Genomic DNA, 41,349 nt, shown 5'->3' with positions numbered 1-41,349 from the left:
GCGTTTTTGGTTTCTTCGGCGCTATAGCGCTGTTCAGGCGGGCATGGCTTCCAGCGGGATAATGGCACCGCGGTATTGAATCACGGTACTGGCAGTCAGGTGACCGCGTTTGGCGGCCTCTTCGGCACTGCCACCATTGAGACGTACTGACAGGTAACCGGCGCTAAATGAGTCACCCGCCGCGGTGGTATCGACGACGTTCTCTTTCGGCAGTTTAATGGCCGGAATTTCCAGCAGTGATTCGCCCTGAATAGACACCAGGCAGGAATCTGCGCCACGTTTGACAACCACTTCGGTCACGCCAGCGCCGTGGGTGCGGTTGAGCACCTCATCTATCGGCATCTCACCCCACAGCATATCTTCGTCATCCAGCGTCAGGAAAGCGATATCGGTGCAGGCCAGCATCGCGCTGTACGACTGACGGGTTTCTTCCTTGCTTTGCCACAGACGCGGGCGATAGTTGTTGTCGAAAATCACTTTGCCGCCGTTGGCGCGGCACGCACGCAACACGGCCAGCAGACGTTCGCGACTGTGCTGGTTGAGGATAGCCAGGCTGATACCGCTCAGGTAGATGTAGTCGAATTTCGCCAGTTGCTGGCTGATGGCTTCGGCATCCGGGCTTTCCAGCCAGTAACGGGCGGCAGCGTCGTTACGCCAGTAGTAAAACGTACGCTCGCCGGTAGCGTCGGTTTCGATGAAATACAGCCCCGGTAATTTGTTGTCCAGACGTTGGATCAGATCGGTTTTGACCCCTTCCTGTTGCCAGGACGCCATCATTTCACTACTGAAGGAGTCGGTGCCCAGTGCGGTGACGTAGTGCACACCGAGCGCGTCTGGTTTTACCTGACGGGAGATATAGACGGCGGTGTTGAGGGTATCGCCACCAAAGCCACGGTTAAGATCCGCGCCTTTTTGTGACAGTTCAATCATGCACTCGCCAATAATCGCAATGTTCTTCATCGTCATGACAGCTGACCTGTAAAAAAGAGAAGGTGAACCCAATGGAAACTAGCGCCAGTCTCAACATTACACAGCGTAGAGTCAATAGCGATGAAACGATGTTTTATTTTTTCATGATATGGATCGGGAAAACCGCTTGTAATCCCGATCCTTGCCGCAGAGTGAACGGTTAATACAGTGTGTTTCCTGTTATGACTGCGGCTGGCGGCGCTCGGTAACGCTCTGTCCGCCAATACCCCAATTGTCGGTTTCCACTTCATCGATAATGACGACAGTGGTGGCCGGATTTTTCCCCAGCGTATCGACCAGCAACTGCGTTACACCGGCAATCAGCTGTTTCTTTTGTTCGGCGCTGGCGCCGTCTTTGGTGATGCGAATATTAACGAATGGCATGGGGTACTCCTGGTTATCAGCGTGGTACACGTCAGGCATCGGGTAACGGTGCCTGTCGGCTGGCATCGTTTTTCGGGGTTGCCGTGGCTATCCAGGCGGCGCAGAACAACGTCAGGCGTGCAAAGAAGTAGAAAAATGTCATCAGGCCGATAACGGAACCAAACGCGGCACCGGAAGGTGAGGTCGCCAGTTTGGGTAACGCCACCGTCATGGCGAATTTCAACACTTCAAAGCCGATGGCTGCCATTAATGTGCCGCGTAGCAGCGGTGTGCGTCGGGGATTATGGCGCGGCAACACCCACAGTATCCACAAAAACAACAGATAGTTGGCGAAAATAGAGATGGATAACGCAATTAACGTCATGGCCGGTCGCAGCCATTCAATGCCGCCCAGACCCAACGCCCGCACAATGGTGGCCTGCGCGCTACCCGCGACCGAGGTGAGAAAGAGCGTGATCCCCAGTGCCAGCAGCAACCCAATCAGCGACAGGAAGTCCCACAGATAGCGCAGATACAGTTTCTCTTCTTCATGGGGCTGGCGCTCCCACACATCGCGTGACTGAGCGCGAATCGCCTCGCGCAGGTTGCCTATCCAGTTAACGCCCGAATACAGCGCTATCAGCAAGCCGGTCAGTCCGACAGTCGTGCGCTGGCGTACGGCGGTATTCACGGTGTTCTTCAGGGTACGGGCCAGGTTCGGGTCGCTGATGCTGTTGACGATACGGTTGATAAGCCCCGTCAGCAGGTCGGGGTTGGAGGCCAACACAAACCCAACCGTGGCGAACGACACCATCAAAATCGGAATCAACGACAGGAATGAAAAGTAGGTGATAGCGGCACCGAACTGGTTACCCATGCGGTCGTTAAAGCGTTCTCCTGCACGGATAAGATGCGCGATAGTCGGTACCGACCGGATGCGATGTAGCCAGCGGGCCAGACGGCCGGGTTGTTGATGCGGCGCACCCTGTTCGGTCGATGACGTGTGCGGGGCGGCGGGCTTCACAGGCATGCAGTTTCTCCTGGACGTAATACGCTTGCTGAGTATAACGCAGGCGCACTGTCGTTATGTCAACGTCGTGCTCATGTAAACGTTATCGCGTAAAGAAGTTATATCACCCGGATTGATGCTGAAAGACGAAAATGTCTTGTTTATACTCGGAATCTTAACGTTGTCTGTCTGCCGCGTTCGCCTGTCGACGCGACCCGAAAGCGAGCCTATCCGTCATGCCAGTTGCCACTCCGCCTGTAGCGCCGAAACCCTCTCCCGGTGGCTTACGTTTGAATTTACGCATCATGTCTGTGGTGATGTTTAATTTTGCCAGTTACCTGAATATTGGTTTGCCGCTGGCGGTATTGCCGGGGTATGTGCATGAACACCTCGGGTTTAGCGCATTCTGGGCCGGTTTGGTTATCAGCCTGCAATATTTTTCTACCCTGCTCAGTCGTCCTCGTGCTGGTCGCCATGCCGATGAAAAAGGGCCAAAGCAGGTGGTGGTGTTTGGATTGACGGGAGTACTGCTAAGTGGCGTGTTCTATGCGCTGGCCTCCTGGAGCGACAACTCACCGATGCTGGCGCTGGTCTTACTGTGCGCGGGTCGTCTGATTCTCGGAATAGGGCAGAGCTTTGCCGGGACCGGCGCCACGCTATGGGGCGTTGGTGTGGTCGGGTCGTTACACATTGGCCGGGTGATTTCGTGGAACGGTGTGGCGACTTACGGCGCGATGGCGATTGGCGCGCCGCTAGGGGTATGGATTTATCATCTGGGTGGATTGCGTTTGCTGGCACTGGTGATTGTAGTGGTGGCCGGTACGGCGATTTTACTGGCGCTGCCGCGTCCGGCGGTTACGGTCACGCCGGGTAAGAAACTGCCGTTTCGTGAGGTACTGGGTAAGGTCTGGTTGTATGGTGTGATTTTGTCGCTGGCATCCGCAGGATTTGGCGTGATTTCAACGTTTATCACGTTGTTTTACGCCAGCCATCAGTGGGAGGGTGCCGCGCTGACCCTGAGTGTGTTCAGTTGTGCTTTTGTTGGTACACGGCTGTTGTTCCCGAATGTGATTAGCCGTTTTGGTGGCCTGCGCGTAGCACTGGTCTGTTTTGTGGTGGAAGGTGCCGGTCTGCTGCTGGTGTGGCTGGCGTCTTACCCACTGATGGCGGAAGTGGGCGCGTTTTTCGCTGGTGCCGGGTTTTCACTGGTATTCCCGGCGCTGGGCGTGGTGGCCGTCAAAGCGGTATCCGCACAGAATCAGGGCAGCGCGCTGGCGACATATACCATCTTTCTTGATCTCTCACTGGGGGTGGCAGGACCGGCGGCGGGCGTCATGATGGCCTACACCCCTATCGATACTATCTATCTGGCTGCGGCGGTACTGGCGTTAGTGGGGTTGTTGCTGACGGTGCGGTTGTCGTTGCGTGTGGGGCAGGAAGGTCGCGTGGGGTGAGCATATTCCCGCCGTCAGCCATTGCTGGCGCGGCGGGATAATCGAGAAGACGTCGAATCAGTTCAGTTTCAGCGTACTGATTATCTTGCCTGCGTCAGTCTGCGCCTGAGACACGTTATCTGCTGGCAGGGTGATTTGCAGCGTCAACAAGCGACTGTCTACTTTAGCCAGTACGATGGATGAGAAGGCTTTCTGTCCATTGCTGGTCATGACACTGTCTAATTGTTGAATCTGATGACCGTTGATCTCAGTCGTTTTGTTGCCCAGTACCTGAAGGCTGGCGTCGCGGTTACGTTGCTGTTGTTCCAACCGTTGGCCCAATGCTGGCAGGTCCAGCGGTGTGTCATCACCGATAATCACGATGATGGCTTTCTGGCCGCTCTGATCCGCATAAACGTGCATGTTGTTGTTCTGATTGCCCAGTTTACCACTTTGGTCGCTCACGCCGTCTGGCAGGGTAAAGCTCAGTTTACCGGAGAGCAGGGACACATTCTGCACGGTGGTTTTTTCTGCCGCCGGGTTAGCGGCTGGCGCGGTGGCTTTTTTATCACTGTTGCCGTCACAAGCAGCCAGTGTAGCGGCCAGCAGACCAATACCGATATATTTCGCTAAGTTTGGCATGGGTATCCTTTCTTTCATCACGAACAAAAACAGAAGTGGCGCTATGGCACCTGATTCGGGGCATAAAAACAAGCGTTTTGTTATTACGCTGGCTGTTATTACGCCCGAATCAGGTTGAGGCAGGCAATTTTCCGGCTATTCCGAAACCCCTTTCTGGGCGGGAAAATCCGTTTTACATAAAAACGTGTATCAGGCGGCCTGATTCTGGAACGGCGAGCTACCTGGCTGGCTCAGGCGGCGCAGCAACATGTTGAGTAGTACGCCGTACATCGGCAGGAAGAAGACCAGGTTGATGGCGATCTTGAAGAAATAATCTACCGTCGCGATTTCCATCCAGTGGGTCGCCATGAACGGGTCGGTACTGCGATAAAAGGCGATAAAGAAGAACGCGATCGTATCGCTCAGGTTACCAAACACCGCGGAGGCTGCTGGGGCCACCCACCAGGCTTTGAGCTGACGCAGGCGGTTGAAAACGTGTACGTCGAGAATCTGACCCAGCACATAAGCCATCAGGCTGGCGGCGGCGATACGTGCGACCATCGGATTCACCTGACTCAGCGCGCTGAAGCCCTGCCATTCACCTTTATAAAACAGGGAAGAGACCAGATATGAGGTGATCAGTGCCGGTACCATCACGGTCAGAATGATGCGGCGGGCCAGCGGCGCACCGAAAATGCGTACCGTCAAATCAGAAGCCAGAAAGATAAACGGGAAGGTAAAAGCGCCCCAGGTGGTGTGAAAGCCAAAAATCGTAATGGGCAACTGCACCAGATAGTTACTGGAAATAATGACCAGAATATGGAAGAGCGACAGCCAGCATAGCGCTGTCAGCCGCTGTTGCGCGGAGAACTGAAACATAATGTGACCTTTTTTTGGTTATTGGGGTGAGGGAACCCAGACTATTGCCTCGTCATACCCGCCATGTTTCAGGTTACCGCCGCCCTGGTCGTCCTTGTTTCACCTGAATAACTGGCTCAGATAAGCTCAGGATGAGACGTTCGGTTTCTGCCGTGCGGTAACTTGCGTTATTTAGGGTATATGCGTCTTTTTAACGCTAACGTGTCGGCATCATACCGCGTTGTTGCGGCTTTGCAATGCTTAGTCAGCGCATCATTTTTGTGCTTATAATTCATGTTCGGCGGGTGGCTTGCACCCCCTCGCGGGAAGCGTAAACTACGCTGCAATAACGATGCCGCATAACTACGCCGCACTGTATTCGATAAGCATAATGAGACACTGAATGACCGATATTTTCGCCAATCCAGACCACACGCTGGACGCACAAGGACTGCGCTGCCCGGAGCCGGTGATGATGGTGCGCAAAACGGTGCGCAAGATGGAGACCGGGCAAACGTTGTTGATCATCGCCGATGACCCGGCGACTACCCGCGATATTCCCGGTTTTTGCCGTTACATGGAGCATGAGTTGCTGGCGCAAACGACCGAGCAACTGCCGTATCGTTATTTGTTGCGTAAAGGCGCGTAACTCAACACGCCACTAAACGCGTCACTAACGATGTGCCCCCGGTTGGCCGGGAGGCCGCTGTTATCAGACGTAAAGCGAACGCACTATCAGGAAATGGCCGCCAAAGTAACAGATAGCCATCAATGCCTGATAGGCGCGGAAGCTAACGCGAAAATGATTCACCAGCCAGATGGCGTGGCCGACGAATAACAGCAGCGTGCCTGCCAGTAACGAGAAGTTGGCGGCGTTGCCCAGCGAAAAATAGTGCTCCCCTGCCACCCATGCCATAAAGGCGGTGACTAATACCAGCGCGGTGACCATCAAACGCTCGGCTTTCAGCCGTGACCACAGCAGTGCCAGGAGCAGCGCCGACAGCAGTATCAGCGCCAGCGGCAATGGCCAGAATAAGCCCAGCGAAGGCTGAACGGTGAAAAAACTGATGGTGTAGAGCACATGCGCTGCCAGATAGGCGGCCAGCGCAAACCGCACTTTCTCGCCCGACAGCTGTAACAGCGCGTCACCTATCAGGGTGGCGGCCAGCCCCAACACGACCAGATAGCCGGGGATACCGAGTTGCGGTGTCTGCCAGACCATCAGCATCATCAACAGCAGGGTGAGCGGTTTGAACAACCAGCGCTGCCAGACCGGGCCTCGATAGCTGGCATCGACATACAGCCAGCCAGAAAAAAATACGGCAATAAAAGACCAGAGCATAGGGTGTCCTTTAATCGGGTAATCGGGTGAATAAGACGCCGCCCCGTCGTGTCGCGAAAGTCGGCGTGTTCGCTTTTTGTTGGCCAGCCCGGCAGTGTGGAGGCACGCCGACAGGCGTTGCCTGTCTAAGTCATGTCCGGTCAACGTGTTGTCACCTAAGTATAGGTAGAACCTGATAGCGGGGCAGGGGCGATCCGCGATCTCGACCGGTCTGCCGGTGGAGAGGCGTCAGGCTTCATGCTATGTTAGCGGCCAGTTTTTGTGACGGAATGATGATACCCGACAACCAGCCGGGGGAGACGAACTTTTAATGAGCAATGAACCCGTACTTTACCGTATCCAGTTCATCAATAATGGTAAGAACTATCAGCTATATGTGCGCGAGCTGGTGCAGAGCAGTCTGTTCGGATTTATTGAAATTGCCGACTTCGTTTTCGATAACCAGTCTGCGGTACTGGTTGATCCCACCACGGAAAAACTGAAAACGGAGTTTGCCGGTGTGGGCCGCAGCTATATTCCGCTTCAGGCGGTTATCCGTATTGATGCGGTGACCGGGCGTGATCGCGATAGTGCGCGTATTTCAGACCTGGGCGATAACGTTACCCATTTCCCTTATTTGCCCGGTAAAAAAACCTAAGCTATCCGGTGGCGCGTGGCGCGCCACCGTGTCCCTGCTGATAGGCGGTTTGCCGTTAGCGTTTTTTACGCGGCGGCACGGGTTGTTTGCGCTGCCAGTCCAGTAATTCGAATACCCCAAACAGAAAGATGCGCAACTGCAACATCCCGCTGAGCGGCGGGGCGTCTTTGGGTTGACTGGCTTTGAGCAGCAGAAATTGCACGCCGTGCATCAACAGCATGAATCCCATTGCCAGCACCATGAAAATGTTCAGTGGGCGTGGAAAGGGATGAATCAGGTTCAGAATCAAGAATCCCCATATACCCAGCATCAGCAGTCGGCCAAAGTTAATCCAAATGCTCATCGTTGCCTCCAGGCGTTGCGTCAGATGCGTGACGGATATAAAGACGATAGGAAACCTGTCCTGCGGTTTTTTCCCGGTGTAGCGACCAGGTGGGCGGAATGGCCAGCATGCGGTTTTCCGCCTCGGTTTCGATATAGATCCAGGCTTCTTCCGCTAGCCAGTCACCGGCTTCCAACAGCCGCAGTGTGTCGTCTAACAGGCCACGGCGAAATGGCGGGTCAAGAAACACCACATCGAAAGGACGCGCCGACGACGGTTTAGCCAGCCATTGCAGCGTGTCGGTGTTCACCACCTCGGCGTTATCTGCACGCAGCAGTGCCAGGTTTTGCGTCAACTGACGTGCAACATTGCGCTCGGCTTCCAGCAGCGTGGCGTGGGCGGCGGCACGGGACAGCGCCTCCAGCCCCAGCGCGCCGCTACCGGCAAAACAGTCCAGACAACGAGAGTGTGCAATCACCGGTGCGAGCCAGTTAAACAGGGTCTCACGTACGCGGTCGGTGGTAGGGCGTAAACCGGGGCTGTCCGGCACGGGGAGTTTTCTGCCACGCCATTGCCCGCCGATGATGCGGATTTGGCCGGGTGCGGATGTCGCTTGATGTTTTGCCATAACCTGTATTTTGCTGAAAAGGGTACCGGCGGGCTGCCCGTCGGATTTTGTGAGGCGTTATTTTAACGGTGGTGGCCGGTGTAGCAAATGTAAAGATGCAGTTAATGGGAGGAAACGCGGAAAAATCCCCCAAATTCGCAGATTTGTCGGTTGTTTGACACACCTGGTTACGGAGATTGTCACTCTCCCCGGTGGTCCGGCGCGTGTTGCTGGCGTCGGGAAAGTGTTAAACTCGTTGTTTTATTGACTTCATTGGTTATTGATCAGCCGCACTGGGTGGCAGGAGCGCAATTACACGATGGCGAAAGAGAAAAAGCGCGGATTTTTTTCCTGGCTGGGATTAGGGCGTCAGGACGAAGAGCAAACCGAACAATCGCAACCGGTGCCGGAAGCGACACAGACCGCAGAGCAGACTGCGGATGACGTAACGCCTGCGGCAGTGGCATCGGTACAGAATATCAGTGAAAACGTACCCGAGCAGCCGGTACAAGACGCGGTGATAGCCGAAACGGCGCAAACGCCGTTGTCAGATGCGCAACCGTTGGACACGGCAGTAGAAGCATCAACCGCAGCACCCGAACAACCGGCGATGACGCTGGTAGCCGATACGCCAGATGCTGGTGTAGAGGATGAGGTCGCCGTTGACGCCGACGCAGTAGACGACACCGAAACGCCAGATGACGCGCAAGTCGAGGAGCAGGCTGAACCCGAGCACGATACGGTAGCGGCGATGGCGGCACCGGTTGTGTCGCAAGAGCAGGAACGCCCAACCAAAGAAGGTTTTTTTGCCCGCCTCAAGCGCAGCTTGATTAAGACCCGTCAGAATCTGGGTTCAGGATTTGTCGGTCTGTTTCGCGGTAAGAAAATTGATGACGATCTGTTTGATGAGTTGGAAGAACAACTGCTTATCGCCGATGTCGGGGTGGAAACCACCCGCAAAATTATCGCCCGTCTGACCGAACATGCCAGCCGCAAGCAACTGAAAGATGCCGAAGCGCTGATCGCGTTGCTGAAAGCGGAAATGAGCGAGATTCTGGCGAAAGTGGACATGCCGCTGGCTATCGACAGCAAGACGCCATTCGTCATTTTGATGGTCGGCGTCAACGGGGTGGGGAAAACCACCACTATCGGCAAGCTGGCGCGTCAGTATCAGGCGCAAGGCAAATCGGTGATGCTGGCGGCGGGCGATACGTTCCGCGCGGCGGCAGTAGAGCAGTTGCAGGTGTGGGGCCAGCGTAACAATGTGCCGGTAGTGGCGCAGCACACCGGTGCGGATTCCGCCTCGGTGATTTTCGATGCGTTGCAGGCTGCGAAAGCGCGTGGTGTCGATGTGCTGATTGCTGATACTGCCGGTCGTTTGCAAAACAAATCGCACCTGATGGAAGAACTGAAGAAAATTGTGCGCGTGATGAAGAAGCTGGATGAAGACGCACCGCACGAAGTGATGCTGACGCTGGATGCCAGTACCGGTCAGAACGCGGTCAGTCAGGCCAAACTGTTTAATGAGGCGGTTGGGCTCAGTGGCATCACGTTGACTAAACTGGATGGCACCGCCAAGGGCGGCGTGATCTTCGCTATCGCCGATCAGTTCGGCATTCCTATCCGCTACATCGGGGTGGGAGAGAGTATCGATGATTTAAGGCCGTTCAAGGCGGATGATTTTATTGAAGCCTTGTTTGCCCGTGAGGATTAAAACGGATGATTCGGTTTGAGCAGGTCAGTAAGGCGTACCTCGGTGGTCGCCAGGCGTTGCAGGGGGTGGATTTTCATATCCGCCCGGCTGAAATGGTATTTCTGACCGGTCACTCTGGTGCGGGGAAAAGTACCCTGCTGAAGCTGATTTGCGGGATTGAGCGCCCCAGCGCGGGCCATATCCTGTTTGGCGGTCACGATATCAGCCGTCTGAAAAAACGTGAGGTGCCGTTCTTGCGTCGGCAGATCGGGATGATCTTTCAGGATCACCATTTGCTGATGGATCGCACGGTGTATGAAAACGTCGCTATGCCGCTGATTATCTCCGGTGCCAGCGCCGAGGATATCCGTCGCCGCGTGTCGGCGGCGCTGGATAAGGTCGGACTGCTCGACAAGGCGCGCAGCTACCCGATTCAGCTCTCTGGCGGTGAACAACAGCGTGTCGGCATTGCCCGGGCGGTGGTGAATAAGCCTGCCGTACTGCTGGCGGACGAACCGACCGGCAACCTGGATGACGCGCTCTCCGAAGGCATTCTGCGCTTATTTGAAGAGTTTAACCGCGTGGGCGTCACCGTGCTGATGGCAACGCATGATACCGGGCTTATCGCCCGTCGCCATTATCGGGTGCTGACGTTGGCGCAAGGTCGCATGCTGGGAGGTCACGATGGCGAATAATACCCGCACGCAGCGAACCGCCAACAACACCAAATCCAAGTCCCGTGCTTTGCAAGGAGGCTGGCAGGAACAGTGGCGGTACGCGTGGGCTAATACCCTGCGCGATATGTTGCGTCAGCCGCTGGCTACGTTATTAACCATCATGGTGATCGCCATTTCACTGACACTGCCCAGCATCTGTTATCTGGTGTGGAAAAACGTCAGTCAGGCGGCGTCACAATGGTATCCCACACCGCAATTGACGGTGTATCTGGACAAGTCGCTGGATGACAACGCCGCCGAAGCGGTGATGGGCAAAATCAAGGCGGAAGATGGCGTAGATAAGGTCAACTACCTGTCACGCAAGGAAGCGATGGGCGAGTTCCGTAACTGGTCCGGTTTTGGCGGCGCGCTGGATATGCTGGAGGAAAATCCACTGCCGGCGGTGGCCATTGTCTCGCCGAAGCTGGGCTTCCAGTCTAACCAGACACTCACGACCTTGCGCGATCGCATCGCCGCTATTCAAGGGGTGGATGAAGTGCGCATGGACGACAGCTGGTTCTCTCGTCTGGTGGCGTTGACCGGGCTGGTGGGCCAGGTGGCAGCGACGATAGGTATTCTGATGGTTGTCGCCGTCTTTTTGGTGATCGGCAACAGTGTGCGGCTCAGTATTTTCAGCCGTCGTGAAACCATCAATGTGATGAAACTTATCGGTGCTACCGACGGTTTTATTCTGCGGCCGTTCCTGCATGGTGGTGCGTTATTGGGGTTTTGCGGCGCGGTATTGTCGTTAATCCTGTCGCAGGCGCTGGTCTGGAAGTTATCCGGGGCGGCGGCGCAGGTGGCAGCCGTATTCGGCACCACCTTCACGGTACGCGGGTTGGGCTGGGATGAAGCGCTACTGCTGATTCTGGTCGCGGCGATGATTGGCTGGCTGGCGGCCTGGCTGGCAACGGTACAACATTTACGCCGTTTTACACCGCAATAACCTGTCTCGACGTCTGGCCTGATGGTTTTCTGGTATACTCTTCCCCCGAAGTGCGTGACGCCCGGCGGGGGAAGTGTGTAACTGAGATTGTTAGTTAGAGCCTTCCTTTCTTCGCTGTTCGCCAGCCTGCCTTTCACCGTGCTGCCATCTTGATATGAAAAATAAGATGGTTAAAAATGGTGGAACTTGTGCGGCTCGTCACACTCTAAAGCGGTGGTAAGACACTAAATAGTGTTTAGGCGCAGCAAATCGATTTTTTAGGCACAGAAAGTGCAGCAATTACCGGTATGCTATCCGATGATGTGCAACGTTATGAATGATTAATGAGAGGGGTGGAATGACCAAAGATATGCAAACTTTCGCCTTAGTTCCCCAGGGCAGTCTGGAAGGGTACATCCGTGCCGCCAATGCCTATCCGATGCTGACGGCAGACGAAGAGCGGGCGCTGGCTGAACGACTGCATTATCACGGGGATCTGGACGCCGCCAAGCAGCTGATTCTTTCGCACCTGCGTTTTGTTATTCATGTTGCCCGTAATTATTCAGGGTATGGCCTGCCGCAGGCGGATCTGATTCAGGAAGGCAACATCGGTCTGATGAAGGCGGTTCGTCGCTTTAACCCGGATGTAGGCGTTCGTCTGGTGTCGTTTGCCGTGCACTGGATCAAGGCCGAAATTCACGAGTATGTCTTGCGTAACTGGCGTATCGTCAAGGTGGCGACCACCAAAGCGCAGCGTAAACTGTTCTTTAACCTGCGTAAGACCAAGCAGCGTTTAGGCTGGTTCAATCAGGATGAAGTGGAACTGGTGGCGCGTGAGCTGGGTGTGACCAGCAAAGACGTCCGTGAAATGGAATCGCGTATGGCGGCGCAGGATATGACCTTTGATCCGTCGCCGGAAGATGATGCGCAGCCGGGCCAGCCGATGGCACCCATGCTGTACCTGCAGGATAAGTCTTCCGACTTTGCCGATGGCATCGAAGAGGACAACTGGGAAACCCATGCGGCGGACAAGTTGACCTATGCGCTGGAAGGGCTCGATGAGCGCAGCCAGCATATTATCCGTGCCCGCTGGCTGGACGATGATAATAAGTCCACGTTGCAGGAACTGGCGGATCATTACGGTGTGTCTGCTGAGCGTGTGCGTCAGTTAGAAAAGAACGCCATGAAGAAACTGCGGGCGGCTATCGAAGCGTAACGCTACGCCATTCGCAGACGATACAACGTCTAAACGACCGGGATAGTTCAAACTACCCGGTCGTTTTGTTTTATACCCCAGGCTTTCATCACCGGATGCGCCTGTGGCACGCCACTACTTTTCTTCCTTGTTCACTTCCCTTCCTGATTGACAATGTATTCCCAGCCGCCGGATACCGGATAGAAACCGCAGGATTGCATAAACTTATCCATCACGGCTTCGCTGACCAGGGCATGGTCGGCGGCGTCCAGCCACCACTCTTTCACATCAGGGCAGGCTTTTAGTACCTCTTCGAGCAGATACTTGCCGACGCCATGCCGCCGGGTGGAGGTTCTGACTTGCAGGTCGGTTAACTCTGCGCTGTCGCTATTTGTATCGATTTCGACAATCACCCCGGCCAGCAGGTGGTCGTTAAAACGGGCGGCAAACAGGCGGTGATCATGGTTCAGGTCGCGCTCCAGTGCGTCGAAATTCTGGTGTGGCCAAATGAAAGCCAGGTCATGCCTGTCCTGTTCGCTGATTTTTGTGAGGCGTTCAACCGAGAGTCTCATACGCGGGTACTCCTGTTGATTCTTAAGAATATTGTAGTGTTCCTGTAGAAAAAGGGTTGTGTAACTTTTTCTGTACGGTTAACAGGGAAAAAGGTTTTCCCGGCATTAATTTTTCGAGTAATTAATTATTCTTTGGTATTCAAACCAGCATAACTGACTATTTATAAAGCAAAACTCAAATTTTAAAGATGGTATTTTATTCTGTTTGTGCCGTGTTTTACTGAGAATTACAGTTGATTTACAGCATAAAACTCCTGTTTAATATTATGAATAATAAAGCCTTATTACAAACTATTGCTTATAGTAGAGTCTAACTCGTTATTCCGTATGAAAAAGTGCGAACAATAACGGTTAACGACAATAATTATAGCAATATCCAAAAATGACAGATGGGGTAAAACGGATGAAATTAAGCAAAGGTAACGCATTACTGGTGGGGTGCCTGGCAGCGGCAATGAGCCATGCGGTAAACGCGGCGGATATCAAAGTCGCGATCGTCGGTGCCATGTCTGGCCCGGTAGCGCAGTACGGTGACATGGAGTTTACCGGTGCGCGTCAGGCTATTGCCGACATTAACGCCAAGGGCGGCGTGAACGGTAACAAACTGGTGGGTGTGGAATTCGATGACGCGTGCGACCCGAAACAGGCCGTTGCTGTCGCCAACAAGGTGATTAACGAAGGTATTCACTATGTGATTGGTCACCTGTGTTCGTCGTCCACTCAGCCTGCATCTGACATTTACGAAGATGAAGGCGTGCTGATGATTACACCGGCCGCGACTGCGCCTGACCTGACTACCCGTGGCTACAAGTTGATTATGCGTACCACCGGTCTGGATTCCGATCAGGGGCCGACTGCCGCGAAATATATTCTGGAGCACGTTAAACCGCAGCGTATCGCTGTAGTACACGACAAACAGCAGTATGGCGAAGGCCTGGCTCGTTCCGTGCAGGATAGCCTGAAAAAAGCCAATGCGAATGTGGTGCTGTTCGAAGGGATCACCGCTGGGGATAAAGATTTCTCCACGCTGGTGGCGCGTCTGAAGAAAGAGAACGTCGATTTTGTCTACTTTGGCGGTTACTACCCGGAAATGGGGCAGATCTTACGCCAGGCTCGTGCGGCAGGCCTGACGACCAAGTTTATGGGCCCGGAAGGCGTGGGCAACTCGTCGCTGTCCAACATTGCTGGTGATGCTTCTCAAGGCATGCTGGTCACCTTACCTAAACGTTATGATCAGGTACCGACCAACCAGCCGATCGTTGACGCGCTGAAAGCCAAGAAACTGGATCCGACTGGTCCGTTCGTGTGGACGACCTATGCCGCGTTGCAGTCGTTGAGCACGGCAATGCAGCGTACCGGCAGCACCGAGCCTGCCAAACTGGCCGCTGACCTGAAAGCCAAGTCGGTAGACACGGTGATGGGCCCGCTGAGCTGGGACGAAAAAGGCGACCTGAAAGGGTTTGAATTTGGCGTATTCGAGTGGCATGCGGACGGTACTTCTTCTCCGGCGAAGTAATTAACCGAACCCGTATTACTCCCAATACCGATGCCCCCTCAGCCGTCAGGCTGCGGGGGCAATGTCTAAGGTTAAGGTATGTCCGAGCAGTTCCTCTATTTCTTTCAGCAGATGTTCAACGGCGTGACGTTGGGCAGCACCTATGCGCTGATTGCCATTGGCTACACCATGGTTTACGGCATTATCGGCATGATTAACTTCGCCCACGGCGAGGTGTACATGATCGGTAGTTATGTTTCTTTTATCGTGATTGCGGCGTTGATGATGATGGGCATCGACGCTGGCTGGCTATTGATTGGCGTCGCGTTTATCGCAGCGGTGGTGATCTCCAGCGCCTACGGTTGGAGTATCGAGCGTGTGGCTTACAAGCCAGTGCGTAATTCCAAACGTCTAATTGCACTGATTTCCGCCATCGGGATGTCGATTTTCCTGCAGAACTACGTCAGTTTGATGCAGGGGTCGCGTGACGTGGCGTTGCCGAGCCTGATCCAGGGCCAGTGGGTGTTGGGTGAAAGCAACGGCTTTGCCGCGACGCTCTCTGCGATGCAACTGACTATCTGGGTCGTCACCTTTCTGGCGATGCTGGCACTGACGCTGTTTATCCGCTACTCCCGTATGGGACGCGCCTGCCGTGCCTGTGCGGAAGACCTGAAAATGGCGAGCCTGCTCGGTATCAGTACCGACCGTGTTATCTCGCTGACGTTCGTTATCGGTGCCGCGATGGCGGCGGTGGCCGGGGTGCTGTTGGGCCAGTTCTATGGCGTGATTAACCCCTATATCGGCTTTATGGCGGGTATGAAAGCGTTTACCGCTGCTGTGCTGGGCGGTATCGGCAGCATTCCGGGGGCGATGATCGGTGGCCTGATTCTCGGCATTGCAGAGTCGCTGACGTCTGCCTACCTCAGTACCGAATATAAAGATGTGGTCTCCTTTGCGCTGTTGATCGTGGTGCTGCTGGTGATGCCGACCGGGATTCTGGGCCGTCCGGAGGTGGAAAAGGTATGAAACTGCACACGCTGGTTAATGCTGTGGTCTCAGCGCTGGTACTGCTGGTGCTGGCGACATTCCTGATGGGGATGCAACTGAGTCTCGATGGAACCCGTCTGGTGGTACACGGCGCGGAAAAAGTACGCTGGATGTGGATTATCGCTGCCTGCGCGCTGGTGTTCCTGTTTCAATTACTGCGTCCTGCACTGGCGCAAGGGGCGAAGAAAGTTTCCGGCCCCAGTTTTGTGCTGCCGAGCTTTGACGGCAGTACGCCACGGCAAAAACTGCTGGCGCTGGCGTTGGTTATCGCCGCCATCGCCTGGCCGTTCGTGGTGTCGCGCGGGACGGTGGATATCGCCACGCTGACCATGATTTACATCATTTTGGGTCTCGGCCTGAACGTGGTGGTGGGGTTGTCTGGTCTGCTGGTGCTGGGTTACGGCGGTTTCTACGCCATCGGCGCTTACACCTACGCGTTGCTGAGCCATTATTATGGCCTTGGTTTCTGGCAGTGCCTGCCGCTGGCAGGGCTGACGGCCGCGTTGTCCGGTTTCCTGCTCGGGTTCCCGGTACTGCGCTTGCGCGGTGACTATCTGGCGATCGTCACCCTCGGGTTTGGCGAGATTGTGCGTATCCTGCTGCTCAACAATACCGGTTTTACCGGTGGTCCGAACGGCATCAGCCAGATTCCGAAGCCGACGTTCTTCGGTCTGGAGTTTAACCGTACTGCGCAAGGCGGTTGGGATACTTTCCATCACTTCTTTGGCCTGCGCTACGACCCTAGCGACCGCATTATCTTCCTGTACATGGTGGCGCTGTTGCTGGTGGTGTTGACGTTGTTCGTCATCAACCGCCTGCTGCGTATGCCGCTGGGCCGTGCCTGGGAAGCGCTGCGTGAAGATGAAATTGCCTGCCGTTCGCTGGGTCTGAGTCCCACCAAAATCAAACTGACGGCGTTTACCATCAGTGCGGCATTTGCGGGTTTTGCCGGGACGCTGTTTGCTGCCCGTCAGGGCTTTGTCAGCCCGGAATCCTTCACCTTTGTGGAGTCGGCGTTTGTGCTGGCTATCGTGGTGCTGGGTGGGATGGGCTCGCAGTTCGCGGTGATTCTGGCGGCCATCCTGCTGGTGGTATCGCGTGAGCTGATGCGTGACCTGAATGAGTACAGCATGTTGGTACTGGGTGCGCTGATGGTACTGATGATGATTTGGCGGCCACAAGGGCTGTTACCGATGAAGCGTACGCAGATCAAGTTGCAGGTTGAGAAGAAGGAAGAGCAGGCATGAGCACGCAGCCATTATTGTCGGTCCGGGGCCTGATGATGCGCTTCGGCGGCCTGCTGGCGGTCAACAACGTCGAGCTGGATTTGCATCAGGGCGAGATAGTGTCGTTGATAGGCCCTAACGGTGCCGGTAAAACCACGGTATTTAACTGCCTGACCGGTTTCTATCGCCCGACTGGCGGCACTATTGTGCTGCGGGACCAGCATCTGGAAGGCTTGCCGGGACAGCAAATAGCCCGTATGGGGGTGGTGCGTACCTTCCAGCATGTGCGTCTTTTTCGCGAAATGACCGTGATTGAGAACCTGCTGGTCGCTCAACATCAGCACCTCAAAAGTGGGGTGTTCGCCGGTCTGTTAAAGACACCGGCGTTTCGCCGTGCCGAAGCGGATGCCCAGCAGCGTGCCGCCGTCTGGCTGGAGCGCGTGGGGTTGCTCGAACTGGCGAACCGTCAGGCGGGAAATCTGGCGTATGGTCAGCAGCGTCGGCTGGAGATCGCCCGTTGCATGGTGACCCGCCCGGAACTGCTGATGCTGGATGAACCGGCCGCCGGTCTGAACCCGAAAGAAACGGAAGAGCTTAACGAGCTGATTATCGACCTGCGCGGCAATCATCAGGTTTCCGTGCTGTTGATTGAGCATGACATGAAGCTGGTGATGGGGATTTCTGACCGAATTTACGTGGTGAATCAGGGGACGCCGCTGGCAAACGGCACCCCGGCTGAAATTCGTAACAACCCGGATGTTATCCGTGCATATCTGGGTGAAGGATAAAACGTTATGTTGTCATTGAATCAGGTTTCTGCGCACTACGGCAAAATTCAGGCGTTGCATCAGGTCAGCCTGCATATCAATCAGGGTGAGATCGTGACGCTGATTGGCGCCAACGGTGCGGGTAAAACCACCCTGTTGGGCACACTGTGCGGCGAGCCGCGTGCCTCGCAAGGGTCTATCGTGTTCGACGGCAAAGACATTACCGACTGGCAGACGGCGCGCATTATGCGTGAAGCCATCGCTATCGTGCCGGAAGGCCGTCGGGTGTTTTCCCGCATGACGGTAGAAGAGAATCTGGCGATGGGCGGGTTCTTCGCCAGCCGTGAACAGTATCAGGAGCGTATTGCACGCGTGTACGACCTGTTTCCACGGTTGTTTGAGCGTCGCGCCCAGCGTGCCGGGACCATGTCCGGCGGCGAACAGCAAATGTTGGCTATCGGCCGTGCGCTGATGAGCCAGCCGCGTTTGTTGTTGCTGGACGAACCCTCGTTGGGGCTGGCACCGATCATCATTTTGCAGATTTTCGACACCATCCAGCAGTTGCGCGAAGAAGGCATGACCATCTTCCTGGTGGAGCAGAATGCCAATCAGGCGCTGCGTTTGGCGGACCGCGGCTATGTGCTGGAAAACGGCCGTGTGGTGTTGGAAGACACCGGTGATGCTTTGTTAGCTAACGAAGCCGTGCGTTCTGCCTACCTTGGTGGTTAAATTACTGCTCACGTGAGACACCTCATCGGGCCGGGTTTTACCGGCCCGCTTTTCTACCATCTTTTTAAAAAAATAAGTGAGATTTAACATGTCAACGGATGGGTTACTGGCGCAGCGCATGGCGCGCCTGAAAAGCTCCGCGATTCGTGAATTGCTCAAGCACAGCAAAATGGACGGCGTGATTTCGTTGGCGGGCGGCATTCCTTCTGATGCGTTATTTGATTTCCAGGGACTGAATGAAGCGACTCAACAGGCGATTACCGAGCAGCCAAAATCGGCGTTTCAGTATGGCCTGACCGAAGGCAGCCCGTTGTTGCGTGAGCGTATCGCTGAGCTGTGTGCGCTGCGTGGCGTACAAACGCAGGCGCAGGACATTGTGGTGACGGCCGGTTCCCAGCAGGCGCTGGATCTGGTGATGCGTGCCACCGCCAACCCGCAGGATATCTTTGTGGTGGAGCGCCCGACCTATCTGGCGGCACTGCAAACGCTGCAACTGGCAGAAGCACAGGTGATGTCGGTGTCGTCTGACGAAAACGGCATGGTGGTGGATGAGCTGGCCGCACTGCTCGAAACCACGCGTATCAAAGGTGTCTATCTGGTGCCGAACTTCGGCAACCCGAGCGGCGTTACCCTGAGCGCAGACCGTCGCCGTCAACTGGTGGCGCTGGCGGCCCGTCACGATTTCCTGATCGTAGAAGACGACCCGTATGGCGAGTTGCGTTTCACCGAGGAACGCCATGCCACGATTTACCAATTGGCGAAAGAAGCCGGTCATGCCGACCGCGTGGTGTATACCTCGTCGTTTTCCAAAATTCTGGCACCGGGGCTGCGTTTAGGCTGGGCGATTCTGCCGGAATGGCTGCTGCATAACGTGGCGATTATCAAACAGGCCGCCGACCTGCATGCCAGCTCATTATCCCAAACTATCGTGGAGTTTTATCTGGGAAGTGGGCGCTTACCTGCACAGATCGATACCATCCGTCAGGCTTATCGTCGCAAAGGCGAACTGTTGTCTGAATTGATGGCGCATGAGCTGGGCGATGTGATTAGCTTCAACCAGCCCAAAGGCGGTATGTTCCTGTGGGCGCGTTTCCGTCAGCCGTTTGATACCACCGCCTGGCTGCAGAAAACGCTGGAGCAAGGCGTGGTGTTCGTGCCCGGCGAGTTCTTCTTTGCCGATAAACCGGACCACTCCACGCTGCGTTTGTCGTTCGCTACCGCGACTGAAGAGCAGATGCATGAAGCGGTGGCACGTCTGCGCCGTGCGTTGTAAACGGATACCTCAATCGATGATGACCGCTGCCGTCCGGCAGCGGTTGTTCAGACAGTATACGGTTCCGGGCGCAATACCTGGGGGTTCTGTGCAGGTTGCGGCGTCGAGATGCGATTAACCAATCGGCCAATGCCACTGATTTCCACCTCCACCACATCACCTTCGTGCATGAATAGCGGCGGTGTGCGTTTTTTGCCTACGCCACCCGGTGAACCCGTGATAATCACATCGCCGGGTGACAACGGCGTAAACCGGGAAATGTACTCAATCAGTTCTGCAACGGAACGCACCATATTGCCGGTGTGGTCATGCTGCACCCGATTGCCATTCAGGTAGGTGCTGATGCCCAGCTGTTGCGGGTCGCCAATCTCATCGCTAGTCACCAGCCAGGGGCCAAAACCGCCGGTGTGACGCCAGTTCTTACCGGAAGTGAACCAGGTGTACTGCATATCGCGTACTGAGCCATCCATAAAGCAACTGTAACCCGCCACCACCGATAATGCCGTCTCCCGGCTGACGTTGTCGGCATGTTTGCCGATAATCACTGCAAGCTCGCCTTCGTAATCAAATTCGTTGGTGGATTGCGGTTTGAGTAGGGGTTGCCGATGGCCGCTCAGGGTGTCGGCAAAACGGATAAACAGGGTGGGCGCATCCGTGGTTTGTTCAAACTCGATGCGTTTTTCCATGTAATTCATGCCGACGCACAGGATTTTTGATGGCCTTTCGATGACCGGGAGATAGGTGACTTCATCGAGATAAAAATCAGCCCCAGCAGTATGGGGTAAGTTCGCCAGCGCATTTGCGCGTAATACCGCAGCCAGATCGCTAAAGCGACCGGACAGGCGGCGGCCGAGGTCGATAAGCCCGTTGTCGTTGACGATACCGAAGGTTTTCGCACCGCTTTGCGGGTTGATAAAACTCGCCAGTTTCATACGTGTGTTCCATTGCTAAACACCGGGGCGATGTGCTCAGGTTTATCGCGCATCGCCAGCCGGTGGGGGTTGTTATTTGATAAAGCGGATCTGTTCGTTGATGTCGGCGATGATCGGCACTTTGCGATCGTTATAGGTCGCCTTATTTTGCTCAAACAGGTTGTTGCCGTGCGTGTCGATCGAGATGATCAACGGACCGAAGACCTTCACCCGGTTAACCCACAGTGTTTCCGGCATCCCCAGATCGCGCCATTGGGCATCTTCGATTTCCTCGACACAGGTGGCGGCCAGCACCGCACAGCCACCAGGGAACACCGCGTGTACCGCCTTGAATTGCTGGCAACCGGCTTCGGTGTTCGGCCCCATGCCGCCTTTGCCGACAATCAGCTTCACGCCGGTTTGTTCGATGAACTCTTTTTCGAATTTCTCCATGCGCATACTGGTGGTCGGGCCGATGGAGATCATGTCGAAGCTGCCGTCCTCTTTTTCCACCACAATCGGGCCTGCATGGAGGATGGCACCACCTTTGAGGTCAACCGGCAATTCACGCCCCAGCTCAATCAGTCGGCGATGTGCGACATCGCGGCAGGTGACTAAGGTGCCCGTCAGGTACACCACGTCGCCAATGTTCAGGTCCGCCAAATCTTCATCTTTGATGGGTGTGGTCAGGATTTTTTTCATAATACGGCACCTTCGTGAGACAGGATTTCATAGGATAAGTCGGCATTGAAACGGATAGCGCCGCGACGGTGTGCCCAGCAACCGGTAGAAACGGCCACCCCGATAGTGGAGGGGTGACGGGCAGAGGACTCAATGTTGACCCCCATTACCGATGAGGCACCACCCAGCCCCTGCGGCCCCAACCCGACCTGATTCAGGCCGTCTTCAAGTAGTTTTTCCATTTTGGCGGCATCGGCGTTCGGGTGCGAAGAGTCAACCGGGCGCAGAATGGCTTTCTTCGATAGCCGGGCGGCGGTTTCCACTGAAGTGGACACACCCACGCCGACCAGCAGCGGTGGGCAGGCGTTCACGCCGTAAGAGGTAATCACGTCAAACACAAACTGGTTAACGCCTTCGTAGCCCTGGCCCGGCATCAGCACTTTGGCGGCACCCGGTAATGAGCAGCCGCCACCGGCCATATACACGTCGATGGTGCAGTGGTCGTCATCAGGAATAATTTCCCAATCCAGCCAGGGAATACGGGAACCGGTGTTGGTGCCGGTATTTTTCTCAATAAACGTTTCTACCGCGTTGTGGCGCAGCGGCGCTTTTTTGGTGGCTTCCAGCGTCGCTTGCTGCAATACGTGCTCCAGATCGCCAATAAACGGGAAGCGTGCACCTACCGTAATAAAGTACTGAATAACGCCGGTGTCCTGACAACAGGGGCGGTCAAGTTCATCCGCCCGTTTCTGGTTTTCAAACATCGAGTCATAGACCACTTTAGCCAGCGGGCTGTCTTCTTTTGCACGCAACTCGTCGAGTTTTTTAATGACATCGGTCGGGAGTCGTTTGCCGACATAGCCGGTAAAGCGAGTCATGACATCAATCAGTTCCGATATGGATTCAGTATTCACAGTAACCTCCGGGTGTAAGGGCCCCATCGAGCAGGCCTCTAAAAATGTGGTAAAGGTGCGACGGCATCAGGCCATCGACGTTTTCATGACCTTACGCTTACGGCTGACTTCGATGAGCAGCGTCAGCAGGGCAGACAGCAGTAGCAAACCGGCAATGGCATAGAGTGCGAGTGAGAAATCACCGGTTTTCTCTTTTAGCCAGCCGATGACCGCCGGGCCGAAAAAGCCGCCCAAATTACCGATAGAGTTAATCGCGGCCAGCCCTGCGGCTGCTGCCGGGCCAGACAAAAACAGCGATGGGATGCTCCACAACGGTGGTTTGCAGGAGTAAATGCCGATGCTCGCCAATACCAGTGCCAACATGGCAAGACCCAGTGAATGCACGGAACCGGCCAGCACGAAACCGAGGCTTGCCAGCACACAGGCGCTGACCACATGCCAGGTGCGTTCACGGGTAGCGTCTGAATGTCGAGCCCAGAAAATCATGGTGACGACCGCAATCGCAGCCGGAATGGCATTAATAAAGCCGATTTGCAGGGTGCTTAAGCCGAAGGATTTAATAAATTGTGGGGACCAGATATTTAATGAATACAGTCCAGCGGAGGTACCGAAATAAACCAGTGCCAGCGTTAAGACGCGAATATCCGTCAACCCTTTCAGTGCGCTGGTTTTAGTGTCACTGCTTCTGGCGGCTTTTTCTTCTTGCAGCGTAGCGGTCAGCCATTGTGTCTGTTCCTGATTTAACCAGGTGTTTTTTTCCGGTTTATCATTCAGATAAAAGAAAGTGAAAATACCCAGTAAAATCGCCGCGGCGGAATCCATTAAAAACATGAACTGCCAGCCGGTTAACCCCATTACACCGTGAAAACTGAGAATGGTGCCTGCCAGCGGTGAACCCAGCATGGAGGAAATGGGCGCGGCGGCCATGAAAAAGGCAATCACCTGCGCCCGACGTTTGGAGGGGAACCAGGTACTGAGATAAAGAATGATGCCGGAGAAGAACCCGGCTTCTGCCACACCGAGGAAAAAGCGCAGAATATAAAAACCGGTCACGGTTTTTACCGATATCATACAGGCGGCGACAATCCCCCAACTGATCATGATACGTGCCAGCCAGATACGCGGGCCGACTTTTTGCAGAATGATATTCGAGGGAACATCAGTAAAAAAATAACCAATAAAAAACATGCCTGCGCCAATTCCAAATACGGTAGAGGAAAAGCCCAGGTCCTGGTTCATGGTCAGTGCGGCAAAGCCAATATTAATACGATCAAAGAAAGCGATAAAATAAGCGAACATCACAAAAGGCACTATTCGCCAGGTTATTTTTTTGAGAGTTTCTCGCTCAATGTCTTTTTTCATTTTGCGTTCCAGATTAATAAAACAGGGTAAGAAGAAATAACCTCGGGCAAGACGGTGGCTGTTATATAAACAAGCGGTGTCACTATGCAGTCAGGGGCGAGCTTGATCATCCACCTGCATTTATATAAATAATTCGTATAATTCAGCAGTAGATAAGTTCTGGAAGGATAAAAATGATCGTGATCAATATTAATTGATTTTTATTGTGATGTGTTTCGCCATTTTTACTGATTTTAAAAAATAGCATCACCGAATAGCTGAAAACTGACTACTTATTTCTGTGATAAAGATCAGCTATAGCACAATAGTCTCCCGCTTCCGTGTTGTTCATAAAAAAACAGCGTTATGATTTATTCAAATTTTTCACATAATCGCCAGAGGAGGAGCATGGAACTTAACCAACTGCGCTGTTTTATTGCGGTGGCTGAAACGCTACATTTCGGTCATGCCGCCCAGCGGCTGGATATGTTGCCTTCCGCGCTCGGGCGTCATATTCGTTTGCTGGAGGAGTGCCTTGGCACCAGACTGTTTATTCGCTCGACGCGCAGTGTGGCGTTGACGCAGGACGGGCAGACGCTGCTGGAGGAAAGCAGAAAGCTGGTGGCGGATGCGGATGCGCTGGCGCTCCGCTTTCGTTCTCAGGGGCGTGCAAACTCCAGTATTTTACGCATTGGGGCGATTGATAGTGCCGCCATTGGCTTGATTCCGCATCTGTTGCACTTCTTTCGTCAGGCGTATCCACAGGTGGATGTGCAGATTCATGAGGATAAATCCTCCCGTCTGTTACCCAGGCTGAAAACCGGGAGTTTGGATCTGATTTTTATTCGTCCACCGGAACGTTGGGCTCCCTGGCTAACTATGCGTTTTTTACTGAATGAGAATGTCGTACTCGCTATCGAGGAACACCATGAGTTGGCAGAGCATCAGGATGTCGGGATTCATGATCTGGCGACCTTGCCGTTAATCGTGCCTGACCGGCGTGCGCGACCTCATAGCCATGATGTGACCATGAATCTGTTTAGTGAAGCGCGGCTCAAGCCGAATGTGGTGCAAAAAGCCAATGAAAAGCAGACCATTATCAATATGGTTGCGGCGGGTGTCGGGGGGGCTATCATGCCGCGTTGGGTCTCTCGTATGTCGGTGCCGAATGTGAGGTTTATTCCCATTCGGCATCAGGGGACGTCATCATGTCAGGGGCTGCCGCTGGCGGTGGCCTGGGTGAGTACCGGAAGTGATCCAGTACGTGATGGCATGATTGAGATTTTAGACCGTGAGCTGCCGCAGATTGAGCCGCATTTCTGATAAAACTCCCGGTTGGCGGTGCTCCCGTCATCTCTCATCGTTGGCCGGATAGGGTAAGACCGGTCACACCACAAGGGGGACGTGCCACACGTCCCCTCTGTATAGGATTACTTCTATGTATTACTGTGTGCATCACGGTATCAATGCATAATCAGACGGTGGTCGATGGGGGTATCGGCAATAGTGACCGGGTCGTTCATATCCAGCCGTTTGCGTGAAATCGTCTCTTCCACCACAAACACTTTGATCACGTCCACCAGATGGGCCGCCTGATGGTTTAGGCTATCGGTCGCGGTGGCGGATTCCTCTACCAGTGCCGCATTTTGGTGGGTGACCTGATCCAACTGCGCCACCGCGGTGTTGATTTGCGAGATCCCCAGTTGCTGTTCACTGGTCGAAAGACCGATCTCACCGATCAGTTCGGCAACCTGTTTGGTCTGTTGCAGGATATCGCTCATGGTGCTGCCTGCATGGTTAACCAGGTCGGCCCCGGTTTCGATTTTTTGTACACTCTCCGTAATCAGGGTTTTGATGTCGTGCGCCGCGCTGGCGGCGTGCTGTGCCAGCGAGCGCACTTCACTGGCGACCACAGCGAACCCTTTCCCTTCTTCCCCGGCGCGGGCGGCTTCTACCCCGGCATTAAGCGCCAGGATATTGGTCTGAAAAGCAATGCTGTCAATTAGCTGGATAATATCGACAATCTTCTGGGAACTGCTGTTGATGTCGTTCATCACGCTGATGACATTGTTGACCACGTCATTGCCTTTACCGGCGGTACTGTTGGCATTGTTGGCAAGTTCAGTCACGTGATGGACGATTTCTACGTTATGGCTGACCGCGTTGCTGATTTGCTCCATGGACGCGGCGGTTTGTTGCAGGCTGGCGGCCTGTTCTTCGGTACGCTGGCTGAGATCGTTGGTTCCGCTGGCGATTTCGCTGGTTCCCATCGCTATCGCATAGCTACTCTGGCGCACCTGATCGACGATGTGGCTCAGGCTGCGGCGCATCATCTCAAGGGCAGCCAATAGACTGTGAGTGTCGTTTGCCTGTAGCGGTATCGCCAGTGACAGGTTGCCTTGTGCGATTTGCCGGGCAATACGCGCGGCTTCTGCCGGTTCACCCCCGAGGGTGCCTTTCACATGACGGGTAATCAACCAGGAGATCAGCGCGCCGATCAGCATGGCAACGATCGCCAGAGTAAACATGGTATTACCGGCACTGTCTGACAGATTTTCAGCATCATCAGCCAGATCGGTGGTGGCGGTTTTCTGATAGGTGACGATCTCATCAATCGCCGCAATCAGCTTGTCCTGCGCCGGTTGCATTTCGTTGAGGATGACATTGCGGGCTTCCTCATTACGATTAGATTGCGCCAGTGCGATGGCTTTGCTCAGTGCGGCGACCGCGTCGGGACGGACATCAGCCAGATGAGCTATCAAGCGCTGACCCGTTGAATCACTGGACATTGCTTTTAATTTAGTGATGATCGCTGCATTTTTTTCCACACTCTCATCGATTTTCTTTCTCTCCTGACTCATCTTGGTGACATCGGTTAGCATAACCATATTGCGCACGGAATTAGTTACGACGATCATATTATCCTTATAGGATTGTATGAGCAGTAATTTAACGATGCGGTTTTGGGAAAGTAACTGAATATCTGAGCTTAATTCTCGTAATTGTATTTTACCGAATGTAGCGACGAGAAATCCGATAATAATAACGACAGCAAAACCGGCGCCAATCATCGTGTTAAGTTTCATGTGTTTCAATCTGTCCATATATTCCGTGCCTGTGTGTCAATGTCTTCGTTCACATGAGTGATGCAAAGAGCGAGTGCCAGAAAATAAGGAATATCATCACCTTGTCATGATAGCTGACCGACTGATATACCTGCCATAACGTAGTGCAACTGCATTTTTCCATGTACTTCCAGTGCGAGACCTATTGCTGGAAAATACAAATAGTGGGCCTTCTCAGTCCATTAGGTGGGCTCAGTTATTTTATGTTTTTGTATAAAGTTATCGGTGCGGCGTATTTTCAATAAAATATCGCAATACCGCTTTATCCAGCGAAGTTCTATTATCTGGCGTTGGGCTATGACACTGTCGGCAGGTGCATAGAAAGAAAATTGAGCAGCATATTTCGTTGGTTGATGCCAGTCCGGCAGATGATGTCTTCCGTGGTAATATTTATTAGGCCGACAATATCAATATGGAAGCAAAATGGGGGTTTGTCTATAAGGCGTAATATTTATTTTTTTAATTAAATTTCGTTGAGGTGATTATTTTATATTGAGTTATTTCATCGTGAATGAGTTGGCGTAATGCATTGTTATTTATGCCATATTTTTTGCTGTTTTTCATGCTGGCTGCTGGTCTTGCAGCACCGATACTCTGTGTGGCGGGTAACGCGCGTCACTCTTTCCTTACCGCGATGCGGTATGAAGGTGCTTATGCGCTAAAGACTGTGGGCGTGGTGCCGTTATGTTTCAATATATGTCAGAAAAGTGTGGCCCAATGGTGCGAATGGCACCTTATGCTTCATTTTTGCTGATGGGTGATGACCGGCGCTGCATAGGACTTCGAATGACTTCTCCACTTTCTTTCAACCGTTCTGCCACAGGTACAGCCGTGCAGAATGTCAGGACCGATAGTGACGCCAGTACGGCGCAAACCAGCACGGAAACGGAGACATCCCGCGAGCAGCCATCGCTGGCGTCGGTGATGGTGCAATTCAGCGACGAGGTTCGTAAACGCATTGATGCCACCATGCGCGCCAGGATGAGCAAACTCAACAGTGCCGACCAGGACCTGGCGCGCGGGCGCATTGAACAAATCAAACGGCGCATCCAGATGCTGAAGATGATGTTGATGTCGCTGGCTGGCCAGTCGGTGCCCCCAGGTGTACTGCGCGAAATGCGCCAGTTGGCCGCCGAGCTGGGACAGGCGGCGAAAACATTGAGCGGAGGCAGCGGCGGGGCGGCTACTGACACGGCGGGTGGGGAAAATCAGTCCGGTGTGGCAGCAGAAAGCGGTGGCGCTGCTGCGTTGTCCGCCGCCACGGCTACTTCCTCTACTTCCTCCACCTCTACCGCTGGTGACAGTGCCTCTGCTGAATCGGCGGCTCTGGGGGAGCACGCCGCGGGTACGTCATCGGCGACAAAAAGTGGTGAGGGCGATGCTTCTGCACAGGAAGCGAAGCAGTGGCAGGACGTAGCCGCCGCGTTTATCGAGCGCAGCGCAGGTTCGCCGCAGCATCGGGCGGATGCGAAGTCGGTACAGGATGCCGTTCGCGAGCTGAAATCGTTACTCGCGATGGCGAAAAATGCCAGCCGACATGACGATAAAGAAGCCCAGAAACAGATTAGAGCTATCAATCAATCTATTGCCGATATCGAAAAAACGGTGCAGTCGATGAGCATGACGGGAGGGGGAGCGGACCTCAGCGCCGATCTGTCCGTCGGCCCTGCGGGTAATGTCTCGATAGATGTGCAGGTCTGAATGTCACACCACATCATGATTCGGGGAGTCGGGCCAGTCTCCTTCTCCCCAGATAGGTGGTTAACCGCTGCTGATGCCGTGGTTATCGTGACTGGTCGAGCCATCATGACATTGCAGGATATGCCAGACAGTGTGAGGATTGCCTGAGAGGGAGGGAACCGGTTTTTCTATACCCCGAAATTTGTTTATTCAACGAAGCCCATCAGGACCATTAACACATTAAGTTTATTTATAAAAAATTAATGTTCTTACATTTTAATTATGATATAAATTTATTCCTTCGGATAACCGAACTGGAATGCTTTTTCATAAGGACATGATATGAGTACTATTGAATCATCCGTCGGTCTTCGTGGCATGAATAAAAGAAATGATGTCACTCTTGTACAAGAAATATTGAAGAAGAATGGATTCCCGCATTTACGAGTAGATGGTATATGTGGGAGGAATACTAAAAGAGCAATTATTGAATACCAGAAGAAATTTCATTTACTTCCTGATGGAATGATAAATCCGGGAGGTAAAACAATAGAAAGTCTAACGTCAACCTCGAATACAGAATCTTTACCTACCCCTCATGGCTCTACTGCGACAAACCCTAATGGTGAAAGAAAAAGAGCATCCCTTATGTCGCCAAGTTTCCAATGCATTAATTTGATGAAGCAATATGAAGTACTAAAAACAAAACCTTATGACGATCAAACAGGAAGAGATACTGAATATTGGAAAGTAGGAGCGACAATAGGTTACGGACATTTAATTCGTGAAAGTGAGTTTGAGAAGTATAAACAAGGAATAGACTTTTCAGATGCAGATATATTATTTAACCAAGATATTAGAAGATTCATCGCCGCAGTTAGAGATTTCGTTAAAGTAGATGTCACCCAAAATGAATTTGATGCATTAGTTATGTTTTCTTTTAATATCGGAACTAAAGACAGCCAGCATCAAAGAGGACTGTATTATTCAACTGTTCTGAAAATAATTAATGGTGAATCATCAGAGAACATAGATAATGCATGGATGAGATATACTATATCTCAAGGGCATCAGATGCGAGGATTAATTAACAGGAGAAGAAGCGAATTAAATGTATATCATAAAGGTATTTATATAAAACTATGAAAAAGAAAATCATATCTATAATGTTAGCGATTGTTACATTCAGTACGCTAGCTCAAGAGCAAAACTCTCCACATCCTTTTTTCAGGGGAGAGATATATGATATTTACTTATCTTACGGAAAATGTTCTCAGAATGATATTGAATGTGACGACATAACATACCATTCAATTAATAAAAAAAACAAAAGCGAATTAAATATAAAAGGTAAGACATTAAATGTTGGGCCATCAAAAGACTTCAGAGGATATATATTTATAAATGGTTCATACACCTATACACTCACCCCCTCGCCAGAAGAGGAAAATTATGATGAGAGCATATGGTTCCTTGATGTCTATAAAAAAACAGACAAGGGTGACAAACCTATTTTCAAAGAAAAAGGGCGAAGGCTTGACTAGTAAATAGGAAAGGAAATTATAAGAGCCTAATTTGATAGGCTCTTATCAAGACGCAACATAATATAATTATACCTGCAATACTCCAATTTATGGCACTCTGGCTTTCCTCGTTCGCCCTAATCACTTACCTGAGTAACCTCTTTGAGGTTCGCGTATTGCATTCTTTCTATAAATAGAGTTATTTACAATATATAACGACAAGATTAACTATCACTCCAGATGCTATATCCTGATGTACCTGCAGTTTTATGGTTCCATGCTATAGTTTTATACCTGAGCATAACGACCTCATAGGGTAAAGAACCATTATCATTTAATGAGTGAGGGTAACTCGCTGATACCTCTACAATTCTAGCATCGGTAAGCTTTAACTCATAAAAAACCTCTAATTGCCCTGCCTGATTTGTTCTATAAAAGAAAAAATTAGCAGTGAGCGACTCATTTGATGTTACAGAAACACCAAGTAAAGGTGACGACTTATCTATTGGCTTAATCAACTGTATAGGATGATGAGCAACATTCTCCTCTCGGGTTATCGTATGATTTAACCCCAACACCTGTATTTGGTTTTCATGCCCTTGCTGATAACGATTGCCAATAGAATCTAATGTTGAACACCCTGAAGAAATTAGCCCTTGCTGATCACCTTCTAGCGTAAGATAAATTACATGAGACATTGATTACCATCCTTGTGTAAATAATATGAAAAAAATATTAATAATGCAGATGGATAATACATTAAAAAAATTCAACAAAGAAATTAAATGAGCATCTCAAAAGTAGCGCTAATGTGGATAATCATGATCTTATTTTTTAAACCCAAGAATATTTCACGCACATAACAGATTGAAATTTAATAATTTAAATAGATATTGCTCACGGTTTAACAGGAGTAAACCCAGTGGGTATAAAGGGGGAAGTGGTGTTTATTTTCCACTTCCCCAACGCCTCATCAGTCAGACAGGTGATCTGGCGAGGTTAGTGTGGCGTCAGCGCCAGTCGCAAATCGCTACGGGGGCGATACGCGACCTGCTCATGTGGCTGATGATGTTCAGTCACGACGAACGCATTCACCAACTGCACCAGATGACTGGCCTGAGCATTCAGGCTTTCCGCCGCGCTGGCAGACTGTTCTACCAGTGCGGCGTTTTGCTGGGTAACCTGGTCGAGCTGGCTGACAGCCTGATGAATCTGGCCGATACCGGATTCCTGCTCACCGGTGGTGACCCCAATCTCATTAATTAATTCAGCAACATGACGCGCCTGAGAGACAATCTCCCCCATCGTGACACCGGCATGGCTGACACGGCGAGAGCCGCTTTCTACTTTCTCCATACTTTCGGTGATCAATGCCTTAATTTCCTGGGCGGCAGAGGCAGAACGCTGCGCCAGCGAACGCACCTCACCGGCCACCACCGCAAAACCCCGGCCTTGTTCACCGGCACGGGCCGCTTCTACTGCGGCGTTTAGCGCCAGAATATTGGTCTGGAAGGCGATGCTGTCGATGACGCTGATAATGTCGCCGATTTTTTGTGAGCTGGTGGTGATCTCTTGCATAGTGCGAATCACCTCGCTTACCACGTCACTACCTTTGGCGGCCGTCTGGCTGGCGGTGGTTGCCAGCAGGGCGGCTTCACGCACGGTTTCGCCGTTTTGATGAATCGTCTGACTCATCTGCTCCATCGACGCGGCGGTTTGTTGCAGGCTGGCGGCCTGTTCTTCGGTACGCTGGCTGAGGTCTGCGTTGCCGATGGCAATTTGTTGCGAGCCGGTGGCGATAGATTCGCTGCTCTGGCGCACCTGACTGACGATGTGACTGAGGTTGTCGCGCATGGTATGCATGGCGGCCAGCAGGCTGTGCTGGTGGCTGGCGTGTAACTGCACCTCTACCGCCAGGTTGCCTTGTGCCACTTGCTGGGCGATATGTGAGGCATAGGCTGGCTCACCGCCCAGTTGCCCTTTCACCTGACGGGTAATTAACCAGGCGACCAGTACACCTAACAATGCACTGATGGCGGTGACTATCAACAACAGGCTACCGGCGTCGCGGGCATCCGCCATGAAATGCTGGGACATCTCGACCGTGTCATTCTTGTGTTCCGTGATCATGGTATCCATCACGTTGAACAGTGTGGACTGCGTACTCAGTAGCTCACCCAGAATTAACGCGCGGGCCTGTTCTTGCTGGCCGTTCATGCTCAGTTCCATGACTTTTCGTACCGTATTGGAATAAGGTGGGCGTGCCTGATTGAGCTGTGCCAGCAATTCCCGTGACTTTTTCAGCTTCAGTTTTTCATCCAGCAATCGGAGCAGGCTGTTGTTACGTTCGATAAGTGCATCGAGGCGACGCTTTTCCTGCGCGAGCAGCGTGGCGTCGGTTTGTATTGCGCTTTCCCTGATAATTCGGGCGGCAGAATTGAAGTTATCTTTAATTTCCTGCATAGCAATCAGGTTATTCAGGCGAATATTGGACAGGTAATCCAGATTATTGCCCACATGAATCAACTGGCTACGCCCGAAAATGGCCACGGTAAAACCGATCAAAATGACCAGTATAAAACCGGATCCGAGCATAGTGCCGAGCTTCATATTTTTTAGTATCTGCATCGTGTGCCTTATTCTATTTTAGTGTTGCCGTCATGCATGAATCTGCATCCCTGGAATGAAACAAAAGCGCGTATATCCGTCATACTTCCGGTGGCAGGCGTGTTGTCCTGCCGTTCGAGTGATGTGGGATATCGGTGGTAAAGACGGTGGATGTAACCTCACCGGCGACACAACCTGTAGCGAATTGATTTCAACTTGTTATCGTTGAGTTGCGAAATGATTTTTTAGTTAATTAACTTTTTAACAAAATCCATGCACTGTTTTAACCAGCATGACACGTGGCGTGTCGGCGAAATAAAGGCTGGTGGCTGATTAAGCGATAAATATTACTTTCACTCACGGGGTTAAGCGTGTGAAACCCGGCGGGGCCATGCTGAGGATTGGCGGGGGAGAATATAAGAGGGGAAGTGGCGTCTATTGTCCACTTCCCCCGGTCTTATCAGTAAGCCTGGTGAGGCTGCAAGGTTAGTGTGACGTCAGCGCCAGCCGCAAATCGCTACGGGGGCGATACGCGACCTGCTCATGTGGCTGATGATGTTCCGTCACGACGAACACATTCATCAATTGCACCAGATGGCGGGCCTGGTCGCTCAGGCTTTCAGCGGCGCTGGCCGATTCCTCTACCAGTGCGGCGTTCTGCTGAGTGACCTGATCGAGCTGGTTGACTGCCTGATTAATCTGACTGATGCCAGATTCCTGTTCGGTGGTCGTCACACCGATCTCTTTGATTAATTGGGCGACGCGGTGCGCTTGCGTCACGATATCATCCATGGTGGTGCCTGCGCTGCCGACCAGTTGGGCGCCGCTTGCTACTTGCTCCATGCTTTCGGTAATCAATTCCTTGATTTCCCGGGCGGCAGAGGCAGAGCGTTGCGCCAGCGAACGCACCTCACCGGCCACCACCGCAAAGCCCCGGCCTTGCTCACCAGCACGGGCCGCTTCCACCGCGGCGTTCAGCGCCAGGATGTTGGTCTGGAAGGCGATGCTGTCGATGACACTGATGATATCGCCGATTTTGCGCGAGCTGGCGCTGATGCCATCCATCGTGCGGATAACATTGCCTACCACGTCACTGCCTTTGGCGGCGGTATCGCTGGCGTGCGCCGCGAGTTGGGCTGCTTCGCGCACTGTTTCACCATTCTGGCGGATAGTCTGGCTAATTTGTTCCATTGAGGCCGCAGTTTGTTGCAGGCTGGCGGCCTGCTCCTCGGTACGGCTGCTTAGGTCGGTATTGCCCATGGCGATTTGCTGAGAACCGGTGGCGATGGATTCACTGCTCTGGCGTACCTGACTGACGATATGGCTGAGGCTATCACGCATCGCGCGCATGGCAGCCAGCAGGCTGTGCTGGTCGTCGGCTTTGAGCATCACATTTACCGACAGGTCACCCTGTGCCACCTGTTGGGCAATATGTGAGGCGTAAGCGGGTTCGCCACCCAGTTGGCCCTTAATGCGGCGGGTAATACTCCAGGCAATCATGCTACCCACGAGGGTAATCAATACCGCCAGCGAGAGCATGATGACGCCAGCGTTGACAGCCTGAGACTGTGAATTGTCAGCCGTCACGGCGGTGGCATTTTTTTGGTACGCCAGCATGGTGTCGATGACCTTAAAGAGTGAATCCTGAGCGCGGCGTACATCGGTGATAATAAATTCTCTGGCTTCGTCGTCTTTATTTGCCAGCCCTTTTTCTATCGCTTTTTTGATCGCTTCCTCATAAATCGGGCGGTATTGGTCAAGCTGGGCGATCAGGGCTTTTTGTTCAGCGGTGTTCGCGGCGCTATGGAGTGTTGCGATAATCTCGTTATTTCTGGGGGCCATATTATCAAGGCGCTGTTTTTCTACCGCCATTTGCTGTGGTTCAGAGAGCAACACAATATTCCTGATGACCCGGGCGGCAATATTCATGTTGTCTTTGTATTCCTGTATCAACAGCAAATTAGTAATGCGCTTTTGGGATAACGTTTGAATATCTGTACCGAGCTGGCGTAATTGCAGTTGACCATAAATCGCCACCAGAAAGCCGATGGCGATAACCATCGTGAACCCAATGCCTAACATAGAGCCTAATTTCATGTCTTTAAAAAAACGCATAACGTCACCTTTTTTATATAAGATTTATTTTATCCCTGATATATATCCGAATTATTTCGGGTATAAATATTGGCTTCCGTAGCGTATTTCAGGCAATAACAAGACCGCTGGCGAAATAAATTCGTCAGGGAAACGCTGGCCTGCGGGTGAGAATTAAACCGTTAATGTGCTAATTTATTAGCAACTCTAATTAAACTTAAGGTATGTACGACATTGTGCATTCAGGTATTTAATGACCTGAAAATGATTGCTCTTCCTGAACGAATTGCAGTATGTCGGGTTTTTTTGCGTTTGTCGATAAATGTAATAATTTTTTTATTATTGTTTAATAAATCGTTACTGATGTAATTAGATTCATTTTCTTAATGAAATTTACATAATGTATTTTCGAATAAAGCCATCTATTTTGTAATGGCATTGCCGTGGGAAGGGTATTCATCGTGGTAACCCCAGCAAGATAAACGCCCGTTAATACGCAGGGCTTTCACAGCGCGGCACGTTGGGGAGACAAAAAAAACCGCCACGGTGAGGTGGCGGTTGGGGGAGGATGTTGCGGTTCGTCGTGTGGTCGGGCTTAGAACTGTTCCCAGTCGTGGTTATTGTTTCTGCTTGCCAGTGCGGGTTTCAGGGCCGGTTTAAGCGAGGTCGGTTTTTTTAACGCCGGCTTAGCCTGTTGCTGACGGCGCGGCGACGGCGATGACGACGGTGTGGCCGTGCTGTGCGCAATGTTAAACACACTCATCAGTTCCACCAGCTTCCCGGCCTGTTCGCTCAGGCTTTCAGCGGCGCTGGTCGATTCTTCCACCAGGGCGGCGTTTTGTTGGGTGACGCTATCCAACTGGGTGATGGCCTGATTGATTTGCGATATGCCGGATTCCTGTTCCTGCGTGGTGACGCCGATTTCGCTAATCAGATCGGCCACATGCTGCGCCTGAGTCACGATATCCGTCATGGTTTCACCGGCATGCGACACCAGTTGAGAGCCGCTTTCCACTTTTTCCATGCTGGTGGTGATGAGTTCTTTAATTTCGCGGGCAGCAGATGCTGAACGCTGCGCCAGTGAGCGAACTTCCCCAGCGACCACCGCAAAACCGCGTCCTTGTTCACCAGCGCGGGCCGCTTCTACCGCGGCATTGAGCGCCAGGATGTTGGTCTGGAAGGCGATGCCGTCAATCACGGTAATGATGTCGCCAATCTTACGAGAGCTGGTGCTGATGTCGCCCATGGTGGCGATAACATCGCGTACCACATCGTTGCCTTTGGTGGCTGTCTGGCTGGCGGCAGTGGCAAGCTGGGCCGCTTCGCGCACGGTGTCGCCATTCTGGCGGATAGTCTGGCTAATCTGTTCCATGGACGCGGCGGTTTCTTGCACGCTGGCGGCCTGCTCTTCGGTGCGGCGGCTCAGGTCGTTGCTGCCGATAGCGATTTCACTGGAACCGGTGGAAATTGAGCCGCTGCTGTCGTGTACCTGAAGCACGATATCGCTCAGTTTGGCACGCATGTCGCCCATGGCCGCCAGCAGGCTGGTGGTATCCCCGGCTTGCAGTTCGACGTTGATGGCCAGGTTGCCGTTGGCAATTTGACGTGCGATGTCAGAGGCATACGCCGGTTCGCCACCCAGCAGCTTTTTGATACGGCGGGTAATCGACCAGGCGATCGCGATACCCAGTACTGTCGAGATGGCGGTGAGCGCCAGCATCAGGATACCCGCGGTGCGTGCCGCGTCGCTGGCATCGTCAGCTGATTTACGGGTGTCGCTTTTCTGGTAGCTCACCATATCGTTGATGGCTTTGAAGTAATTTTCCTGCGCCGGTTTGACTTCATTGATGATGGCGGCTTTGGCTTCATCCAGCTTGCCATTCAGGCTGAGTGCAAGGGCTTTTTGCGTGGCCGCGAGGCTGATTGGTCGAGCCTGATTGATGCCGTCAAACAGCGATTTTTCTTTGGGACTGTTCGCCAGTTCGCTGATGCGTTTAATCACCTCGTTATTTCGTGCAATGGTTTTGCTAATTTGCTGCTTGTACTGTTCCACCTGATCCGGTGCGGTGAATAATGTCAGCTCGCGTACCACAATCGCGATGCTGTTCAGGTTATCTTTCAACTCCTGCACCAGCAGTAACCCTTCCAACTGGTCGCTGGCCAGCGTATTGATGGTGTTGCCTTGCTGGCGTAATTGAATCTGCCCATAGCCAGAAACGAAAAAGCTGATGACCAGCACGATGGCAAAACCTGCGCCCAGCATGGTGGCAAGTTTCATATTCTTCAGAATGCTCATGGTGTATCCCCCGAATGTTGTTTTTGATCACGACAAACCGGTGCGTGTTATCCGTTATTCTTCAGGTTGCAGCGTTATTTTCTGCCTCGCCGCAATATGAATGATTACGGACATAAGAAAGAACGAATGCTAAATTCGCCAGGTTATTTGTGATGTCGAGGGTTAATCTAATCGATGAGTCTTTGTTATATCTTAAGATGTGAAATAAATTTTATTAATTGTGATTTAATTTTTTTAATCATTAATAATCAGTGTGTTGCATTTATTTTTTTATTTTCTTTGGTGGCGTAAAATAATAATAGTCATGTGCGTTATTTTATATGGGTGATGAAATATAAACCTGGTGAAATCATTTTCAAAAAAATGCGTATTATTGTGGTTATACGACCGCGGCTGATAATAGACCCCGTTATTAATTGTGGTGTCAGGTATTTTTAGTCAGGATAGCCCGCCACGTTGCCGTGGCGGTGTCAGGAGAAAAGGTCGTTTAGAACTGTTCCCAGTTGCCGTTGCTGCCGGTGTCGTTTGCCAACGCCAGTCTGGACGGCGCTAACTTATGCGATGACATTCCCGGTTTCTGGAATGAAGGAGGCTGCTGCTGGCTAAAGGTATTCTGAATCGTGAAGATACTCATCAGTTCCACCAGTTTTGCCGCCTGATCACTCAGGCTGTCGGCCGCACTGGCTGACTCTTCCACTAGAGAGGCGTTCTGCTGGGTGACCTGATCGAGCTGGTTGACCGCATCGTTAATTTGCGAGATACCGGATTCCTGCTCATGCGTGGTCACACCGATTTCGCCGATCAAATCCGCGACGTGACGCGCCTGCTTCACCAGCTCGTCGATGGTGGAACCGGCTTCGCTGACCAGTACCGAGCCCACTTCCACTTTTTCAACGCTGGCGGTAATCAGTTCCTTGATCTCTTTGGCGGCAGAAGCGGAGCGCTGCGCCAGGTTTCTGACTTCACCGGCCACGACGGCAAAGCCGCGTCCCTGCTCACCGGCACGAGCCGCTTCCACTGCTGCGTTGAGGGCCAGAATATTGGTCTGGAAAGCAATGCCGTCAATGACGCTAATAATGTCGCCAATTTTGTGCGAGCTGTGGGAGATCTCTTCCATGGTGCGAACGATGTTACTGACGGCTTCCCCCCCTTTGGCGGCGGTTGAGCTGGCGGATTGCGCCAGTGTGGACGCCGTACGCACGGTATCGCCATTCTGGCGGATGGTCTGGCTCATCTGTTCCATCGAGGCGGCGGTTTGTTGCAGGCTGGCGGCCTGCTCTTCGGTACGCTGGCTCAGGTCGGTACTGCCAGCGGCGATTTCGCTGGCGCCGGTGGCGATAGATTCACTGCTCTGGCGAACCTGGGTAACAATCTGCCCCAGTTTCTCGCGCATCTCATTCATGGCGGCCAGTACGCTATGGGTATCGCCTGTGCGCAGTTCAACCTGAAAAGCCAGATTGCCGTCGGAGATTTTCTGTGCCACCGCCGCGGCATACGCCGGTTCGCCGCCCAACTGGCCTTTTACCGTGCGGGTGATAAGCCAGGCGGTCAGCGCACCGAGTACCGCGGCGACCAGCGCCAGCGTCAGCATCACCGAGCCATCGGAACGGGCATCACGCATCGAGCTTTCGACCACATTCATGGTGACTTTCTTTTGAAAGTCGAGCATGTTGTCCAGCGCCTTGAATACGCCGTTTTGGGCGGTTTGCATGTCGTTAAGAATCAGGTCACGCGCCTGGGTGCGCTGCTCCTGCTGGGTGGACATTCCCAGCGCGACCGCTTTATTGAAGGCTTGCAGATAAGCGGGACGCGCCAGCGTCAATTGGTTGAGCTGGTCGCGCGTTTCCGGTGTATCCAGCCGCTCGGAGAGTTGTTTGAGCACCTCGGTGTTACGCGCTATCTGCCGGTCGATCTGCTGTTTTTCAGCCGCGATACGTTCGGGGTCGTTACTGAGCGCGATATTACGCACCAGACGGGAATTGGTATCGAAGCCGGTTTTGGCTTCCTGAATCAACATCATGTTGGTGAGGGTTGTAGAGGAGAGGTGATCGATGTCATCACCGAGTCCCACCAGTTGGGTTCGGCCGAAGGTCGCGACCAGCAAGCCGATTACGATGACCAGGGCGAATCCAGCACTTAGCATGGTGCCCAGCTTCATTTTTTTTAGCGCGTTCATAGATGTCCTTAACGTCGTGTATTCCATGTATTATTTTTTACCTCGTCCAGGAGGTTAAATAGTTCTGAGTGTGTATCATTCGGGTTGATTCTATTTCATATGAATATTTCTGTGAGCTCGCCGACAATTCTCCCGTTTATTACCTGTATTCTATGAATAGATAAGATGATGTTTTATAAGAGCCAGTAACACGAATCGTTGAAATCAATGATCAACTTAAAAGAATAGCCTTAAATAAAATTAATCATGGATGTGCTGGTTAATAAGAGTAAGGAATATAATTTGATTTGTCGAATGTAAAGTGCGCAAGGTCAAATAAAACGCCACCTGATAAGTTCAGATGGCGTTTTTGCAATTCTGCTCGTATTTTTACAGTTTTACGTTAAAGAAAGGGGGGAACGCGCAAGTAAGAAATGATGTCGGTCAAATAATAAACCACACTATCTGAATAATCATGAAACCCACCAAACCCATAACGGTGGTCAGTACCGTCCAGGTTTTCAGACCGTCGGCGACCGACAGCCCCAGATAGCGGGTGACCACCCAAAAACCGGCGTCATTGACGTGGGACAAGCCCAGCCCACCAAAACAGGCGGACAGCGTGACCAGCACCAACTGCATGTGACTCATGCCACTGACCGCCTGACTCAGTAAGCCACTGGTGGTGATGATAGCGACGGTGGCGGAGCCTTGCGAGGCACGCAGCGCCAACGAGATGATAAAGGCGGCGGGAATGATGGGCAGATGAATGGCGGTCAGGGACTCGGCCAGCGCTTTGCCGACGCCGGATTCCACCAGTACCTTACCAAAGGCACCGCCCGCGCCAGCGACCATGATCACCGCGGCGGAGGTAGGAATGGCGGCGCTCATCACCTCACTGATTTTGTCTTTCGACCAGCCGCGACGCAGTGCCAGAAAATAGGTCGCCAGCGCCAGGGCAATCAGCAGGGCAACCGCCGGTGTGCCCGCCAGTACCATCGCTTTACGCAGCAGGTTGTCGGCAGGCAGGGTGGTAGCCGCAATCGTACCCAGCAGAATAATGCCGATAGGGATAACGATCAGGCTGGCTATCAGGCCAGCGCCGGGAACGGCTTGATGACCGGGCGCTGTGCTGGATTCCGGTAATGTGCTGGATTCTGGTTTGGACAACTGCATCTGTTCCAGCACCTCGATAGACAAGGCATAGTGGCGGCGGTTCATGCTACGAGCGGTAAAGTAGCCGACAATACTGGCCGGAATGGCGATGGCGATACCGACCATCATCAGCCAGCCAATGTCGGCACCCAGCATGGCTCCTGCTGCCGCCGCGCCCGGGTGGGTCGGTAGCGCGACATGTACTGCCAGCATCACTCCAGCCATCGGCAGGCCGAATTTTAGCGGCGAAGCATGGGCGACTTTACTGAACCCGTAAATAATGGGGACCACGATGATAAACCCGACCTCAAAAAACACCGGGATACCCAGAATAAACGCGGCCATGGTCAGCGCAGCCACGGTGTGCTTGGGGCCAAGGCTGCGGGTAAAGCGCTGTGCCAGCGATTCTGCGCCGTTGGAGGCTTCGATCATGCCGCCCAGCATCGCGCCAAGACCAATGATAATAGTGATGGAACCCAGTAAACCGCCCATGCCGCCGGTGATGGCTTTCATGATGTTATCTACCGGAATACCGGTAGCGAGCGCCACCATGAAACTGACAACCAGCAGCGCGACAAAAGGATGAACTTTGGCCTTGATGACCATCAGCAGCAGAATCAGGACGCCAGCGATGGCGATGGTAAGCAACAGCGCGGTAGACATAGGTTATCCTCGCAATGGGGGAAAGCGGTTATTAATATCGTTATGCGTTATAAATAAGGGTGTCCCATGAATGTCTGGCGGCAATATATCTGCGTCATTTTTCGTAAAAAATGCGGAATAGAAATCCCTATGCCGCCATTCATTCTTCAGGAAGCGTATTTAAAAATTTATCCCTGGTGGCGAGGCCACGGTGATAATGAATTCGGTTATTTCATTCGACTATGACAATAGATAAGGTTTTATCCAGGCCAACCCGGCTTCGGTATTGCCACGTGGGTTATATTCACACCCAATCCAGCCGGAATAACCTATTTTGTCTAATTCATCGAAAATAAATGGATAGTTTATTTCCCCTTCATCAGGTTCATGGCGACCCGGTACCGCCGCAATTTGAATATGACCATA

38 protein-coding genes (1 of these 38 only partly in view) are annotated in these 41,349 nt (G+C 52.7%); 17 read left to right on the top strand and 21 right to left on the bottom strand.

Going from position 1 to position 41,349, the window contains the following annotated elements; translation table 11 throughout:
* Positions 1–33 precede the first annotated feature (33 nt).
* The 3 genes from kdgK to yhjD all read right to left on the bottom strand — a co-directional run bounded on the left by kdgK (position 34) and on the right by yhjD (position 2,362).
* Positions 34–966 carry a 2-dehydro-3-deoxygluconokinase gene (gene kdgK / locus DZE2538_RS19160; RefSeq protein WP_019845355.1) on the bottom strand — a complete coding sequence of 311 codons (933 nt, stop codon included), beginning with the start codon at positions 964–966 and terminating at the stop codon, positions 34–36.
* Positions 967–1,149: 183 nt separating this feature from the next.
* On the bottom strand, positions 1,150–1,353 hold the full coding sequence (locus DZE2538_RS19155; protein ID WP_019845356.1) for a 2-hydroxymuconate tautomerase family protein: 204 nt from the start codon (positions 1,351–1,353) through the stop codon (positions 1,150–1,152).
* Positions 1,354–1,384: 31 nt separating this feature from the next.
* On the bottom strand, positions 1,385–2,362 hold the full coding sequence (gene yhjD, locus DZE2538_RS19150; protein WP_019845357.1) for an inner membrane protein YhjD: 978 nt from the start codon (positions 2,360–2,362) through the stop codon (positions 1,385–1,387).
* A 215-nt stretch (positions 2,363–2,577) separates the two neighbouring features.
* Here yhjD and DZE2538_RS19145 point away from each other — a divergent pair, with 215 nt between their 5' ends.
* Positions 2,578–3,795: an MFS transporter gene (locus tag DZE2538_RS19145; RefSeq protein ID WP_023641040.1), complete on the top strand. Its 1,218-nt coding sequence runs from the start codon at positions 2,578–2,580 to the stop codon at positions 3,793–3,795.
* 57 nt (positions 3,796–3,852) lie between these two features.
* Here the strand turns inward: DZE2538_RS19145 and DZE2538_RS19140 are convergent, their stop codons facing one another.
* Positions 3,853–4,416, bottom strand: coding sequence for a DcrB family lipoprotein (locus DZE2538_RS19140; RefSeq protein ID WP_019845358.1), 564 nt, complete (start codon positions 4,414–4,416; stop codon positions 3,853–3,855).
* A 189-nt stretch (positions 4,417–4,605) separates the two neighbouring features.
* Positions 4,606–5,274: a 7-cyano-7-deazaguanine/7-aminomethyl-7-deazaguanine transporter gene (locus tag DZE2538_RS19135; protein WP_038917009.1), complete on the bottom strand. Its 669-nt coding sequence runs from the start codon at positions 5,272–5,274 to the stop codon at positions 4,606–4,608.
* 382 nt (positions 5,275–5,656) lie between these two features.
* Here DZE2538_RS19135 and tusA point away from each other — a divergent pair, with 382 nt between their 5' ends.
* Complete coding sequence (gene tusA, locus DZE2538_RS19130; RefSeq protein WP_019845360.1) at positions 5,657–5,902, top strand: sulfurtransferase TusA; 246 nt, start codon at positions 5,657–5,659, stop codon at positions 5,900–5,902.
* A gap of 63 nt (positions 5,903–5,965) precedes the next feature.
* Here tusA and DZE2538_RS19125 read toward each other — a convergent pair whose 3' ends face one another.
* Complete coding sequence (locus DZE2538_RS19125) at positions 5,966–6,595, bottom strand: lysoplasmalogenase (RefSeq protein WP_019845361.1); 630 nt, start codon at positions 6,593–6,595, stop codon at positions 5,966–5,968.
* 310 nt (positions 6,596–6,905) lie between these two features.
* Between DZE2538_RS19125 and DZE2538_RS19120 the strand changes: the two genes are divergently transcribed.
* Complete coding sequence (locus DZE2538_RS19120) at positions 6,906–7,232, top strand: DUF1820 family protein (RefSeq protein WP_038917008.1); 327 nt, start codon at positions 6,906–6,908, stop codon at positions 7,230–7,232.
* Between the two features lie 55 nt (positions 7,233–7,287).
* On the opposite strand, the gene DZE2538_RS19115 is transcribed toward DZE2538_RS19120, so the two are convergent.
* Together DZE2538_RS19115 and rsmD are read right to left on the bottom strand one after the other, a co-directional pair.
* The gene (locus DZE2538_RS19115) at positions 7,288–7,569 is read right to left on the bottom strand and encodes a DUF1145 family protein (RefSeq protein WP_023641036.1); all 282 of its coding nucleotides are present in this window, start codon (positions 7,567–7,569) and stop codon (positions 7,288–7,290) included.
* Positions 7,559–8,182, bottom strand: coding sequence for a 16S rRNA (guanine(966)-N(2))-methyltransferase (rsmD, locus tag DZE2538_RS19110; protein WP_019845363.1), 624 nt, complete (start codon positions 8,180–8,182; stop codon positions 7,559–7,561). Before rsmD ends, DZE2538_RS19115 begins: the two co-directional genes overlap by 11 nt.
* A 298-nt stretch (positions 8,183–8,480) precedes the next feature.
* Here rsmD and ftsY point away from each other — a divergent pair, with 298 nt between their 5' ends.
* The 4 genes from ftsY to rpoH all read left to right on the top strand — a co-directional run bounded on the left by ftsY (position 8,481) and on the right by rpoH (position 12,711).
* Positions 8,481–9,875 (top strand): signal recognition particle-docking protein FtsY, encoded by a 1,395-nt coding sequence (ftsY, locus tag DZE2538_RS19105; RefSeq protein WP_038917007.1) that lies wholly within the window; start codon positions 8,481–8,483, stop codon positions 9,873–9,875.
* Between the two features lie 5 nt (positions 9,876–9,880).
* A complete protein-coding gene (ftsE, locus tag DZE2538_RS19100; RefSeq protein ID WP_012886636.1) occupies positions 9,881–10,549 on the top strand; it encodes a cell division ATP-binding protein FtsE in 669 nt (222 codons plus the stop codon).
* Positions 10,539–11,516 carry a permease-like cell division protein FtsX gene (gene ftsX / locus DZE2538_RS19095; protein ID WP_019845365.1) on the top strand — a complete coding sequence of 326 codons (978 nt, stop codon included), beginning with the start codon at positions 10,539–10,541 and terminating at the stop codon, positions 11,514–11,516. The genes ftsE and ftsX overlap by 11 nt, the downstream gene beginning before the upstream one ends.
* Before the next feature lie 337 nt (positions 11,517–11,853).
* Positions 11,854–12,711 carry an RNA polymerase sigma factor RpoH gene (gene rpoH, locus DZE2538_RS19090; RefSeq protein WP_012886634.1) on the top strand — a complete coding sequence of 286 codons (858 nt, stop codon included), beginning with the start codon at positions 11,854–11,856 and terminating at the stop codon, positions 12,709–12,711.
* Between the two features lie 131 nt (positions 12,712–12,842).
* On the opposite strand, the gene panM is transcribed toward rpoH, so the two are convergent.
* Entirely contained in the window at positions 12,843–13,262 is a 420-nt protein-coding gene (gene panM / locus DZE2538_RS19085; RefSeq protein ID WP_016942787.1) for an aspartate 1-decarboxylase autocleavage activator PanM, read from the bottom strand.
* A gap of 403 nt (positions 13,263–13,665) precedes the next feature.
* On the opposite strand from panM, the gene DZE2538_RS19080 reads away from it, so the two are divergent.
* The 6 genes from DZE2538_RS19080 (at position 13,666) to DZE2538_RS19055 (ending at position 19,799) form a co-directional block, all read left to right on the top strand.
* Positions 13,666–14,778: a branched-chain amino acid ABC transporter substrate-binding protein gene (locus DZE2538_RS19080; protein WP_023641033.1), complete on the top strand. Its 1,113-nt coding sequence runs from the start codon at positions 13,666–13,668 to the stop codon at positions 14,776–14,778.
* 78 nt (positions 14,779–14,856) lie between these two features.
* The gene (livH, locus tag DZE2538_RS19075; RefSeq protein WP_012886631.1) at positions 14,857–15,783 is read left to right on the top strand and encodes a high-affinity branched-chain amino acid ABC transporter permease LivH; all 927 of its coding nucleotides are present in this window, start codon (positions 14,857–14,859) and stop codon (positions 15,781–15,783) included.
* On the top strand, positions 15,780–17,051 hold the full coding sequence (locus DZE2538_RS19070; protein ID WP_023641032.1) for a high-affinity branched-chain amino acid ABC transporter permease LivM: 1,272 nt from the start codon (positions 15,780–15,782) through the stop codon (positions 17,049–17,051). The genes livH and DZE2538_RS19070 overlap by 4 nt, the downstream gene beginning before the upstream one ends.
* Positions 17,048–17,818: a high-affinity branched-chain amino acid ABC transporter ATP-binding protein LivG gene (gene livG / locus DZE2538_RS20985; protein ID WP_012886629.1), complete on the top strand. Its 771-nt coding sequence runs from the start codon at positions 17,048–17,050 to the stop codon at positions 17,816–17,818. The genes DZE2538_RS19070 and livG overlap by 4 nt, the downstream gene beginning before the upstream one ends.
* Before the next feature lie 6 nt (positions 17,819–17,824).
* Positions 17,825–18,526 carry a high-affinity branched-chain amino acid ABC transporter ATP-binding protein LivF gene (gene livF / locus DZE2538_RS20980; RefSeq protein ID WP_016942790.1) on the top strand — a complete coding sequence of 234 codons (702 nt, stop codon included), beginning with the start codon at positions 17,825–17,827 and terminating at the stop codon, positions 18,524–18,526.
* An 88-nt stretch (positions 18,527–18,614) separates the two neighbouring features.
* A complete protein-coding gene (locus DZE2538_RS19055) occupies positions 18,615–19,799 on the top strand; it encodes an aminotransferase-like domain-containing protein (protein ID WP_012886627.1) in 1,185 nt (394 codons plus the stop codon).
* Positions 19,800–19,846: 47 nt separating this feature from the next.
* On the opposite strand, the gene DZE2538_RS19050 is transcribed toward DZE2538_RS19055, so the two are convergent.
* From DZE2538_RS19050 to DZE2538_RS19035, 4 genes are all read right to left on the bottom strand, one after another.
* Positions 19,847–20,731, bottom strand: coding sequence for a fumarylacetoacetate hydrolase family protein (locus tag DZE2538_RS19050; protein ID WP_019845372.1), 885 nt, complete (start codon positions 20,729–20,731; stop codon positions 19,847–19,849).
* Positions 20,732–20,803: 72 nt separating this feature from the next.
* On the bottom strand, positions 20,804–21,415 hold the full coding sequence (ttdB, locus tag DZE2538_RS19045) for a L(+)-tartrate dehydratase subunit beta (RefSeq protein ID WP_199770348.1): 612 nt from the start codon (positions 21,413–21,415) through the stop codon (positions 20,804–20,806).
* On the bottom strand, positions 21,409–22,332 hold the full coding sequence (gene ttdA, locus DZE2538_RS19040; protein ID WP_071595866.1) for a L(+)-tartrate dehydratase subunit alpha: 924 nt from the start codon (positions 22,330–22,332) through the stop codon (positions 21,409–21,411). The genes ttdB and ttdA overlap by 7 nt, the downstream gene beginning before the upstream one ends.
* A gap of 39 nt (positions 22,333–22,371) precedes the next feature.
* A complete protein-coding gene (locus DZE2538_RS19035) occupies positions 22,372–23,667 on the bottom strand; it encodes an MFS transporter (RefSeq protein ID WP_019845375.1) in 1,296 nt (431 codons plus the stop codon).
* 387 nt (positions 23,668–24,054) lie between these two features.
* On the opposite strand from DZE2538_RS19035, the gene DZE2538_RS19030 reads away from it, so the two are divergent.
* Positions 24,055–24,969, top strand: coding sequence for a LysR family transcriptional regulator (locus DZE2538_RS19030; protein WP_038917006.1), 915 nt, complete (start codon positions 24,055–24,057; stop codon positions 24,967–24,969).
* 140 nt (positions 24,970–25,109) lie between these two features.
* Here the strand turns inward: DZE2538_RS19030 and DZE2538_RS19025 are convergent, their stop codons facing one another.
* Entirely contained in the window at positions 25,110–26,750 is a 1,641-nt protein-coding gene (locus tag DZE2538_RS19025) for a methyl-accepting chemotaxis protein (RefSeq protein ID WP_038917005.1), read from the bottom strand.
* 852 nt (positions 26,751–27,602) lie between these two features.
* Between DZE2538_RS19025 and DZE2538_RS19020 the strand changes: the two genes are divergently transcribed.
* The 3 genes from DZE2538_RS19020 (at position 27,603) to DZE2538_RS19010 (ending at position 29,995) form a co-directional block, all read left to right on the top strand.
* Positions 27,603–28,472, top strand: a complete 870-nt coding sequence (locus DZE2538_RS19020; RefSeq protein WP_236616981.1) for a cell envelope biogenesis protein TolA — start codon at positions 27,603–27,605, stop codon at positions 28,470–28,472.
* 321 nt (positions 28,473–28,793) lie between these two features.
* Positions 28,794–29,597: a glycoside hydrolase family protein gene (locus DZE2538_RS19015; RefSeq protein WP_038917003.1), complete on the top strand. Its 804-nt coding sequence runs from the start codon at positions 28,794–28,796 to the stop codon at positions 29,595–29,597.
* A complete protein-coding gene (locus DZE2538_RS19010) occupies positions 29,594–29,995 on the top strand; it encodes a hypothetical protein (protein ID WP_038917002.1) in 402 nt (133 codons plus the stop codon). The genes DZE2538_RS19015 and DZE2538_RS19010 overlap by 4 nt, the downstream gene beginning before the upstream one ends.
* Before the next feature lie 203 nt (positions 29,996–30,198).
* Here DZE2538_RS19010 and DZE2538_RS20575 read toward each other — a convergent pair whose 3' ends face one another.
* The 7 genes from DZE2538_RS20575 to otnI all read right to left on the bottom strand — a co-directional run.
* Positions 30,199–30,672: an Hcp family type VI secretion system effector gene (locus tag DZE2538_RS20575; RefSeq protein WP_019845381.1), complete on the bottom strand. Its 474-nt coding sequence runs from the start codon at positions 30,670–30,672 to the stop codon at positions 30,199–30,201.
* 301 nt (positions 30,673–30,973) lie between these two features.
* Positions 30,974–32,602 carry a methyl-accepting chemotaxis protein gene (locus DZE2538_RS19005; protein WP_038917001.1) on the bottom strand — a complete coding sequence of 543 codons (1,629 nt, stop codon included), beginning with the start codon at positions 32,600–32,602 and terminating at the stop codon, positions 30,974–30,976.
* 465 nt (positions 32,603–33,067) lie between these two features.
* On the bottom strand, positions 33,068–34,696 hold the full coding sequence (locus DZE2538_RS19000) for a methyl-accepting chemotaxis protein (RefSeq protein ID WP_038917000.1): 1,629 nt from the start codon (positions 34,694–34,696) through the stop codon (positions 33,068–33,070).
* 574 nt (positions 34,697–35,270) lie between these two features.
* Positions 35,271–36,971, bottom strand: a complete 1,701-nt coding sequence (locus tag DZE2538_RS18995; RefSeq protein WP_019845383.1) for a methyl-accepting chemotaxis protein — start codon at positions 36,969–36,971, stop codon at positions 35,271–35,273.
* Positions 36,972–37,458: 487 nt separating this feature from the next.
* Positions 37,459–39,147 (bottom strand): methyl-accepting chemotaxis protein, encoded by a 1,689-nt coding sequence (locus DZE2538_RS18990; RefSeq protein WP_020628740.1) that lies wholly within the window; start codon positions 39,145–39,147, stop codon positions 37,459–37,461.
* 423 nt (positions 39,148–39,570) lie between these two features.
* Positions 39,571–40,944 carry a GntP family transporter gene (locus DZE2538_RS18985; RefSeq protein ID WP_019845385.1) on the bottom strand — a complete coding sequence of 458 codons (1,374 nt, stop codon included), beginning with the start codon at positions 40,942–40,944 and terminating at the stop codon, positions 39,571–39,573.
* 219 nt (positions 40,945–41,163) lie between these two features.
* Positions 41,164–41,349: the final stretch of a 2-oxo-tetronate isomerase gene (gene otnI / locus DZE2538_RS18980; protein ID WP_038916999.1), read on the bottom strand. The gene runs 597 nt beyond the window's last position; the window shows 186 of its 783 coding nt (coding positions 598–783); its start codon lies off the right edge, out of view — the gene reads right to left on this strand; the stop codon is at positions 41,164–41,166.

Origin of the sequence: Dickeya zeae NCPPB 2538 (assembly GCF_000406165.1) — a bacterium.
Lineage (GTDB): Bacteria > Pseudomonadota > Gammaproteobacteria > Enterobacterales > Enterobacteriaceae > Dickeya > Dickeya zeae.
This window is presented reverse-complemented; position numbering and strand designations above follow the sequence as displayed.

Excerpts from the sequence above, each read along its gene's own strand:
- DZE2538_RS19140 (WP_019845358.1), bottom strand. The coding sequence starts at position 4,416 with ATGCCAAACTTAGCGAAATATATCGGTATTGGTCTGCTGGCCGCTACA.
- kdgK (WP_019845355.1), bottom strand. The coding sequence starts at position 966 with ATGACGATGAAGAACATTGCGATTATTGGCGAGTGCATGATTGAACTG.
- DZE2538_RS18985 (WP_019845385.1), bottom strand. The coding sequence starts at position 40,944 with ATGTCTACCGCGCTGTTGCTTACCATCGCCATCGCTGGCGTCCTGATT.
- DZE2538_RS19050 (WP_019845372.1), bottom strand. The coding sequence starts at position 20,731 with ATGAAACTGGCGAGTTTTATCAACCCGCAAAGCGGTGCGAAAACCTTC.
- ftsX (WP_019845365.1), top strand. The coding sequence starts at position 10,539 with ATGGCGAATAATACCCGCACGCAGCGAACCGCCAACAACACCAAATCC.
- tusA (WP_019845360.1), top strand. The coding sequence starts at position 5,657 with ATGACCGATATTTTCGCCAATCCAGACCACACGCTGGACGCACAAGGA.
- DZE2538_RS20575 (WP_019845381.1), bottom strand. The coding sequence starts at position 30,672 with ATGTCTCATGTAATTTATCTTACGCTAGAAGGTGATCAGCAAGGGCTA.
- DZE2538_RS18990 (WP_020628740.1), bottom strand. The coding sequence starts at position 39,147 with ATGAACGCGCTAAAAAAAATGAAGCTGGGCACCATGCTAAGTGCTGGA.
- ftsE (WP_012886636.1), top strand. The coding sequence starts at position 9,881 with ATGATTCGGTTTGAGCAGGTCAGTAAGGCGTACCTCGGTGGTCGCCAG.
- DZE2538_RS19025 (WP_038917005.1), bottom strand. The coding sequence starts at position 26,750 with ATGGACAGATTGAAACACATGAAACTTAACACGATGATTGGCGCCGGT.
- rpoH (WP_012886634.1), top strand. The coding sequence starts at position 11,854 with ATGACCAAAGATATGCAAACTTTCGCCTTAGTTCCCCAGGGCAGTCTG.
- DZE2538_RS19000 (WP_038917000.1), bottom strand. The coding sequence starts at position 34,696 with ATGCGTTTTTTTAAAGACATGAAATTAGGCTCTATGTTAGGCATTGGG.
- DZE2538_RS19010 (WP_038917002.1), top strand. The coding sequence starts at position 29,594 with ATGAAAAAGAAAATCATATCTATAATGTTAGCGATTGTTACATTCAGT.
- DZE2538_RS19155 (WP_019845356.1), bottom strand. The coding sequence starts at position 1,353 with ATGCCATTCGTTAATATTCGCATCACCAAAGACGGCGCCAGCGCCGAA.
- livH (WP_012886631.1), top strand. The coding sequence starts at position 14,857 with ATGTCCGAGCAGTTCCTCTATTTCTTTCAGCAGATGTTCAACGGCGTG.
- ftsY (WP_038917007.1), top strand. The coding sequence starts at position 8,481 with ATGGCGAAAGAGAAAAAGCGCGGATTTTTTTCCTGGCTGGGATTAGGG.
- DZE2538_RS19030 (WP_038917006.1), top strand. The coding sequence starts at position 24,055 with ATGGAACTTAACCAACTGCGCTGTTTTATTGCGGTGGCTGAAACGCTA.
- ttdA (WP_071595866.1), bottom strand. The coding sequence starts at position 22,332 with ATGGGGCCCTTACACCCGGAGGTTACTGTGAATACTGAATCCATATCG.
- DZE2538_RS19015 (WP_038917003.1), top strand. The coding sequence starts at position 28,794 with ATGAGTACTATTGAATCATCCGTCGGTCTTCGTGGCATGAATAAAAGA.
- DZE2538_RS19055 (WP_012886627.1), top strand. The coding sequence starts at position 18,615 with ATGTCAACGGATGGGTTACTGGCGCAGCGCATGGCGCGCCTGAAAAGC.
- DZE2538_RS19125 (WP_019845361.1), bottom strand. The coding sequence starts at position 6,595 with ATGCTCTGGTCTTTTATTGCCGTATTTTTTTCTGGCTGGCTGTATGTC.
- yhjD (WP_019845357.1), bottom strand. The coding sequence starts at position 2,362 with ATGCCTGTGAAGCCCGCCGCCCCGCACACGTCATCGACCGAACAGGGT.
- DZE2538_RS19120 (WP_038917008.1), top strand. The coding sequence starts at position 6,906 with ATGAGCAATGAACCCGTACTTTACCGTATCCAGTTCATCAATAATGGT.
- DZE2538_RS19035 (WP_019845375.1), bottom strand. The coding sequence starts at position 23,667 with ATGAAAAAAGACATTGAGCGAGAAACTCTCAAAAAAATAACCTGGCGA.
- DZE2538_RS18995 (WP_019845383.1), bottom strand. The coding sequence starts at position 36,971 with ATGAGCATTCTGAAGAATATGAAACTTGCCACCATGCTGGGCGCAGGT.
- DZE2538_RS19080 (WP_023641033.1), top strand. The coding sequence starts at position 13,666 with ATGAAATTAAGCAAAGGTAACGCATTACTGGTGGGGTGCCTGGCAGCG.
- panM (WP_016942787.1), bottom strand. The coding sequence starts at position 13,262 with ATGAGACTCTCGGTTGAACGCCTCACAAAAATCAGCGAACAGGACAGG.
- livF (WP_016942790.1), top strand. The coding sequence starts at position 17,825 with ATGTTGTCATTGAATCAGGTTTCTGCGCACTACGGCAAAATTCAGGCG.
- livG (WP_012886629.1), top strand. The coding sequence starts at position 17,048 with ATGAGCACGCAGCCATTATTGTCGGTCCGGGGCCTGATGATGCGCTTC.
- DZE2538_RS19070 (WP_023641032.1), top strand. The coding sequence starts at position 15,780 with ATGAAACTGCACACGCTGGTTAATGCTGTGGTCTCAGCGCTGGTACTG.
- DZE2538_RS19145 (WP_023641040.1), top strand. The coding sequence starts at position 2,578 with ATGCCAGTTGCCACTCCGCCTGTAGCGCCGAAACCCTCTCCCGGTGGC.
- DZE2538_RS19135 (WP_038917009.1), bottom strand. The coding sequence starts at position 5,274 with ATGTTTCAGTTCTCCGCGCAACAGCGGCTGACAGCGCTATGCTGGCTG.
- rsmD (WP_019845363.1), bottom strand. The coding sequence starts at position 8,182 with ATGGCAAAACATCAAGCGACATCCGCACCCGGCCAAATCCGCATCATC.
- DZE2538_RS19005 (WP_038917001.1), bottom strand. The coding sequence starts at position 32,602 with ATGCAGATACTAAAAAATATGAAGCTCGGCACTATGCTCGGATCCGGT.